55 protein-coding genes and 2 pseudogenes are annotated in these 56,764 nt (G+C 39.0%); 52 read left to right on the top strand and 5 right to left on the bottom strand.

All coding sequences use genetic code 11. From position 1 onward, the window contains the following. Positions 1 to 188 precede the first annotated feature (188 nt). The 24 genes and pseudogenes from cls (at position 189) to HZR21_RS08025 (ending at position 24,401) form a co-directional block, all read left to right on the top strand. Positions 189 to 1,661 carry a cardiolipin synthase gene (gene cls, locus HZR21_RS08140; protein WP_180747220.1) on the top strand — a complete coding sequence of 491 codons (1,473 nt, stop codon included), beginning with the start codon at positions 189 to 191 and terminating at the stop codon, positions 1,659 to 1,661. A 271-nt stretch (positions 1,662 to 1,932) separates the two neighbouring features. After that, positions 1,933 to 2,919 (top strand): GMP reductase, encoded by a 987-nt coding sequence (guaC, locus tag HZR21_RS08135; RefSeq protein WP_180747219.1) that lies wholly within the window; start codon positions 1,933 to 1,935, stop codon positions 2,917 to 2,919. A 557-nt stretch (positions 2,920 to 3,476) separates the two neighbouring features. Next, positions 3,477 to 4,667: an MFS transporter gene (locus HZR21_RS08130; protein ID WP_180747218.1), complete on the top strand. Its 1,191-nt coding sequence runs from the start codon at positions 3,477 to 3,479 to the stop codon at positions 4,665 to 4,667. A gap of 81 nt (positions 4,668 to 4,748) precedes the next feature. Next, positions 4,749 to 5,027, top strand: a complete 279-nt coding sequence (gene rpsP, locus HZR21_RS08125) for a 30S ribosomal protein S16 (RefSeq protein ID WP_003137168.1) — start codon at positions 4,749 to 4,751, stop codon at positions 5,025 to 5,027. A 114-nt stretch (positions 5,028 to 5,141) separates the two neighbouring features. Beyond that, on the top strand, positions 5,142 to 5,381 hold the full coding sequence (locus HZR21_RS08120; protein WP_160439328.1) for a KH domain-containing protein: 240 nt from the start codon (positions 5,142 to 5,144) through the stop codon (positions 5,379 to 5,381). Between the two features lie 113 nt (positions 5,382 to 5,494). Further along, positions 5,495 to 6,913: pseudogene (locus HZR21_RS08115) on the top strand (IS1182 family transposase). A gap of 117 nt (positions 6,914 to 7,030) precedes the next feature. Then, positions 7,031 to 7,546: a ribosome maturation factor RimM gene (rimM, locus tag HZR21_RS08110; protein WP_003137166.1), complete on the top strand. Its 516-nt coding sequence runs from the start codon at positions 7,031 to 7,033 to the stop codon at positions 7,544 to 7,546. Between the two features lies 1 nt (position 7,547). Then, positions 7,548 to 8,276, top strand: coding sequence for a tRNA (guanosine(37)-N1)-methyltransferase TrmD (gene trmD, locus HZR21_RS08105; RefSeq protein WP_180747223.1), 729 nt, complete (start codon positions 7,548 to 7,550; stop codon positions 8,274 to 8,276). After that, positions 8,277 to 8,876 (top strand): HAD-IA family hydrolase, encoded by a 600-nt coding sequence (locus HZR21_RS08100; RefSeq protein WP_180747217.1) that lies wholly within the window; start codon positions 8,277 to 8,279, stop codon positions 8,874 to 8,876. It begins immediately after the preceding gene. A 174-nt stretch (positions 8,877 to 9,050) separates the two neighbouring features. Then, a complete protein-coding gene (locus tag HZR21_RS08095) occupies positions 9,051 to 9,431 on the top strand; it encodes a DUF1149 family protein (RefSeq protein WP_180747216.1) in 381 nt (126 codons plus the stop codon). A 6-nt stretch (positions 9,432 to 9,437) separates the two neighbouring features. Next, a complete protein-coding gene (locus HZR21_RS08090; protein ID WP_180747215.1) occupies positions 9,438 to 10,283 on the top strand; it encodes a DegV family protein in 846 nt (281 codons plus the stop codon). Next, positions 10,284 to 11,048 carry a 4-hydroxy-tetrahydrodipicolinate reductase gene (dapB, locus tag HZR21_RS08085; protein WP_180747214.1) on the top strand — a complete coding sequence of 255 codons (765 nt, stop codon included), beginning with the start codon at positions 10,284 to 10,286 and terminating at the stop codon, positions 11,046 to 11,048. It abuts the gene before it with no gap. Beyond that, on the top strand, positions 11,045 to 12,250 hold the full coding sequence (locus tag HZR21_RS08080; RefSeq protein ID WP_180747213.1) for a CCA tRNA nucleotidyltransferase: 1,206 nt from the start codon (positions 11,045 to 11,047) through the stop codon (positions 12,248 to 12,250). Before dapB ends, HZR21_RS08080 begins: the two co-directional genes overlap by 4 nt. A 93-nt stretch (positions 12,251 to 12,343) precedes the next feature. Beyond that, positions 12,344 to 14,221, top strand: coding sequence for an ABC-F family ATP-binding cassette domain-containing protein (locus HZR21_RS08075; RefSeq protein WP_180747222.1), 1,878 nt, complete (start codon positions 12,344 to 12,346; stop codon positions 14,219 to 14,221). A gap of 135 nt (positions 14,222 to 14,356) precedes the next feature. After that, positions 14,357 to 15,196 (top strand): thymidylate synthase, encoded by an 840-nt coding sequence (locus HZR21_RS08070; RefSeq protein WP_180747212.1) that lies wholly within the window; start codon positions 14,357 to 14,359, stop codon positions 15,194 to 15,196. 142 nt (positions 15,197 to 15,338) lie between these two features. Continuing rightward, positions 15,339 to 16,148: a threonine/serine exporter family protein gene (locus tag HZR21_RS08065; RefSeq protein WP_180747211.1), complete on the top strand. Its 810-nt coding sequence runs from the start codon at positions 15,339 to 15,341 to the stop codon at positions 16,146 to 16,148. Positions 16,149 to 16,166: 18 nt separating this feature from the next. Further along, the gene (locus HZR21_RS08060) at positions 16,167 to 16,634 is read left to right on the top strand and encodes a threonine/serine exporter family protein (protein ID WP_003137155.1); all 468 of its coding nucleotides are present in this window, start codon (positions 16,167 to 16,169) and stop codon (positions 16,632 to 16,634) included. A 119-nt stretch (positions 16,635 to 16,753) separates the two neighbouring features. Beyond that, positions 16,754 to 19,009 carry a 5-methyltetrahydropteroyltriglutamate--homocysteine S-methyltransferase gene (gene metE, locus HZR21_RS08055; RefSeq protein ID WP_180747210.1) on the top strand — a complete coding sequence of 752 codons (2,256 nt, stop codon included), beginning with the start codon at positions 16,754 to 16,756 and terminating at the stop codon, positions 19,007 to 19,009. 226 nt (positions 19,010 to 19,235) lie between these two features. Next, a complete protein-coding gene (locus HZR21_RS08050; protein WP_180747209.1) occupies positions 19,236 to 20,237 on the top strand; it encodes a uroporphyrinogen decarboxylase family protein in 1,002 nt (333 codons plus the stop codon). Between the two features lie 176 nt (positions 20,238 to 20,413). Then, positions 20,414 to 21,295: a transporter substrate-binding domain-containing protein gene (locus HZR21_RS08045; RefSeq protein WP_180747208.1), complete on the top strand. Its 882-nt coding sequence runs from the start codon at positions 20,414 to 20,416 to the stop codon at positions 21,293 to 21,295. A 30-nt stretch (positions 21,296 to 21,325) separates the two neighbouring features. Then, positions 21,326 to 22,039, top strand: coding sequence for an amino acid ABC transporter permease (locus tag HZR21_RS08040; RefSeq protein WP_180747207.1), 714 nt, complete (start codon positions 21,326 to 21,328; stop codon positions 22,037 to 22,039). Further along, on the top strand, positions 22,039 to 22,809 hold the full coding sequence (locus tag HZR21_RS08035) for an amino acid ABC transporter permease (RefSeq protein ID WP_180747206.1): 771 nt from the start codon (positions 22,039 to 22,041) through the stop codon (positions 22,807 to 22,809). The genes HZR21_RS08040 and HZR21_RS08035 overlap by 1 nt, the downstream gene beginning before the upstream one ends. Next, on the top strand, positions 22,793 to 23,542 hold the full coding sequence (locus tag HZR21_RS08030; RefSeq protein ID WP_180747205.1) for an amino acid ABC transporter ATP-binding protein: 750 nt from the start codon (positions 22,793 to 22,795) through the stop codon (positions 23,540 to 23,542). Before HZR21_RS08035 ends, HZR21_RS08030 begins: the two co-directional genes overlap by 17 nt. A gap of 88 nt (positions 23,543 to 23,630) precedes the next feature. Continuing rightward, positions 23,631 to 24,401, top strand: coding sequence for an SDR family NAD(P)-dependent oxidoreductase (locus HZR21_RS08025; protein ID WP_180747204.1), 771 nt, complete (start codon positions 23,631 to 23,633; stop codon positions 24,399 to 24,401). Positions 24,402 to 24,459: 58 nt separating this feature from the next. Here the strand turns inward: HZR21_RS08025 and HZR21_RS08020 are convergent, their stop codons facing one another. Beyond that, positions 24,460 to 26,625, bottom strand: coding sequence for an LTA synthase family protein (locus HZR21_RS08020; protein ID WP_180747203.1), 2,166 nt, complete (start codon positions 26,623 to 26,625; stop codon positions 24,460 to 24,462). A gap of 240 nt (positions 26,626 to 26,865) precedes the next feature. Here HZR21_RS08020 and HZR21_RS08015 point away from each other — a divergent pair, with 240 nt between their 5' ends. Together HZR21_RS08015 and HZR21_RS08010 are read left to right on the top strand one after the other, a co-directional pair. After that, positions 26,866 to 28,002 (top strand): class I SAM-dependent rRNA methyltransferase, encoded by a 1,137-nt coding sequence (locus HZR21_RS08015; protein ID WP_180747202.1) that lies wholly within the window; start codon positions 26,866 to 26,868, stop codon positions 28,000 to 28,002. A gap of 3 nt (positions 28,003 to 28,005) precedes the next feature. Next, entirely contained in the window at positions 28,006 to 28,656 is a 651-nt protein-coding gene (locus HZR21_RS08010) for a type I 3-dehydroquinate dehydratase (protein ID WP_180747201.1), read from the top strand. 31 nt (positions 28,657 to 28,687) lie between these two features. Here the strand turns inward: HZR21_RS08010 and coaA are convergent, their stop codons facing one another. After that, positions 28,688 to 29,608, bottom strand: coding sequence for a type I pantothenate kinase (coaA, locus tag HZR21_RS08005; RefSeq protein ID WP_180747200.1), 921 nt, complete (start codon positions 29,606 to 29,608; stop codon positions 28,688 to 28,690). 185 nt (positions 29,609 to 29,793) lie between these two features. Between coaA and HZR21_RS08000 the strand changes: the two genes are divergently transcribed. From HZR21_RS08000 to HZR21_RS07985, 5 genes are all read left to right on the top strand, one after another. After that, on the top strand, positions 29,794 to 30,372 hold the full coding sequence (locus HZR21_RS08000) for a GDSL-type esterase/lipase family protein (RefSeq protein ID WP_180747199.1): 579 nt from the start codon (positions 29,794 to 29,796) through the stop codon (positions 30,370 to 30,372). Continuing rightward, a complete protein-coding gene (locus HZR21_RS07995; RefSeq protein WP_180747198.1) occupies positions 30,365 to 30,967 on the top strand; it encodes a class I SAM-dependent methyltransferase in 603 nt (200 codons plus the stop codon). Before HZR21_RS08000 ends, HZR21_RS07995 begins: the two co-directional genes overlap by 8 nt. A gap of 137 nt (positions 30,968 to 31,104) precedes the next feature. After that, positions 31,105 to 32,409, top strand: coding sequence for an MFS transporter (locus HZR21_RS07990; protein ID WP_180747197.1), 1,305 nt, complete (start codon positions 31,105 to 31,107; stop codon positions 32,407 to 32,409). A gap of 125 nt (positions 32,410 to 32,534) precedes the next feature. Further along, positions 32,535 to 32,870: a hypothetical protein gene (locus HZR21_RS12050; protein ID WP_310592569.1), complete on the top strand. Its 336-nt coding sequence runs from the start codon at positions 32,535 to 32,537 to the stop codon at positions 32,868 to 32,870. Further along, positions 32,828 to 33,706 (top strand): M20 metallopeptidase family protein, encoded by an 879-nt coding sequence (locus HZR21_RS07985; RefSeq protein WP_310592570.1) that lies wholly within the window; start codon positions 32,828 to 32,830, stop codon positions 33,704 to 33,706. The genes HZR21_RS12050 and HZR21_RS07985 overlap by 43 nt, the downstream gene beginning before the upstream one ends. Positions 33,707 to 33,774: 68 nt before the next feature. Here the strand turns inward: HZR21_RS07985 and HZR21_RS07980 are convergent, their stop codons facing one another. Beyond that, positions 33,775 to 34,389: a TetR/AcrR family transcriptional regulator gene (locus HZR21_RS07980; RefSeq protein WP_180747196.1), complete on the bottom strand. Its 615-nt coding sequence runs from the start codon at positions 34,387 to 34,389 to the stop codon at positions 33,775 to 33,777. Positions 34,390 to 34,572: 183 nt separating this feature from the next. Between HZR21_RS07980 and HZR21_RS07975 the strand changes: the two genes are divergently transcribed. From HZR21_RS07975 to HZR21_RS07900, 16 genes are all read left to right on the top strand, one after another. After that, positions 34,573 to 38,844 carry a 2-hydroxyacyl-CoA dehydratase gene (locus HZR21_RS07975; protein ID WP_180747195.1) on the top strand — a complete coding sequence of 1,424 codons (4,272 nt, stop codon included), beginning with the start codon at positions 34,573 to 34,575 and terminating at the stop codon, positions 38,842 to 38,844. Positions 38,845 to 38,947: 103 nt separating this feature from the next. Continuing rightward, on the top strand, positions 38,948 to 39,718 hold the full coding sequence (locus HZR21_RS07970; protein WP_180747194.1) for a Fic family protein: 771 nt from the start codon (positions 38,948 to 38,950) through the stop codon (positions 39,716 to 39,718). Beyond that, entirely contained in the window at positions 39,699 to 39,839 is a 141-nt protein-coding gene (locus HZR21_RS07965) for a hypothetical protein (protein WP_180747193.1), read from the top strand. Before HZR21_RS07970 ends, HZR21_RS07965 begins: the two co-directional genes overlap by 20 nt. Before the next feature lie 259 nt (positions 39,840 to 40,098). After that, a complete protein-coding gene (locus tag HZR21_RS07960; protein WP_180747192.1) occupies positions 40,099 to 41,268 on the top strand; it encodes a cobalamin-independent methionine synthase II family protein in 1,170 nt (389 codons plus the stop codon). 98 nt (positions 41,269 to 41,366) lie between these two features. Beyond that, positions 41,367 to 41,567 (top strand): WCX domain-containing protein, encoded by a 201-nt coding sequence (locus HZR21_RS07955; RefSeq protein ID WP_180747191.1) that lies wholly within the window; start codon positions 41,367 to 41,369, stop codon positions 41,565 to 41,567. Between the two features lie 15 nt (positions 41,568 to 41,582). Continuing rightward, the gene (locus HZR21_RS07950; RefSeq protein ID WP_180747190.1) at positions 41,583 to 42,113 is read left to right on the top strand and encodes a ClbS/DfsB family four-helix bundle protein; all 531 of its coding nucleotides are present in this window, start codon (positions 41,583 to 41,585) and stop codon (positions 42,111 to 42,113) included. A 30-nt stretch (positions 42,114 to 42,143) separates the two neighbouring features. After that, entirely contained in the window at positions 42,144 to 42,785 is a 642-nt protein-coding gene (locus tag HZR21_RS07945) for a GyrI-like domain-containing protein (RefSeq protein WP_180747189.1), read from the top strand. A gap of 8 nt (positions 42,786 to 42,793) precedes the next feature. Further along, positions 42,794 to 43,684, top strand: a complete 891-nt coding sequence (locus tag HZR21_RS07940) for an SPL family radical SAM protein (protein ID WP_180747188.1) — start codon at positions 42,794 to 42,796, stop codon at positions 43,682 to 43,684. A gap of 102 nt (positions 43,685 to 43,786) precedes the next feature. Next, positions 43,787 to 44,335 carry a nucleotidyltransferase family protein gene (locus HZR21_RS07935; RefSeq protein WP_180747221.1) on the top strand — a complete coding sequence of 183 codons (549 nt, stop codon included), beginning with the start codon at positions 43,787 to 43,789 and terminating at the stop codon, positions 44,333 to 44,335. Positions 44,336 to 44,368: 33 nt separating this feature from the next. Next, positions 44,369 to 44,758 carry a hypothetical protein gene (locus HZR21_RS07930; RefSeq protein ID WP_180747187.1) on the top strand — a complete coding sequence of 130 codons (390 nt, stop codon included), beginning with the start codon at positions 44,369 to 44,371 and terminating at the stop codon, positions 44,756 to 44,758. Positions 44,759 to 44,899: 141 nt separating this feature from the next. Beyond that, positions 44,900 to 45,874, top strand: a complete 975-nt coding sequence (locus HZR21_RS07925; RefSeq protein ID WP_180747186.1) for an NAD(P)/FAD-dependent oxidoreductase — start codon at positions 44,900 to 44,902, stop codon at positions 45,872 to 45,874. Positions 45,875 to 46,137: 263 nt separating this feature from the next. Beyond that, on the top strand, positions 46,138 to 47,571 hold the full coding sequence (locus tag HZR21_RS07920) for a glycoside hydrolase family 1 protein (protein ID WP_180747185.1): 1,434 nt from the start codon (positions 46,138 to 46,140) through the stop codon (positions 47,569 to 47,571). Positions 47,572 to 47,623: 52 nt separating this feature from the next. Beyond that, positions 47,624 to 48,445: a PTS transporter subunit EIIC gene (locus tag HZR21_RS07915; RefSeq protein ID WP_180747184.1), complete on the top strand. Its 822-nt coding sequence runs from the start codon at positions 47,624 to 47,626 to the stop codon at positions 48,443 to 48,445. Next, on the top strand, positions 48,366 to 48,965 hold the full coding sequence (locus HZR21_RS07910; RefSeq protein ID WP_180747183.1) for a PTS transporter subunit EIIC: 600 nt from the start codon (positions 48,366 to 48,368) through the stop codon (positions 48,963 to 48,965). Before HZR21_RS07915 ends, HZR21_RS07910 begins: the two co-directional genes overlap by 80 nt. Positions 48,966 to 49,164: 199 nt before the next feature. Beyond that, positions 49,165 to 50,034 (top strand): MurR/RpiR family transcriptional regulator, encoded by an 870-nt coding sequence (locus HZR21_RS07905; protein ID WP_180747182.1) that lies wholly within the window; start codon positions 49,165 to 49,167, stop codon positions 50,032 to 50,034. Positions 50,035 to 50,133: 99 nt separating this feature from the next. Beyond that, positions 50,134 to 51,048: an AEC family transporter gene (locus tag HZR21_RS07900; RefSeq protein ID WP_180747181.1), complete on the top strand. Its 915-nt coding sequence runs from the start codon at positions 50,134 to 50,136 to the stop codon at positions 51,046 to 51,048. Positions 51,049 to 51,354: 306 nt separating this feature from the next. On the opposite strand, the pseudogene HZR21_RS07895 reads toward HZR21_RS07900, so the two are convergent. Further along, positions 51,355 to 52,161, bottom strand: a pseudogene (locus HZR21_RS07895) (aldo/keto reductase); the annotation flags it as partial. Positions 52,162 to 52,313: 152 nt separating this feature from the next. Here HZR21_RS07895 and aroE point away from each other — a divergent pair. The 5 genes from aroE to HZR21_RS11615 all read left to right on the top strand — a co-directional run bounded on the left by aroE (position 52,314) and on the right by HZR21_RS11615 (position 56,370). After that, entirely contained in the window at positions 52,314 to 53,132 is an 819-nt protein-coding gene (gene aroE / locus HZR21_RS07890) for a shikimate dehydrogenase (RefSeq protein WP_180747180.1), read from the top strand. After that, a complete protein-coding gene (locus tag HZR21_RS07885) occupies positions 53,125 to 53,658 on the top strand; it encodes a DUF1643 domain-containing protein (protein WP_180747179.1) in 534 nt (177 codons plus the stop codon). Before aroE ends, HZR21_RS07885 begins: the two co-directional genes overlap by 8 nt. Next, entirely contained in the window at positions 53,655 to 54,722 is a 1,068-nt protein-coding gene (aroB, locus tag HZR21_RS07880; RefSeq protein WP_180747178.1) for a 3-dehydroquinate synthase, read from the top strand. The genes HZR21_RS07885 and aroB overlap by 4 nt, the downstream gene beginning before the upstream one ends. 433 nt (positions 54,723 to 55,155) lie before the next feature. Then, positions 55,156 to 55,425, top strand: coding sequence for an MBL fold metallo-hydrolase (locus HZR21_RS11620; protein ID WP_219605597.1), 270 nt, complete (start codon positions 55,156 to 55,158; stop codon positions 55,423 to 55,425). Between the two features lie 3 nt (positions 55,426 to 55,428). Further along, positions 55,429 to 56,370: an FprA family A-type flavoprotein gene (locus HZR21_RS11615; RefSeq protein WP_343037649.1), complete on the top strand. Its 942-nt coding sequence runs from the start codon at positions 55,429 to 55,431 to the stop codon at positions 56,368 to 56,370. Positions 56,371 to 56,450: 80 nt separating this feature from the next. Here the strand turns inward: HZR21_RS11615 and HZR21_RS07870 are convergent. Further along, positions 56,451 to 56,764 (bottom strand): DDE-type integrase/transposase/recombinase (locus tag HZR21_RS07870; RefSeq protein ID WP_180747177.1); only part of this gene is annotated, 314 nt, incomplete at its 5' end.

Below are 56,764 nucleotides of genomic sequence, written 5' to 3'. Positions count from 1 at the left end.
AATAAGAATAAACAGTCAAGTGGCGTCTGTAACATAAAGAAAAACACAGTAGACTATGCTTAGTTTTCTGTGTTTTTTTCTAATTTCATTTAGAGGTGAATTAATTGGTAGTTATTAGAGGTGCCCTTAACATGAGTTGTAATAAAACTCAAGCTCTTTTTTGTCAAAAATTATGTTAAAATAAAAGTATGAATGCTATTTTAGAAACGACCTTTTCGGTTATCAGAACACATTTTAGTACAATTGTGTTCTTTACTAATATCCTCCTCTCATTAATTATTATTTTTCGTGAAAGAAAAAGTACGTCATCTACTTGGTCTTGGCTTTTTGTTGTCAACTTGTTACCGATTTTTGGCTTTATTTTGTATATCTTAATCGGCCGAGGCATTTCAAGTTTCCGGATTTTTAAGTTGGAAAAGCAATCGAGACATGGCTTTGAAGAGGAAATTAAACAGGCGAAAGCAGCCTATTCGAAAGATCGTTTTTTAACTAAAATAACAGATAATTATGTCATAGGTCAATTGTTACATATGCTGTTTATTTCAGAAGAATCGATTGTCTCTATGAATACAGATGTGCAGCTTTTTACTGATGGCCGTGAAAAATTCGATGCCTTGATTGCTGACATTGAAAAAGCTCAGCACCATGTCCATGTCGAATACTATATTTTTCGTATGGATAATTTAGGCAAGGAATTAACACAAGCACTCATCGCAGCGAGAAACCGTGGTGTAGAAGTTCGGGTTCTGATTGATGCATGGGGCTCAAACGGCACGAAAATGCGCCATTTTAAAGAGTTGACAGCAGTAGGTGGGGAAGTTGTTTATTTCTTTCCGCTCATTCTGCCAATGATTAACCCACGGACCAACTATCGGTTGCACCGTAAAATTGTCGTTATTGATGGTCAAATTGGTTATACTGGTGGCTTTAATGTCGGAGATGAGTATGTCAGCATCACCAAAAAATTTGGCTACTGGCGTGATAACCATTTGCGCGTGAGAGGTGATATTGTTTATTCTTTACAGAATCGCTTTATCATGGACTGGAATAGCCAACACCAACATGAAATTAATGATTCTTCAGCCTATTTTCCAAAAACGGATGCATCAGGTCACATCACATCACAATTTGTATCAAGTGGTCCAGACACCAAACGTGAGCAAATTAAAATGGCATATCTGAAGATGATTAATGGGGCAGAAGATGAAATTATAATCCAAACACCTTACTATATTCCTGATGATTCCATTCATGAAGCACTGAAACTCGCCCTTTTAAGCGGCGTCAGAGTTAGATTGATGATTCCGAACAAACCCGATCATCCTTTTGTTTATTGGGCGACTTACTATTATAGTGCAAGTCTAGTGCGTTATGGTGCTGAAGTTTACACCTATGAAAATGGTTTTGTGCATGCTAAGACGATTATTATTGATGGCAACTTTGCGTCTGTAGGCTCTGCTAACTTTGATTATCGTAGTTTTAGTTTAGATTTCGAAGGCAATATGATTATCTATGATCGTGAGTTCTCACAACGTCTACGTCATGACTTTTTTGAAGACTTGAAAGTTAGCCAACAGCTGACAATAGAGCGTTACGAAGAACGGTCACTATTCATTAGATTTAAAGAAGGCATTGCTAGACTTATCGGTCCGATGTTATAAAATCCGAACATTTCAACAGAATATTTTCTAAATGACACAAACACTTTGAAAGTCTCTTTCAAAGTGTTTTATAATTAATAATGGAAGTTGTGACGAGCAGAGAAAAATGTTTGGAAAAAACAAATGACATTGAGTCAAAGTGATTCCCCAATATCTTCTGTCACAATAGCGAAGTTGAACAGTCAATCTGTTAAGCTCGGTCGGTATCTGCAAATAAGCTAACTCAGAAGAAAAAAATCAGCTGAGTAGACTAATATTTGGAGAGTATAATATGAATAATTTACCTGTTTTTGACTATGAGGACATCCAACTTGTGCCTAACAAGTGTATCATCAATAGCCGTAGTGAGGCTGACACATCAGTCAAACTAGGTGAGCATACTTTTAAAATGCCAGTCGTTCCTGCTAATATGCAGACGATTATTGATGAAGATGTCGCTGAATATCTTGCAAAAAATGGTTATTTTTATGTCATGCATCGTTTTGATGAAGCTGCCCGTATTCCTTTTGTGAAAAAAATGCAAGCACAAGACTTGATTGCCTCAATTTCAGTCGGTGTTAAGGATTATGAGTATGCTTTTATCGATGCCTTAAAAGCTGAAAATGCTGTGCCAGAATTCATCACAATTGATATTGCACATGGTCATTCTGATAGCGTCATTCGTATGATTCAGTATATCAAAGAAGTGATTCCAGAAACCTTTGTCATTGCAGGCAATGTTGGTACGCCTGAAGCAGTTCGTGAGCTTGAAAATGCTGGAGCAGATGCAACAAAAGTTGGGATTGGACCAGGGAAAGTCTGCATTACCAAAGTTAAAACTGGTTTTGGTACAGGCGGTTGGCAACTAGCAGCTCTACGTTGGTGTGCTAAGGCTGCACGTAAACCGATTATTGCTGACGGTGGCATTCGAACACACGGGGACATCGCCAAATCAATTCGTTTTGGTGCGAGTTTTGTCATGATTGGCTCGCTTTTTGCCGGACACGAAGAAAGTCCAGGTCAAACCATTACTAAAGACGGCGAACTTTTCAAAGAATATTTTGGTTCTGCCTCTGAGTACCAAAAAGGTGAAAAGAAGAACGTTGAAGGTAAGAAAATTCTTGTACCTCATAAAGGAGCCCTTCAAGATACCCTGACTGAAATGCAACAAGACCTACAAAGCTCAATTTCTTACGCAGGTGGTCGCGACCTCGAAAGTCTGACCAAAGTAGATTACGTTATCGTTAAAAATTCAATTTGGAATGGCGATAGTATTTAAAACAACTTTAAAAGATGAAGCTAGACGTTCAAGTCTAGTTTTTTTATGTTGTGCGTGGCGTAGTAAGTTAACAGATTATTGACCTATGCAGCTCATTGTCATAAGATGTTGGGAATGGCTTGGTAGTATAATAAAAATAAAAATAACTTATGTTATAAAAAGTATGAGATTCTCCGAAAAAGTTCGAAGAAGGAAGATAGTAGAACCTTGATTTGCTAATTCAAGAGAGATTGTAAAACTTGATATCAAGAGTTGAGCAATTCTGAAAATAGAATTGTGTTTTTATATCTTTTGATTTTATTTTCTATCATTTTAGTCAAAAAACTATTTTCTGCAATTTTTATGTTGAAAAAAAGCAAGCATCATGTTAAAATTATACGATGTATTTTTAACTGATTATCAGTTTATTTCATTTTTATTAGCAATTAAATAACTGAGTTTCGGCTTTTTGTGACTAGGAGAATAGCTATTTTTTCGCTTTAGGGTAAATCTTTATTTTCAATGGTATCAAAAAAGGCGGCTCACTATCTTACTTACAAGGGGAGTAGCAAAACAAAATGGACAACTCGAACTCACAAAGAAAAGTTTTAATTTCTGCTGCGGCAGGGATTGGCTTAGAAAACATGGATATCATGTTTTTGTCATTTTCAATGGCATCAATTATTGCGACTTTCGGTATCTCCGGTACGCAAGCAGGATGGATTGGCACGATTACCAATTTTGGTATGCTTTTAGGTGGCATTATTTTTGGTATGTTGGCCGATAAAATTGGTCGTGTTAAAGTTTTTTCTTACACCGTTATTATTTTTTCAGTAGCATCTGCTTTAATGTTTTTCGCCTCAAATATCTATCTTGTTTACCTCTTTAGATTTATTGCAGGAGTTGGTGCGGGTGGTGAATATGGTGCTTGTATGTCCTTGGTATCAGAATCAACACCTAAAGAGAAATTGGGTAAGGCAACATCAATTGTTGCGATTGGTGGGCAAATCGGTGCGATTTTAGCAGCTGTTTTAGCGTCATTAATCATTCCAGCTTTTGGTTGGAAAATGCTTTATGTGATTGGGTTATTTCCAGTCTTGATGGTTTTATGGATTCGAAAAGATATCAAAGAACCTGAAAGTTTTCAAGCAACAGATCGTGCTGATCGTGGTCATCTTGGTTTGTTATTTAAGGATGGTAAAACGTCATGGCAAACGATTGGTCTCAGTTTGATGGTCATGGTTCAAATTGCTGGCTATTTTGGTCTCATGAACTGGCTACCAAAGATTATGCAAGATCAACTTAACCTTAATGTAACGGGATCTTCTTTATGGATGGTTAGTACCATTCTGGGGATGTCTGTTGGGATGATGACCTTTGGAACAATCATGGACAAACTTGGTTCTAGATTTTCTTACACTATTTTTCTTATCTGTTCTGCAGCATCGGTCTATCTTTTAATACTTGCCAATAGTAAAATGACTTTGATTGCAGCAGCAGTTGTTGTCGGATATTTTATCAATGGGATGTATGCTGGGTATGGTGCTATTATCTCTAGCTTGTATCCAACAGAAATTCGTGCGACGGCTAATAACTTTATTATGAATATTGGTCGAGCTGTTGGTGGCTTTTCATCAGTAATTATCGGTTTCTTGCTAGATAAATATTCTTTGATGATTGTTGTTGTTTTCTTGTCTTTTATCTACATTTTTAGTTTGGTAATTATGTTGACAATTCCAGGCATTTCAAAATTGAAAAATTCGAATTAATATCTGTCAAGAAAAAAACTTGACACCACAAAAAAATCTGATATAATAATAAATGTAAACAAAAAAGAAAAGAGAAATATCATGTCTGTAAAAATTCGTTTGACTCGCATGGGTTCAAAGAAAAAACCTTACTACCGTATTAACGTTGCTGATTCACGTGCACCACGTGATGGTCGTTTCATCGAAACAGTTGGGACATATAACCCACTGATCGCTGATGAAAATCAAGTAACTTTAAAAGAAGAACGCATTCTTGAGTGGCTTGGAAATGGCGCACAACCTTCTGACACTGTTAAAAACATCTTGTCAAAAGCTGGCGTTATGAAAAAATTCCACGAAGCAAAATACGCTTCAAAATAAGCAAGTATTATATTTGTGAGAAGCGACTATTTTTGGTCGCTTTTTTGATAAGTTTAACTTTTAGTAGCTTAGCTACTTTTGAGTGTCAACTTTGACTAAACGAAAGAGACTATTATGGATTTAGATGTACAAGAGTTGGTATTGACGATTGTTAAGCCATTGACTACTGAACCTGACCTTGTTCGTATTGACGTCGTAGACGGCGAAGAGTTTATCGAATTCCACCTCCATGTCGCAGAACAAGATATGGGACGAATTATCGGTAAGCAAGGTAGGATTATTCAAGCTATCAGAACGATTGTTTATTCTGTACCTGTTGAGGGTAAAAAAATTCGTCTACTCGTCGAAAAATAATTAAGCGCTGATTTCAGCGCTCAGACTGAAGACAAACTCCAATAATATTTGAAGTTTGTCTTTTTTCTTTGTAAAATAAAGGTATCAAGTCAGTGATTAGGGAGGTTTTAGGCATGTTTCATAAACAAACAATGATTGGCCGTGGTCAAATGGGCTTCTATTCTCTTGAAGATCTGGTGCCCCAAGACCATCTTTTACGGCATATTGATCAATATGTTGATTTTGACTTTATTTATGATTTAGTTGTGGATAAATACAGCCTTTAACATGGCAGACCAAGCCTTGATCCTGTTATGTTGATTAAAATTCCGATTATCCAATACCTCTTTGGTATCCAAAGTATGCGCCAAACAATTAAAGAAATTGAAGTCAATATGGCTTATCGTTGGTTTCTTGGGCTTGATTTTCAAGATGACGTGCCACATTTCACAACTTTTGGTAAAAATTATAGCCGACGTTTCAAAGACACTGACTTATTTGAACAGATTTTCTATCACATTTTGGATCAAGCTTTTGCGGCTAAATTAGTTGAACCGAAACTAATTTATCTTGACGGGACACATATCAAAGCACATGCCAACCGCAATAAATTTGTTAATCAAGAAGTTGCGGTTGAAGCTTTGATCTATCAAGAAAGTTTAGAGAAAGAAATTGATGAGGTGCGGGCGAAAGTTGAAAAAAAGCCCTTCAAAAAGTCAGAAGAAAAAATCGTCAAAAATAATAAAGTGTCAACGACAGATTCTGATAGTGGCTGGTTTCATAAAGGGGAACACAAAGAAGTTTTTGCTTATTCGGCCCAAGTTGCTTGTGATCCTAACGGTTGGGTACTAGGTTATACAGCAGATCGTGGTAACCTCCATGACAGTCGGACATTCTTTGATTTGTACGCTAAACTGATTCAAAAATTTCCAGAAATTGATACAGTTGTCACAGATGCAGGCTATAAAACACCTGCCATCGCTAAAAAATTGATAGATGATGGTCGAACGGGATTGTTCCCTTACACACGACCACGTGGGAAAAAGGGACTTTTCCGCAAACAAGATTATAGTTACGACTATTTAAGCAATACATATATCTGTCCAAATGGTAAGCAATTGATTTATAAAACGACCAGACGTGATGGTTATCAGGAATATCGTACGACTAAAACAAACTGCATCACTTGTCCGCTTTTGACACAATGTACGCTTTCACAAACCAAGCAAAAGACTGTATTCAGACATATTTGGCAGCTTTATCTGGATAAGATTGAGCAGAATCGATTAACAACTTGGGGTAAAGTAACATATAATCGACGAAAAGAAACGATTGAACGATTATTTGGGACTGCCAAAGAGCACCACAATCTCAGATATACACATGAAAATGGGCGAGATAAGATGCATATGAAACTTGGTCTTACTTTTGCGTGCCTGAACATGAAGAAAATGGCGAAAATCATGGCTAATCGAGATAGAGGGAGGGCGTTTATTTCCCATTTTCAGATGATATTTAAGGTTATGAACTATCAAAAAGCACAATTCGCTTAGGAATTGTGCTTTTGTCTTCAATCTGAGCGCTGATTTCAGCGCTTTTTTTAATGAACTGAGGTTGTTTTTAGACGCTCGAGTCTTGGACTGATAGGTGGTCTGTGGTATAATATAAGAATGGATTATTACAAAGTAGGAACGATTGTTAACACACAAGGTTTACAAGGTGAAGTGCGCATTATTTCGGTAACGGATTTCTCTGAAGAACGTTATCAAAAGAATGCCGAATTGGCCTTGTTTGACAAGGATGACAAGTTCGTCAGAACCTTAAAAGTCAAAACACACCGTAAACAAAAGAATTTTGATATTGTCAAATTTGACGGTCTTTATAGTATCAACGATGTTGAAAAATTTCGTGATTTTTCACTCAAAGTTGCAGCTGAAAATCGTGCAGCGTTAGAGAGCGACGATGAGTTTTACTATGATGATATTATTGGTTTAGATGTCTTTGAAAATGAGACGAAAATCGGAACCGTGGTTGAAATTCTACAGCCAGGAGCAAATGACGTTTGGGTCATCAAGCGTCAAGGTAAAAAAGATTTACTTTTACCGTTTATTGACGACGTGATTTTATCTGTCGATATTGCTGGAAACCAAGTCACTGTTGAGATACCAGAAGGATTGGATGACTAGGATGCGGATTGATATTTTAACGCTCTTTCCAGAGATGTTTTCTAGTCTGGAGCATTCGATTGTCGGTCGTGCACGAAAATCAGAAAAAATCGAAGTTAACTTCCATAATTTTAGAGATTTCGCAACTAACACGCAAAAACATGTTGATGATATGCCTTATGGTGGTGGTCAAGGCATGCTCCTCATGCCACAACCGATTTTTGACACTATGGCGTCATTTCCACACGACAATGCTCGTGTTCTCATGATGGATCCTGCCGGTCGCAAATTTGACCAAGCTTTTGCGGAAGAATTGGCGACAGAAGAGCAAATCGTTTTTCTTTGTGGTCACTATGAAGGCTTTGACGAGCGGATAAAAACCTTGGTAACCGACGAAGTTTCCCTAGGTGATTATGTCTTGACAGGGGGCGAAGTTGCTGCAGCTGTCATGATTGATGCCACCGTTCGCTTAATTCCAGACGTCCTTGGCAAAAAATCCAGCCACGAAGACGACAGCTTTTCATCAGGTCTCCTCGAATATCCGCAGTACACTCGTCCTGAGGATTTTCGAGGCCTCAAAGTACCAGAAGTGCTTATGAGTGGTCATCACGAAAACATCCGAAAATGGCGCCTGCGCGAAAGCCTAGCGAAAACCTTACGTCTACGGCCGGATTTGCTTGATAAATACGATCTAAACGCTGAAGAGACAGAGATTCTAAAAGGGTTAGAAGACGAGTCTGTGGTACAATAGATGGAGATTAAAAATTATATTTGGGATTTTGATGGAACCTTGTTTGATACCTATCCTGTCATGTTAGATGCCCTACAGCAAACTATTGCCAAACATGGCATTCAGTATGATGGGTATTTGGCTTACTTTATCAAAAAGTATTCAATCCGCAAATTTGCTTTAGACTATGCGACACCAGAATTTATCAACGATTATCATGCTCTCGAAACCAAACTCCAGACAGATGTTAAATTTTATCCGCAAATACCGACTATTTTAGCTGATATTGTCAATAAAGGTGGGCAAAATTTTGTTGTCAGTCATCGAGATGATAAAACTTATGCTTATTTAGGCGAGTTGGCACCCTTGTTTACGGAAATTATTACAGGTGATAATCACTTTGCAAGAAAACCTGACCCAGAGGCCTTGACATATTTGTTAGATAAGTATGAGCTAGAACCGAGCCAAACAGGCATGGTTGGCGATCGACCTTTGGATATATTGGCGGGTCAAAATGCCGGTGTCAAAACAATTCTATTTGATGAGGCAGGTATTTTTCTGGATAATGTAATCAAAGCAGATGTATTAATCCAAACATGGCAGACCATGATTGACCAATGACCCGGTTGTTTAAAGTGCAGGCAGAGATCAAGTTTCAAGATTTCATGAAATGGAATCGTAGAAAGACTTTGAGCGGACAGTAGTTCGCGAATGACTCTGCTTGGCTGGAGCAATAGCGTAGGTCAAGTTTCAAGATTTCATGAAATGAAATCGTAGAAAGTAAGGAATTTAAAAATGAATATTGAACGCGAAAAAGAATTTGTCCACCAGTTTCACTATGATGCAAGAAACTTAGAGTGGGAAAAAGAGAATGGTACGCCTGAAACGAACTTAAATGTTCAGTTTCAATTAGTGGAGAATGTTGAGGGGATTAGCGAATCTGATACAGCGATTAGTGGTGCGTTGACATTTATTATCGTCCTTGAGAACTTAGTAATTTCAGGTCATATCAGTCAACTCAGTTATATTCGTGATTTAGTGATCGAAAATAGAGAGCAATTAGATCAAGAAAAGATGCAAGAATTAGCATCTCCTTTATTTGATTTGCTCAAACGCTTAACTTATGAGGTAACAGAAATTGCCTTGGACGAACCAGGCATTAGTTTGGAATTTTGAGGTCATATGAAAACCGCAATTATTACAGATAGCTCAGCTTATCTAAGTGATGAGATTAAGGAAAAAGCCAACGTTTTCGTGTTGGATGTCCCTGTTTTTATCGCTGGTGAGACTTACATTGAAGGCAAGAATTTGACTGTCCAAGCCTTTTATGACAAGATGGCAGCAACAGAAACACTACCTAAAACAAGTCAGCCTAACATCAGTGATTTGGTTTTACAACTTGAAAAATTACAGGCTGACGGCTATACACACGTCATTGGTCTCTTTTTATCGTCAGGTATTTCAGGATTTTGGCAAAATATTCAATATCTAAAAGATGAGTTTCCAGATTTGACATTATTTTTCCCGGATACTTTAATCACGTCAGCACCATTAGGCTATATGGTCGAAATGTCTTATAACATGATTAAAACCAACGCACCATTTGATTTTATCACTAATGAATTAACTGAAATTATTTATCAAACAACAGCATTTATTATTGTAGATGATTTAGATCATTTGGTTAAGGGTGGTCGATTGTCAAATGGCGCTGCCATGATTGGCAATCTCTTGAATATCAAACCAATTTTACGTTTTGACGAAGAAGGTAAAATCGTTGTCTATGAGAAAATTAGGACAAGTAAGAAAGCCTTTAAACGCCTCTATAAAATCTTGGCTGAAAATACCAAAGATAGAGACTATAAAGTTTACGTGATTCATTCAAATATACCTGAAAAAGCACACGAAGTTGCAGAGGAATTGACTAGTAAAGGGTTTGATGTTTCTATTGCGACATTCGGCGCTGTTATTGGGACGCACTTAGGGGAAGGAGCACTCGGATTTGGTATTAGTCCGAAATTAAAATAAATGATTAAAGTAATTATTTCTGGTTTTAAAGGTCGCATGGGGTCAACCGCAGTTGAGATGGTCAACAATGATCCTAAACTTGAATTAGCAGCTCTACTTGATCCATTTGCTACTGAAAAAGAAGTGGCAGGTGTCCCTGTTTTTAACGATAAGGCAGATGTATTGAGTGTTGCTACGGATGTGTGGGTGGATTTTACTATCCCTGACGTGGCTTACGATAATACAAAATTTGCGCTAGAAAACAAGATTTGCCCAGTTGTTGGCACAACAGGATTTACAGAAGCACAAATTACAGAATTAATTGCACTATCAAAATCAAAAAAAGTCGGTGGTTTAATCGCCCCTAACTTTGCGATTGGCGCAATTTTAGTCATGGAATTTGCTAAAAAAGCAGCGCAATATTTCCCAGATGTTGAAATTATCGAGTTACACCATGATAATAAAAAAGATGCGCCGTCAGGCACAGCTATTAAAACAGCAGAACTGATCAAAGAGACCCGAACTTATAAGAAACAAGGGGCAGCTGATGAAGTTGAGAGTATACCAGGTGCACGTGGTGCAGAATTTGATGGCATGCGCATTCACTCTGTTCGCTTGCCAGGCCTTGTGGCGCACCAAGAAGTTATTTTTGGCGCCAAGGGAGAAGGCTTGACCTTACGTCATGATTCCTATGATCGCGTTTCATTTATGGGTGGCGTTAACTTGGGAATTAAGAAGGTTGTCAATATTGACACATTAGTATATGGATTAGAACATCTTTTATGAGAGTAGAAAAAATGCCGGCGGAGTTTGTAAAAGCTCTGCCGATTTTGCAAAAAATCAGAAATTCTGGCTATGAGGCTTACTTTGTTGGGGGCAGTGTGCGAGATGTTTTACTGAGTCGTCACATTCACGATGTTGACATTGCAACCTCGGCTTATCCTGCAGAAACCAAGCAAATTTTTGAACACACGATTGATATTGGTATTGAGCACGGGACAGTATTAGTCCTGGAGGAAGGTGGCGAGTATGAAGTCACGACTTTTCGGACAGAAGATGTGTATGTAGATTATCGCAGACCCTCTCATGTTAATTTTGTTCGTAAACTTTCAGAGGATTTATTACGTCGAGATTTCACTATCAACGCTTTTGCACTAGCAGATGATGGTGAAGTGATTGACCTACATGGTGGCTTGGCAGACTTAGAAGCACGAATCCTTCGTGCAGTCGGTAACCCGACCGAACGTTTTAACGAAGATGCTTTGCGAATTATGCGTGGGTTGAGATTTGCGGCTATTTTGAATTTCGACTTAGAAAGTACAACTTTTGCATCAATGAAAGACCATGCCCACCTCTTGTCAAAAATATCAATTGAGCGCATTTTCATTGAACTCGATAAATTATTAACCGCAGATTTCTGGCAAAAAGGATTTCGTGAACTATTAGCCATAGAAGCCTATCCCTATTTACCAGGATTTTCGGATAAAACTGCCTTAACTCACCTATTAGCACTTCCTTCAGATTTTAAATTTACAACTGCAGTCCAAGCTTGGGGCTACCTTGCTCACCAACTCGGCTATTCTGATGGGAAATTTCTACTCAAAAAATGGAAAGTCTCGCGAGAATTCTCCACCGCTGTATCAAAATTTTTGACGGCCTATGACAAGCGCCTGAAAGGTGATTTTTCATCCGAGGACCTTTACAATCTTGGAAAATCAAGTCTGACTTTAGTCGAAGAAATGTTTGCTGCGCAAAATTTAGAGACGAATTTTGAGCAAATCTCAGCACTTGATGCGCAATTGCAAATCAGAAATAAGAAAGAAATTGCAGTATCAGCAGGTCAAATCATGACAGAATTTGGTATCCAACCAGGGCCACAAATTGGTCAACTGTTCCACCAAATCGAGCTTGAAATAGTCAAAGGACACTTACAAAATACACCACAACATATTTTTAATTATGTAAAAAAGACTTTACGCGAACTTTAATTTCGCAATGACCCCACTTGGACGACGCATAAGTGTAGGTTAAGTTTCAAGATTTCACAAAGTGAAATCCCAGAAGGAGTAATCATGGCGACAATGACTGATTTTCGTGTCGAAAATCTAACTAAATCTGTTGGCGATAAAACCGTTTTTTCACAGCTTAATTTTATCATTCATCCTTTAGATAGGATTGGCCTAATTGGCGTGAATGGCACAGGTAAAACAACATTACTGGATGTGATTTCAGGAAAGTTGGGCTTTGACGGTGATAATTCACCGTTTTTTGGCCGTAATGATTTTAAAATCGAATATTTGACACAAGACCCACAGTTTGACGGTAACCTTTCTATTATGGATGCGATTTTATCCGATGAGTTACCACAAATGCAAGCTATAAAACGCTATGAACAAGCTTTAATTGAGTTGACGCAAGATGCGATGAACGTCAAATTACAAGAAAATCTCAGCAAAGTTGAAGCACAGATGACTGCGATAGAGGTTTGGGAGGTTGAAAACCAGGTCAAAACAGTTCTATCAAAATTAAAATTACCAGATTTGACAGCACAGATAAAAAATCTATCTGGCGGTCAAAAACGTCGTGTTCAATTAGCACAAGCCTTGCTAAATCCGGCAGACTTGTTGTTATTAGATGAACCAACAAACCATTTGGATGTTGATACAATTGCTTGGTTGGAAAATTATCTTAAAAATTCGCGACAGTCTGTTTTATTTATTACACATGACCGGTATTTCTTGGACAATCTTGCAACCCGTATTTTTGAGTTAGATAATGGCAATTTGATTGAGTACCAAGGCAATTATCAGGATTATTTGCAGCAAAAAGCTGAAAATGATGAACGTGAATCAGCCCAACAGCATAAGAATAAACAACTCTACAAGCAAGAACTTGCATGGATTCGCAAATCACCACAAGCTCGGGCAACCAAGCAACAGGCAAGGATTGACCGTTTTGAGGACATCAAAAAAGATGTTCAAAGTGTGACAACATCAGATGATTTATCAATCAATGTCGCCACTTCTCGTATCGGTAAAAAAGTTATCAATTTCAATCATGTTAACTTTGCTTACGATGCTGATAAGGTGATCCTAAAAGATTTTAATCTGCTCGTTCAAAATACGGATAGAATCGGTATCGTTGGTAATAACGGAACGGGTAAGTCTACTTTGCTCAATCTCATCAGTGGCGATTTAGTTCCAGATTCAGGTCTTGTTGAGATTGGTGAAACGATTAAAATCGGCTATTTTTCTCAACAAATTCGCGGACTGGATGAATCTAAACGTGTGATTAATTTCTTGCAAGAAGTTGCAGATAATGCCCAAACATCGTCTGGCGAGTCGATTTCAGTGGTCAATTTACTGGAACAATTTCTTTTTCCACGCACCACACATGGTACCTTGATTGAAAAATTATCAGGTGGTGAGAAAAAACGCTTATATCTGTTGAAAATCTTACTTCAACAGCCTAATGTTTTGCTGTTAGATGAGCCGACAAATGACCTCGATATTGCGACTTTAACAGTCCTTGAAAATTTCATCCAGCATTATCAGGGCGTTGTTATCACAGTCAGCCATGACCGTTATTTCTTGGATAAAGTTGCAAAAAAATTACTGGTATTTGATAAAGGAACGGTTACCGAAGTTCACAAACTTTACTCAGATTATTTGGCTGATAAGCTAAACGACGAAAAAATTGTCGCAAAGACTGAAACCAAGCCGGTCGTTAAAGAGAAAAATCTTGAGAAACGTCGGATGTCATATGCTGAAAAACAAGAGTGGGCAACCATTGAAGATGACATTGCTACGTTAGAAGCCGATATCGCAAACATCGAGGACGAAATGGCTGAAAATGGTGCAGACTTCACAAAACTAGGTGAATTACAAGCAAGACTAGATGACAAAAACGCTGATTTATTAGCCAAATATGAACGTTACGAGTATTTATCAGAGTTTTAACTTAGTTTTTTAAAAATGATTTTTCTTCTGATTAACCCTTGTATATGGTGAAAATCGAAAGAAATGTTGGACGCAAGCTATCTTGCCCGAGGTCGGTCACTGGCAAAAATTATGAGGAAATGATAAAATAAGCCTATGAGAAAAGCAGATAAAATTTTTATTGATAACATCAACAACATTTTAGAAAATGGTGTCTGGAGTGAGAACGCGCGTCCTAAATATAAAAGTGGCGTAACCGCAAACTCTAAGTATATCACGGGTGCTTTTGCTGAGTATGACTTTAGCAAGGGTGAATTTCCGATTACGACGTTGCGCCCGATTGCCATTAAGTCAGCGATTAAAGAGCTACTTTGGATTTATCAGGAGCAGACAAGTGATCTTGATGTTCTCGAAGATAAATATGGTGTGAAGTACTGGAATGAGTGGGAAGTTGGGGATTCTGGTAATATCGGATTGCGCTATGGCGCGACGGTTAAAAAACACAATATCATGGGTAAACTATTAGATGGTTTGACTAAAAATCCCTGGAATCGTCGTAACATCATTAATTTGTGGCAATATGCTGACTTTGAGGCATCGGAAGGGTTGTTGCCATGTGCTTTCATGACTATGTTTGATGTTCGTCGTGTTGGTGATGAAATGTTCTTAGATGCGACGCTGACACAACGTAGTAATGACATGTTAGTTGCTCACCATATCAATGCCATGCAATATGTGGCTTTGCAGATGATGATTGCCAAACATTTCGGCTGGAAAATCGGCAAGTTTTTCTACTTTGTCAATAATTTGCATATTTATGATAATCAGTTTGATAATGCCAAAGAATTATTATCACGAACACCTTCTGAGAAAAATCCAATACTCAAACTGAATGTTCCTGATGGTACGAATTTCTTTGATATCAAGCCTGAAGATTTTGAATTGGTCGATTACGAGCCTGTTAAACCACAATTGACATTTGATTTGGCGATTTAAGCTGTTTATTAGTCAATACTTGATGAGCAAAAGGGGAATCGAACCCAATCGTTGTCAATTCTAATACGACATTTTGAGTCGTGATTTGAGCACGTTGTTCAACGTGCTTTTTCTTGAAAATTTTACTGGGGATAAGCTGCTTATGATGGATAGTGTAACGACGAAATTAAACGATGAGGCCTTGGCGCCACATATTTCAGAAGCGCATCTTCTGATGGATGCCTGTCTTTTAGCGGGTGAAATTCTTATGGCTAATGGGTCTGAAATTACGCGTGTGGAAGATGTGATTTTACGGATTGGACGAGCTGCTGGTATTGAAAGGTTGCAGGTTTATGCGCTTTTGAATGCTATTACAGTCAGTTTTCCAACGCAAGGGTTGACACAAATGCGGACCATTCCGCCGAGAACTCAGACGATGGATATGGAAAAAATCGTAGCGGTCAATGATTTAACTCGAAAATTTACGGCGCACCAACTTACGCTGGCAGATTTTCATGAAAGGCTTGAAAAAATTGATGAGACCATTCCGACTTTCCCAGTTTGGCTGCAAATTTTAGGTGCGACATCCGTGTCAGTGCCTTTAATGATTATGCTGACAAAATCGGCGGCGCCAATTAATCTTTTTTTGACTGCTATAACGAGTTGTCTTGCTTATACGATTTATTTGATGATTCGAAATCGCTTTAATATGCGATATTTTGCCTTATTTGTTGCAAGTGTGTTGATTTCTTTGATGATGTTAGTGAGTTCACATCTTTTTAAGTCGCCATTTGACCCAGATATTGTGATTGTGGGCGCTGTCATGCCTTTTGTTCCGGGTGTTGCACTGACTAATGCTGTTCGAGAAATCATGGCTGGTAATTTTATTTCAGGACAAGGACGGATTATTGAAGCGCTGTTATCCGCAGCATCAGTTGGTTTAGGCATTGCTTTGCTCTCATTTTTCTACTGATTGGAAGGAGAAATCGTCGTGGTTATTTTTCTAAATCTGGTCGGTCAAACTATTTTGGCTTATATCAGTGTTTTTGCTTTTGGTATCATGCTCAATATTCCTAGAAGAACTTTAAATCGTGCGGGGATTGTTGGTGCCTCTGCTTGGTTGATTTATGAGTTGGTGTTTGTTTTGACTCAGAATCTTTTAGATAAGAATTGGCGGATTGTGCTAGGTACCATGCTAGCAAGTGCCATGATTGGTGTGATGAGTTTAAGTATGAGTCGTGCTCAAAAAGTACCAGTCTTAATTTATAACATTCCAGGGATTTTTCCTTTAGTGCCAGGAGCCCAAGCTTATCAAGTGGTTAGGAATTTAGTTGTAGGCAATCGTGAGGTAGCTGGACAAAATTTTGAACTTCTGGTTATCATTGCTGGGGCTATTGTTATCGGATTCTGGATAGCTGAAATTATTAATCGTTTACGTGCAATTAAACCTCTAACTTGAGTTAGAGGTTTTTGTTATAACTTAAAACTATATCAAATAGCTGTTTTTATATATTTTACAACTATATCAGGAGGTGTTAGAATGAGTCATATTAAAAATAAAACCTAAAGGGGAATTCTATGACAACATCAATTATTGGCTATCCACGGATTGGCGCTCATCGTGAATTGAAATTTGCGACCGAGAAATTTTTTAGACAAGAATTATCAGAAGCGGATTTGCAAGCAGTAGCTGCCGAGCAACGCAAAGTCAACTGGAAAAAACAAGCAGCAGCGGGTATCGATTTTATTGCATCCAATGACTTTTCCTTTTATGACACAACACTAGATACTGCATTTGCTCTCAACATTGTCCCAAAGCGTTATCAGAACTTGGCTGTTTCGCCGCTAGAAAAATATTTTGCGGCAGCACGCGGCCACCAGTCTGAGGCGGGGGATGTTAAGGCGTTAGCCATGAAAAAATGGTTTAATACCAACTACCATTACATGGTGCCTGAGTTTGATGATGGGACGACAATTCAACTTGACTTGACGAAATTATTGTCTGAGTATCGCGAAGCACTAGCGCTTGGTATTACGACAAAACCAGTTTTAATCGGGCCTTTTACACTTTTGAAATTGATTCGTTTCACAGGTCAAACGCAAATTTCTGATGTGCAGGATGAGTTGGTTAGGGCTTATGTTGAGATTTTATCGCTGCTTGTGACAGAAAAAGTTGATTGGCTCCAACTAGATGAGCCAGCGCTTGTTTTTGACCTCACAACTGAAGACATTTGCTTGTTTAAAGCCATTTATGCTGCCCTATTACCTCAAAAACAGACGGTCAAAATTTTGCTCCAAACTTATTTTGGTGATGTGCGTGATATTTATACTGACCTAATCCAACTTGATGTTGATGGCATTGGACTTGATTTTGTCGAAGGGCGAAAGACAGCTGAACTGATAGAGACACATGGCTTTCCGACAGATAAAAAGCTATTCGCAGGAGTTGTGAATGGTAAAAATATCTGGCGAAATGATTATCAGAAAACGCTTGATATCTTAAAGACACTGCCTGAAGCGTCACTTATTATTGGCACATCATGTAGTCTGCAGCATGTCCCCTATACCGTTACTGCTGAACTCGAATTACCTCAAGATATCTTACGATATTTTGCCTTTGCAGAAGAAAAGTTGGTGGAGCTCAAAGACCTAAATGATATTTTCAACCATGGTCAAGGGGAGAGTTTAACAGCTAATCAAGTTTTATTCGCAGCGCAACGATACCAAGGCAATCAAGTCGTTCAAGCTAAAGTAGCTGCCTTAACAGATGCTGATTTCACTAGAACGCCAACCTTTGCAACTCGTGAGCGTGTTCAAAAAGACATTTTTGAATTGCCCAAATTACCAACGACAACAATTGGCTCTTTTCCACAAACAGCAGATGTTCGTAAAAATCGCTTAAATTTCAAACGAGGTGAGATTACCAAAGCTGAATACGATACCTTTAATCAAGAAAAAACTAAAGACTGGATAAAATGGCAAGAGCAAGTTGGTTTTGATATTCTAGTTCATGGTGAGTTTGAGCGCAATGACATGGTTGAATATTTCGGAGAAAAACTTGACGGATATGTCTTTACTAAAAATGCCTGGGTTCAATCTTACGGCACCCGTTGTGTGAAACCGCCGATTGTTTGGGGAGACATTGCTCGCGTTCAATCTCTTACAGTTGAAGATGCAGTCTATGCTCAGAGTTTGACAGATAAACCGCTCAAAGGTATGTTAACAGGTCCAGTGACCATTCTCAATTGGTCATTTCCACGAGAAGATATTTCACTCAAAGCCTCAACCTTGCAGATAGCCTTAGCGATTCAAGAAGAAGTACTTGATTTAGAGCAAAATGGCATCAAAATCATCCAAATAGATGAAGCGGCACTTCGAGAAAAGTTACCTTTGCGCCAAACCGATTGGAATAGCGAATATCTCGATTGGGCGATTCCAGCCTTCCGCCTCGTTCATGCTAAAGTCGCGCCTGGAACGCAAATTCACACTCATATGTGCTATTCAGAATTTACCGACATCATCCCAGCTATCGATGCCATGGATGCGGATGTTATCTCTTTTGAGGCTAGCCGTAGCGATTTATCTATCCTTGACGCCCTTCAGGCCAATGGTTTCAGAACACAAAATGGTCCTGGTGTTTATGATATCCACAGCCCACGTATCCCTTCTGTTGAAGAAATTCAAGACGTGATTCGACGTATCCTCACAAAAGTGCCAGCAGAAAAACTCTGGATTAATCCAGACTGCGGTCTTAAAACACGTGGTGTCACAGAAGTCAAAGCTAGTTTAGAAAACCTAGTCAAAGCAACACAAGGTATCCGATCTGAACTATGATGACTTGAGTTATATAAAATTTAAAAGATTGAAAGTTGTTTCTATCGACTTTCAATCTTTTTACTTTGTCAACAGATAAAGAATTGAGATGAAATTGTCAAATAAATAAAAGGCATTAAAAAATATTAATACCGAAATTGAAAAAAAGAAAGTCTAAGATGAGTATTGGCGGTTAAAATAATAACAAGCAATAGCTAACAACACCATATTTTAGGAGGATTTGACAATGTCAGAAAAGAGAGCAAGATTTCAAGCCATTTTAGATGGTCAAGCAGTTGACCGAATTCCAACAGGTTTTTGGTACCACTTTTTCAAAGATGAATTAGACGAAGCTACTAGTCAAGCTGATTTAATCGCTGAAAATGTAACGGGACATCAAAAGTTCATCTCAGACTTTAAGCCAGATTTTATCAAACTGATGAGCGACGGTTATTTTCACTATCCAAATGCCTCAAAATGGCGCACAGCTAGCGATGCTGAGTTGTTAGCAGTCACATCAATCGGACATGACCATATTTGGATAACAGAGCAAGTTGCACTAGTCAAAGCGCAACATGCGCAATTTAGCGAAGATATTTTCTCTTTCTACAATATTTTTGCCCCCGCAACCTACTTAAAAATCGCCTTGGGCGGTGACAACCAGTTAGTTAACTTTGTCAATACACATAGTGAGCAGGCTATTGCTCATATCTTTGATATTGTGAGCCATGACATCGCTACTTTAGTAGCAAAGGTTATCAAGCAAGGTAGTGCTGACGGGATTTATTATAGTACACAGAACATCCAAAGCACAAGTGATCAAACTATCTTTAATCAATTTATCAAACCGAGTGATGTTGCTGTCCTAAAAGCAGCTAAAGCAGCAGGTGGCACTAACATTTTACATATTTGTGGTTATGAAGGCGCTAGTAATCGCTTAACAGATTTTGCAAACTATCCCGCAGACATTATTAATTGGGCGACAGCTGTTGAAGGTGTTCCCTTATCACAAGGCCGAGAGATATTCCCGAATCAAGTGCTATTAGGTGGTTTTGGCAATACGACAAAAGACGTCCTTTATCGAGGTACAACAGATGATATTGCGGTAGCAACCCAAGAGATTATCAATGCTTTTGGCGATGATACCCGTTTCTTAATCGGTGCTGACTGCACAGTTCCACGTGACATTGACCTGAAACATTTGGAAGCTGCAAGAAAAGCCGCATTCAGACAACCAATTACCGTTTAAATTCAATATCAATCATATTAAAAATGAGTTTCGGCCCTTTGATGTTAGTAAGATGGATAAAAAGTATGCACGACCTCTGTCGTTTAAATCTATTTCATCATTCATGCTGCGATTACTCGTCGTGAAAAAATTGATACACCAAAACAGTCCCCCCGACATTTTGAAGGAGATAATCTATGACACAATTCTATAAAAATAAAAAAGTCCTAATTGGTGCAGCAGTTGTGGTTGTTGCTGGTGCAATTGTTGCTGTCAGAACAACACAAAGTAAAAAAATACCAACTACCGGTGCGAAAGCGAAAGTCGAAAAAGTCCTTCAAGTCGCACACACGCAAAGTTATAAACCCTATGACTTTGTGAATGACAAGGGCGAATCAGATGGCTTTGAAGTTCAAGTTTTAAAAGCGGTGGACGAAAAACTGCCAGATTATAAATTCAATTATAACCCAACAAGTGATGAAGATTTGTTGATTGGTTTGGAATCTGGCAAATACGATATCGGTACTAAGGGTGCTTGGAAAACACCAGAACGTGAGCAGAAATTCATTATTCCAGAAGAAAAAATCGCGGCATCTGTCATCGGCTTGACTTATCGGACAGCAGATAAAGCCAAATATAGCAATCTTGAAGATTTTGCGAAACAAAACGGTAAACTCATTCCTATCAGCCCACAAAATGCCCAATATAAGGTCATTGAAGATTTCAATGCTGCCAATCCTAAGACCCCGATTAAATTAGATGCCGCCGATCAATTTACAATTAGTGATGCCTACGCTTGGCTGTTAGAAGGCCGTTACGATGGATTCTTCGACATTAAACTAAGCTTTGACAACTCAGTACTTGCAGCTGACGGGCCTTACCATGACTATGCAAGCAAACTGTCTTACGTGCCTTATAAAGGGATTCCAACTTATCCAATCATCCATAAAAATGCAACAAATGAGTCTTTCGCCAAAGCTTACGACAAAGTGATAAAAGAACTCGAGGCTGATGGGACGTTAACAAAATTGTCTAAGAAATATTTCGGTGAGGATGTCTTTTCGTACTTGAAGGACTAGGTTACTGATGTATGAGGTGAGGTAAATATTATGATTCCATTTCATCTAGAGCGCGTCTGGTCAGTTTTACCGGATATTCTCTCAAAATTTCCAAAAACACTAGAAATTGTTGTTTTAACTGCACTTTTGGGAGCAATCCTAGGTGCTATTCTAGCAAAATGGCATTTACAAACAGGGAGTGTCAAGTATAAAATAGCACAATATTATATCTCGGCGATGCGCTGTACCCCACCGATTGTTCTCATTTTTTTGGTCTTCTATGCCTTTCCAAAACTAATTGAGACTATCTTTTTGGTAGATATCAACGGTTGGCCCAAAAGTGTTTTCGTTATCAGTGCGCTTGTTCTCTTGTTTTCAGCCAATATCGCAGTGACTTTTGAGGCCGCCTATCTGGCTGTTCCTAAAGGTCAAACTGAGGCAGGTTTGGTGAGTGGTTTATCTGAGACCAGAACGTTTTTTAGAATCATATTACCTCAAGCTCTTGTCATTGCGTTACCCAATATCGCCAATAATTTGTTGACCTTATTAAAAGAAGGCTCACTGGCTTATATGATTGGCTATGTTGATATTATGGGGCAGGCTCAGAATATCATTTCTAGAAATTTAGGGAATTTTGGCTTAGAGACTTATGTTGCAGTAACCATAGTTTACTGGGTAGTGGCGCTTTTGATAGAAGGTGGTAGTCTACAACTTGAAAAAATATTGAGTCGACATAAAGGGCAAAGATTGGAGGGAGAAACGTAATGGCTATTGATTATTTAATCGCAACCTTTATCGAAAGTTTAAAAGGTGTTCCAACGACACTTTTCATCACCTTTTTCGCCTTGATTGCAGCACTACCTTTTGGATTATTGCTAGCAATTGCACGGCTCAAAAAAATACCCGTCCTTAGTCAATTGGCTAGACTATATACGTTGATTATTCGTGGTACACCTTTGATTCTTTTGATTCTACTTTTTTACAGCTTTGTGCCAAGTTTTCTTAATGCTTTTTTTAAAGCACATGATATCGCAGTTGACATCTTTAAGGTCAACCCCTTATTTTACGCCTGTACCGTTTTTCTACTTGTTGCCATTGCAGCAGTCGCTGAAATTTTTCGCTCGGCCTTACTCGCCGTTGACGGTGGACAGTTTGAGGCAGGCAAGGTGGCTAATCTATCAAGCTTTCATATTTACGCTCGGATTATTTTACCGCAAGCCTTGGTTTCAAGCTTGCCAAACTTGTGTAATCTCGCGATTACGCTAGTTAAAGCAACCTCGCTTGTTTTTGTCATGACTGTAAAAGATATCACCGCTATTGCCAAAATTCAGGCCAGTTATGGCTATAATTATGCCGAAAGCTATCTGGTCATCTTCGCTATCTACATTTTGGTGTGTACTGGGATTCAGTTCGTTTTCAAAAAGTTAGCCGACTATGTCGCCCTAGACAGACGCATTTTACCGAAAAAAGTGACGCGTCAGAGCGTTGAGAAAGATAAGCTAGAGAAAGGAGTTTTATATGCTGAACATCCGTAACTTGCACAAGCAATTTGGCAGTCATGAGGTCTTGAGAGGGATTGATTTAACTGTCAACCAAGGCGATGTGGTCGTAATTTTGGGCCCTTCGGGATCGGGGAAGACGACCCTTTTACGTAGTATTAATTTTTTAGAGCCAGCGGATTCAGGCTCAATTGAGCTAGACGGTGAGACGATTGAGATTGCCAATGCGACAAAGCAAGATATTCAAGGTATTCGTAAACATACTGGCTTTGTCTTTCAAAATTATAATTTGTTTGCGAATAAAACGGCTGAACAAAATATCACAGAAGGGTTGATTTATGGTCTAGGGTTATCCAAAAATGCGGCTAAAACGATTGCTCAGGATGTGCTAGAAAAAGTTGGTTTGCGTGAGTTTGCGCATCATTATCCGAGCCAGTTGTCTGGTGGGCAGCAGCAACGTGTCGGTATTGCACGCGCTATCGCAGCCGAACCTAAAGTGCTATTGTTTGATGAGCCAACGAGTGCGCTTGACCCAGAACTTGTTGGTGATGTTTTAGCAATTATGAAATCTCTAGCTAAAGCCGGAAAAACCATGGTTGTTGTAACGCATGAAATGGGCTTTGCTAAAGAAGTAGCAAGCGAAGTTGTCTTTATGGACGGTGGCGTAATTGTTGAACAAGGTCGGCCAGAAGAAATCTTCGAGTTTCCAAAAGAAGAGCGGACACAACAGTTTTTGGCGAGAATATTAGGGGACTTTGTACGAGCTTAAACTTGCAATTGACCTTGCTTGGTTGGCGTGTTAGTGTAGGTCGAGTTTCAAGATTTCAGAAAGTGAAATCGCAGAAAGGAGTGGTATTATGAGTCAAGACTTTAAAGGCAAAAATGTCCTTGTTACTGGTGGCTCTCGCGGCATTGGCTTTGCCATTGCCAGTCGTTTTGCAGCTAAAGGTGCCAAGGTTGTAATTACAGCAACTCGTGAGGACACGCTAACTCAAGCTTTGTCACAGTTTCAGACTAATGGCATCCAGTCAGTTAAAGGCTTGATTTTAGATTTGGCTGTTCTGACAGATGCTAGAGCAGTTTTTAATCAAGTAGAAGACCTATTGGGTGGAGAACCAGTCGATATATTAGTTAACAACGCAGGTATATCCGCTACTGCCAGTCTAGCAGATATTAACTTGAGTGATAGCCAACGTGTGCTGCAAGTCAATTTGCTTGCACCTATCTTATTATCGCAAGCTTTCGCTGCCCAATTCGTATCCAAACAAGATGATTTTGGTAGTATTATCAATATTAGCTCAATTGCCTCTAAATTTGATGAAGAACGTAATCTCATCTATGGTGTCAGTAAGGCAGGACTGAATAAAGCAACGAAAAACCTTGCCAAAAATTTAGGCAAACAAGGCATTCGTGTCAGTGCGATTTTACCAGGTAGTATTGATACCGATATGACAAGAGAAAAATATAGTGACCCAGCAGTTTACCAAGCCTTAGTTGACCGCTTACCCTTATCCAAACGTGGTACAGGTGATGACATTGCGCATCAAGCAGTTTTTTTGGCTAGCTCTGAGGCCAATTACATAACTGGTCAATTAATTTCAGTAGACGGTGGCTGGTTACTACAGTAGTCATGACATGCAATAACAAAAAATAGATTAGCTCAAATCAGCTAATCTATTTTTGTTATTATTTTTTACTTGAACTACTAGATGACTCACTTGAATTTTCTGTCGCAAGTTCAGGATGTAACTCTTTGAAAGTCTCAGTTTTCCAGAGGTCTTTCGTCGACTTACCACCATTTAGAGAGTAGATAGAAGTCGATTTATCTCCCAGTTTCTTCTCAATAGCCTTAGCCTTCTGCAAGCCTTTGACATAAGAATAATCATTTGGATCGATAGTTTTGAGACCATCATTTGGCCAGAAACGAATCAAATCCCCCGTCGTAATCGCATCTGAAATCTTCAGTAATTCTTCAGTCTTCTTATTATTCGTATCAATTTCATTTTTGGTAGTCGGGTCAGGATTGGTAATTTCTTCTCCCGTCTGCGTTTTATAAATTCTACCAGAGTAGTTGGTCAATGTCGGAGAAACCCAGTTATCGGTTGCTCGCATCGCGAGTAAGTTGCGATGGTCTGGACTCAGTAAATCTTGCCCAAGTTCAGGATACTTACTACTATCAATGCCAAGGAGATGCAGCAGCGTTGGGAGATTGTCAAGCTCACCACCATAAGTGTGATTAACATGACCTTTATCCATACCAGGCACGACAATCATATAAGGAACGCGTTGGAGCATGGCATTATCATAGTTGGACCAAGTTTCCTTGTCCTTACCTAATAATTCAGCCAGGTCAGGGTTTCGAGAGTTTGAAATTCCGTAGTGGTCACCATAAAGTACGATAACAGAGTTCTTATAAACACCAGATGCTTTGAGATAATCAAAGAATTCTTTAACAGCAGAGTCTAGATAGTTAGCTGTTGCAAAATAACCATTAATTGTTTCATCCTTGGTATTAGCCAATGGGAAACCTGATTCATCACCGTCAAATTGAACATAAGGATAGTGATTGGATACAGTGATAAATTTTGTATAGAAAGGCTGTTGTAAATGTTCCAGATAATTAATAGAATCATCAAACATGTATTTATCATGTAGACCATATTGGAAAGAATTCGATTTATCAACGTCAAAGTAAGTTTGATCGAAGAAGTAATCATAACCTAAGCGTTTATAAGTTTCATTTCGATTCCAGAATGAACCGACATTACCATGGAAGACAGCAGAGGTATAACCACCCACCTGTCCTAGGATGTCAGGTGCTGCTTGGAAGGTATTCTTACCACCATTGCTGACGAAAAATGAGCCTTGGTTCAAACCAAAGTAGGAATTTTCCATTAGGGTTTCAGCATCGGATGTCTTACCAGCTTTGACTTGGTGGAAGAAGTTGTCAAAAGCGAAAGTTTCTTTTGAGCCGAAAAGCGAATTGAGAAACGGTGTCACTTCGTAGTCTTTTTCGACCTTGGTTTCAGGGTCTGTGACCTTCAGTTTATAGTTGATTAAAAACTGTTGGAAACTTTCCAAATGAATGTAGATAACATTTCGGCCTTTAGCAATCCCGAAAGTCTCGGGGTTAGGCTTGGCATAATTGTCTGTAATGTATTTCTTAACTTCATCAACATCAGTGGCTTTGGCTTCTTTACGGACCTGATTCGTTTTATAAGTATTAATCCCGTCGTAAACAGTAAAGGGAACGATACCGAGGTAGCGGACGACGTAAGTATTAGAAAAACCACGACTCAAAAGTTCAGGACGGTCAATTTCAGCCATAAAAAGATTGACTGTAAAGGCTAAAACTGAAAGAGAGGTAATCGCAAAGCTTGCGCGTTTGTTAAATGGTCTCTGGTCAAACCGAATGACTTTACGCCACATCAAAATACCAATCAAGACAAAATCGGCTATAAAGACGAGGTCACCTAGATTGAATAGGTTGAGGGCAGATTCACCTAATCCTGCAGAGACTTTACCAGTTGCTAACATCGTATTGATTGTGATGAAATCAGTAAATTCACCAAAATAGGTCGAATTAGCAAAAAGTAGAGCAGTCAAAGCGAAATAGATGACCATTGATAAAATATAGTAAAGCTTGGTATTTTTTGCATAAAGTGCAAGCCCAATCAGTAAAAGTGAACTTGAAATCGGATTGATGATTGCTAAAAGGATTTGAAAAGAGTTGTCAAAGTCCAAATCAAATTTAAAAAAGTATGCAAATAAAGTCTTGAGCCAAAATAGAATGACTAAAAAAGCTGTAAATCCAAGCCGTGTCGAAACAATGTTTGAAAATTTCTTTAACAAGTTAGTAGTTTCCTTTTAATAGTCAACCTCAGAGGTACAACCCTCATTGGAAGACAAAATTCTCCCTAAAATATCTCCTTTCATTTTACGCTTTTTTAGTCTTTTTCGCAAATATTGATGCATCTATTTTCAGAAATTATGAAAAAATAGGTGTTTTTAATGTTTTGTCTATCTTAAAACTATCCTTATCATCCCTCAAACCATAGCAATAAAAGTGATTTTTGTGTATAATTTAAAGTAATGACTAAATTAACGATAAATAAATACGCTGCTAAAAAGATTTCCCAAGGAATTGCTGTGCTTGATGCGCGTGATTTTCCTGGCAATAGCTATACTGAAGGATTTGCTGACCTCTATTTTGAGCACCAATTTGTCAGCAAGGCTTATTTTTCACGCCAAAATAAAGGGATTGGTTGGACAGTCACATCTACTGATTTTATCCAACTCCTGACAGATGCTAAAAATAAACGCAAGTCTTATGCGCAAGATGCATCAACGACAGCCTATCGCATTTTTAATCAAGATGGTGATGGTTTTGGTGGCATGACTATTGATATCTATGGTGATTATGCCCTTTTCAGCTGGTATAATGCTTTCATTTACACACTTAAAGATGAGATTCTATCAGCTTTTCAAACTGTTTTTCCAGAAATTCTGGGCGCTTATGAAAAGGTTCGTTTTGAAAGCAAATTACCGATTTCTAGCCACATCTACGGCAAAATGGCACCAGAAAAATTTATCATTTTAGAAAATGGTGTTAAATACCAAGTTTTCCTAAATGACGGTCTCATGACAGGTATCTTCCTAGACCAACATGAAGTACGAGGCGCCTTACTTGAATATTTGGCAGCCGGAAAAGATATCTTAAATTTGTTTTCTTACACCGCAGCTTTTTCTGTTGCATCGGCAATGGGAGGCGCAAAGTCAACGACATCTGTTGATTTAGCTAAACGTTCGCGAGAATTATCCGAGGCACATTTCAAAGCCAACGGCCTATCACTTGATGCCCACAAATTTCATGTCATGGACGTTTTTGAGTATGCGAAGTATGCCGCTAGAAAAAAACTAGGTTTTGACCTCATCGTCATCGACCCACCAAGTTTTGCTCGCAATAAAAAAATGACCTTTTCAGTCGCCAAAGATTACCACCAGCTTATTGCTGATGCGCTTCCAATATTAAACCGTCACGGTAAAATCATCGCCTCGACCAATCACGCCAGATTGAGTCGTTCGGACTTTTTAGACGAATTGAGCAAAGGATTCGGCACTCAAAAATTTGAAATTGTTGCGGAATTTAGATTACCAGCAGACTTTGCGTCTAATTCTTGCGACCCCCAATCTGACTATCTCAAAGTCTTCGTATTAGAGGTTAAATAACAAATGAAAATAGTTGTTCCGATTATGCCAAAAAACCTGAGCGAAATCGCTAAACTCGATACCGCCCAGTACGCTAACGCCGACTTGGTCGAATGGCGTGCAGACTTCATGCCTATACCTGATCTAAAGCAAGCAGCACAAGACATTAAGGCTCAGTTTCCAAATCAAGGGATTATTTTTACTTATCGAACAGAAGATAAAGCTGAGCCTGTCCTATCAGCAGAAGATTATGATAGATTAATTCATCAATTTTCAACCGAATTTGCTTACGTTGATGTTGAAATTTTGAGATTTCCGTCCATTTCATTGCCTGACAACGCTATTGTATCCTACCATGATTTCACGCAAATTCCTCAAAATCTGCCAGATGTTTTATCAAAAATGGCAGCATCAGGAGCAAAAGTCGTTAAATTTGCAGGTATGCCACAAAAGCAATCGGATGTCCTAAGGCTGATGACTGAAACCCTGCGTTTTTCGGAAGAACACCCAGATGTAACGCTAGTGACCATGGCCATGGGTGAACTTGGGAAAATCACGCGAGTAGCAAGTGATAGTTTTGGCAGTAGTTGGACCTTTGCATCGGTGGGTGAGACTAGTGCGCCTGGTCAGTTGAGCCTTGCGGAAGTGGTTAGAATTCGTGAGATATTTCAATAGAAAAAAGGTTTGATACTGGGTATCAGACCTTTTAATATTTCTTCAAATAAATTTTATCGACTTTGTGGCGTTTATCCTTGTGCAAAATGACTTCGGCGCGACTTCGTGTGGGCTCGATAAATTCGCGGAGATTGACAAGATTGACTTTTTTCCAAGTATCGCGCGCCATTTTCAGCACTTCATCAGCGGAGAGCGTTGTAAACTGGTGATAGTAGTTGTTGCTATCTTTTTTGGCGAGTTCTAACAGCGTTTTAAAGCGTTCTAAATACCAACGCTCGATATTGGTTTCTGTTGCATCAACATAGATTGAAAAATCGAAGAAATCATTGATATACAAACGTTTATTGAGGGTGCTTTGAAAGACATTGATGCCTTCTACAATCAAAATATCCGGAGACTTGACTAAGGTTTTTTCAGGTAAAATGTCGTAGATTTCATGTGAGTAAACTGGAATTTCGACGTCTTTGCCAGACTTAATCTCAGACAAAAAGCGAATTAAGCTTTCCATATCATAGGACTCAGGAAATCCTTTTCGGTGGAGGATATTTTGCTCTGTCAAGATTTGGTTGGGATACAAAAAGCCATCTGTTGTTACAAGACCGACAGTTGACGTCTTAAATGACTGTGCTAAAAGCAACTGTAACAAGCGTGCTGTCGTTGATTTGCCAACGGCAACGGAGCCTGAAATGCCGATGATAAAGGGTTGATTCTCAGCAATTTTCTGAAGAAATAAGCCTTTAGAAAAGCTGAGGTCGCTCATCGTTTTTTTGTAAATACGGATAAGTTGAACCAATGGCAAATAGACATCATTCACGTCTTGGACGCTGATTTCGTCATTGATTGACTTGATGTTATCAAGCTCTGTTTCAGTCAGAGGTGGTATCGTTTTTTTGTAGAGATTCTGCCAAATATGGCGGGTTATTTTTTCATAATTAATCAGTTCAGTTTCCATAAAAATAATTTTACCACAATAAGATTTGATTTACCAGAATACGCTTACAAATCTGTTAAATTGGGAGTTGATGCATTTAGTCACTTTGAATTATTTGCTTGAATTGGTTCTCAATATCCAAAAGAGATAAAATCATCGTCCTGTGTTAAAATAGGGATAGAAATAAAATGAAAAGAGGACGAAAAATGAAAGTAGCAGTGTTTGGTGATTCAATTTCAGCGAAAATTGACATGAAAACCTGGACAGAAGACTTTTTGAATCGGATGGGATTTCCCGGACAAGTCGAGTTGTTCGCTGTGCCTGGTGAAGATACTTCTGATGCTTTGAAACGCTTAGACCAAGTCGTTGCAGCGCAAGCTGATTATAATTATATTTTCTTTGGAGCTAATGATGCGGCTGAACACCATGATGTTTCAGTTGTCGATTTTATTAATAATCTAACCACATTTGTCACTGCCTTGGGTGCTGATAAAACATCGATTTTAACACCGTCTTACGTGAATGAAGTAGCCATTGCCCAAACGCATGAAATGCCTGGTCGCAGCAATGCAAATGTCGCACAGTATGTTGCAGCTGCCAAAACCGTTGCTGAGGAAACTGGTGCCAAAATCGTCGATCTTAACCATGCCATGACGATTTACCCAGGTTCTGATGAATTCGTTGGTCCAGACGGTGTTCATTTTTCACAAGATGGTTATGAACTGGTCACTTCGCTAATTGCAGTAGACGTCAAATCACGGGAGCTTGCTAAAACACATGTCTGAAAAATTCCAAAAAATGTATTATGATGAAAATCCAGATGCCGCGCACGACCTACACGAACTGGAAACCGTCTTGCTTGGTCAAAAAATGACCTTCACGACCGATGCCGGTGTTTTTAGTAAAAAAGCCATTGATTTTGGTAGCCAGGTTCTCTTGAATGCCGTCCATTTTCCAGAAAACTCTACCCTTTTAGATGTTGGTTGCGGTTATGGACCAATGGGATTGAGCTTAGCGAAAGTACAAGGCGTGACCGCCACATTAATAGATGTCAACTTGCGAGCTCTAGCACTTGCAGAGAAAAATGCCGTAAAAAATGGTGTGACAGCAGATATCTTCCAGTCCAATCTCTATACCAATGTTTCAGGTCGTTTTGATAATATCGTCTCTAATCCACCGATTCGTGCTGGAAAAGATGTTGTGCATGGTGTCATTTCAGGCGCTTACGAGCATTTGAATGAACAGGGAACATTGACCATTGTCATTCAAAAAAAACAAGGTGCGCCCAGTGCCAAAAATAAAATGACAGAAGTCTTTGGTAATTGTGAGGTGATTTCTAAAGAAAAAGGTTATTTTATCTTGCAATCTATTAAAATCTGAGTTTTTAATAAGTTGATTTTGTCATATGTTTAATGAAAAATATTTCCAATTCTAATAAAAAGATGTTACAATAATGATTATGTTAAATCTTCGCAATATAACAAACACTCTTTTCTAGTTAGAAGGAAATTTTAAATATGATTAAAACACGTTCAACTCGGACATCATCAGGTGGTAAAACGGGGCTACAGACTGTTATTTTAATTGCCACGATGTTTTTAGGCTATACGATGATTTATATTGATAAATTATCAATTAGTATCAGCTTAGTACCAATGTCAAAAGATTTAGGTATTTCGCCTTCGCAAAAAGGTCTGATCATGAGTGCCTTTTTTCTAGGCTATGCTATCATGCAAGTACCGATTGGGTTTCTAAATACCAAGATTGGCTCAAAGAAAATTTTAACAGCAAGTATTTTTGCATTAGGCATATTTGCTGCACTCTTTAGTTTTGGTACATCGGTGATTTATTTTGTTTTGATTCGTTTTTTATCTGGAGCACTTGCTCATTCAGGTTACGCTCAGAGTGTTAGTAAAGAAGTGCAAGCCAATGTACCCGTCACTCAGAGAACATTTGCCAATGGTATTTTACTTTCGTCATCTGGTATTGCGAGTATTTTAGGACCGATATTTGTTTCACCAGCTGTGCAAAATTTGGGCTATAAACAAACTTATATCATCTTGACAGTTATTGCTTTAGTGATTGGTTTGATTCTAGTTGTTGTCATTCCAAATTCTGGCAATGTACAGAAGACAAATTCAGATAGAAAAAATGCTAATAAAGTTTCACTTGGTAAAATATTATCTAATAAAATCGTCTGGCTTTTGCTTATCTGTGATTTTTTCGTTAATTCAGTCATGTATGGCGTGATTAACTGGACACCTTCGTTTTTAACAAGTGACGAGGTTGGGTTTACACTGACACAGCAAGGTAAGATGACTTCTGTTGCTGGTGCGTTCTTTTTGATTGGCGCGCTGGGTGGGAGTTATATTGTCGGTAAGTTTTTTGCAGATAAAGAACGCGATGTCATCACTGTTTTTGCGATTTTGGGGTCAGTTGCTCTTTTTACGGCTTTTCATATCCCACATGGTGGTGCTATTAATATGATACCGATGACGATTTGTTTTGCGATTGGTGATTTATCATATGCGATTGCCTTCACGACACTTTTGAGTCTACCTTTGAAACGATTCAGACCTACTGAATTTGCGCCGATCTATGCTTGTGTGGCAATGGGAGGTATCTTAGGAGGTTTTATTGCACCCTACTCGATTGGCTTTCTAGTCGAAAAAACAGGTGGCTATGCTAGTGTTTTCACATCATTTTTAATTGTTGGCTTACTTTTTGCACTTGCAATTCGTTTCGTGCCTAAACACTATACGCCGATTGATGCAGAACCAGTCATGACTGAGGCTGAGGAATTACTCGAACAGGAACTATAAGCAAACAACTACTTGTACCACGAAGTGCTACTAAAAAAGAATGCTTAAAGGAATACTTAGCATTCTAATATCAAATTGAGATAGGCTTGACTTCATAAGCCACATAATAACTAAGGAGAATTTTAATGACTACTGAATCTTTACTCGCTCAAGTTCCTGTGCAAGATATCTTAACTTGGCGTCACTATCTGCACGCACATCCAGAGTTATCATTCCAAGAATATAAAACAACAGACTACATCATCTCTATTTTAGAAACATTTCCTAATTTGGAGTTGCAACGACCAACTGAAACAGGTGTTGTCGCAATCTTAAAAGGTGGCAAGCCAGGCAAGACAATTGCTCTACGTGCAGACATTGATGCTTTCCAATTCAAGAAGAAACAGACGTTGATTTTATCTCGCAAAATGATGGTGTCATGCATGCTTTTGGTCATGATACACATACATCAATGCTTTTAGGTGCAATTAAAATGTTGGCACCTATGCAGGCAGAGATTTCGGGAACGATTAAATTCTTATTCCAACCAGCAGAAGAATTGCCACCTGGTGGTGCAGTTGAATTTGTTAAAGCTGGTATCATGGATGATGTAGACCAAGTATTCGGTTTGCACATTTTTCCTATGATTCCAACAGGTGCAATTGGTTATAAATATGGTGCTTTGACTGCCTCATCTGATTCTCTTAATCTGACGATCCATGGTGTTGGGGCGCATGCCATGGCGCCTGAAACATCAGTCGATGTCATTACCATTGGTGCTGAAATCATCTCAAACTGTAATAACATCATTGCGCGACGTATTTCACCATTGGCCGCAGGCCTCATCTCTTGGGGACAATTCTCAGCAGGGCATGCAAATAATGTTATTCCTGATACAGCAACAATTAAAGCCAGTATCAGAACACGTAATCCTGAAATTCGGACACAAATGCGAGATATGGTTGAGCAAACTGTTAAAGGTATTTGTGAGGCTTACGGTGCAACCTATGACTTTGATTTCATGTATGGTTATAGTTCAGTGGTGAATTCAACTGTTGAGATGGATGCACTCCGTCAAAGTGCTGTTAAAGTTGTTGGTGAAAAGGGTGTCTTTGAGGTTCCTGATATGATGGGTGGAGAAGATTTTTCAGCCTATACAGATGTTAAACCAGGATGTTTCTTTGCCCTAGGTGGTGGTGAGGCTAAAGATGGCTATGGTCATATCAATCACTCTCCAGAATTTAAAGTCGATGACAATAGTTTACCTGTTGGTACGGCAGTATTTGTTCAATTAATCAAAGATTTGATGATAGATTAAATCAACAACAAAAAATGTCACCTCACAGCCTAACACCTGAGGTGACATTTTTGATTTATAAACGCATTCTAATCTCGATTAATATTAACCCCAAGCACAGTCAAATGACCATTTGAAATCAATTTAATGACGAGAGTAGCAAATTCACTTGCGGTTATCTCGTTATTTTTTTGTCCAATCCACCAATTCAAGGTGCCGACAAAGATGCTGGTGATATAAGAAACCACAAAATCAGTTGGAATTTTTAAATTGTCATTTCGAACATCCAAAGCATCAAAAATTTCTGAATACCGTTCTGATAAAATGGCTAATAAGCGCTCAGATAAAATTTCTTTATTACTATGTGTCACGATAATGCGTGCCAAATCGGGATTTTCCTGAACAAATTCATAGAATTTAGTGAGGGAGCCCTCTATCTTTTTGACATTGACAGAGTTTTTCTCAACGAGATTTTCTTCGTCAAGGACTGCAGCGAACTCACCCAAAAATTTATCAATAATCTGCTCGAATAAATCAAATTTATCTTTGAAGTGACTGTAAAAAGTTGCTCGGTTAATCATGGCCTCATCGGAAATATCATTGATTGTTATTTTATCAAAGGTTTTTGAGCGTAATAATTTGATGAAGGCTTGGGTAATTAATTTGTTTGTTCGTTTGACACGTAAATCAACTTTTTTGGGCATGTTTTCATTTTCTTTCTGAAAGTCACTAAGGTTATCCAACATTTTGTTGTTTAGTGTTGCTTTACCAACAGTTTAGCACATTTTAGTGGTTGCGCGCAAGTCAAATTCCTTGTAAAATTGAAATATATATGATAAGCAACAGTCTGTTGTTTTTAAAATGAGCTAGATAAGAATGAAGATGTAATGTATAAAGCAGGTATTGATGTTGGATCCACAACAGTAAAAATGGTCGTTTTCGATGACAACTATGAGATGATTTTTTCCCGCTATGAACGTCATTTTTCTGATGTTAAGACAGCAACGATTAAAGTGCTCAAGGATATGATTGCTGAGCTAGGTGATATACAGTTTACCTTTTCAATCACGGGTTCGGGCGGTATGGGTCTTTCTGATGTGATTGGTGCAACCTTTATTCAAGAAGTGATTGCCTCAACCTTGACCATTGAAAAATTTATCCCACAAACTGACGTCATGATTGAATTGGGTGGCGAAGATGCCAAAATGACTTTCTTTGATGGTGCCATGGAACAGCGGATGAATGGTTCCTGTGCTGGTGGAACGGGTGCTTTTATTGACCAGATGGCTGAGCTACTCAAAGTAGATGCGGCGGGTGTTAACGCGTTAGCTAAAAACTATGATAATCTTTATCCGATAGCCAGTCGTTGTGGTGTTTTTGCCAAAACGGATGTTCAACCCTTACTGAATGAAGGTGTTAGAAAAGAAGATATAGCTGCTAGTATTTTCCAAGCTGTTGTCAATCAAACCGTTGCAGGACTTGCAGCAGGTCGTAAAATCACAGGTAACATTGCTTTTCTAGGTGGACCGCTCTATTTTATGAGTGAACTCCGCAAACGATTCATTGAAACGTTAGATATCAAGCCTGAAAATGTTGTTTTTCCAGAACACCCACAACTTTTTGTCGCTATGGGTGCTGCCCTTGATGAGGAAAATGCGACAGAATTTTCAGCTACAGAAATTATCAGTAAACTTGAACAAGATGAGTCCGAAAACCTCATCCCACAGGATACGCTAGAGGTTCTTTTCGAAGATGAAACAGCTTTGGCTGAGTTTCGAAGTCGGCACGCTAAGGCATCAGCAGACCATAAACCGCTCTCTAGTCACCATGGCGCAGCCTACTTAGGGATTGATGCAGGCTCAACGACGACTAAAGTTGTCTTAATTGATGATGAGGGTAATATTTTGTTCGAGCATTACGGTTCAAATAATGGTGACCCACTGGATTCAGTTTTGACGGTTATGAGCTACCTTTATCAGGAGATGCCTGAGGATGTTTATATCGCTAAATCAGCTGTGACAGGTTACGGTGAGCAGCTGATTAAGGCAGCCATTAAAGTTGATATTGGCGAAGTTGAGACGATGGCGCATTACAAGGCTGCTGAGTTTTTCCAACCTGGTGTTGATTTTATCATCGATATCGGTGGGCAGGATATGAAGGCCATGACGATTCGAGATGGTGCGCTATCTAGTATCCAGCTCAATGAAGCTTGTAGCTCGGGCTGTGGTTCATTCATTGAAACATTTGCTAAATCATTGCGCTATGATGTTAAAGACTTTGCCCAAGCGGCACTTCTGACTGAACACCCTGTGGATCTTGGCTCAAAATGTACGGTCTTTATGAATTCTAAAGTTAAGCAGGTTCAAAAAGAAGGCGCGACAGTTGGTGATATTTCTGCAGGTTTGTCTTATTCTGTGATTAAAAATGCCTTGTATAAGGTCATTAAAGTTAAACGACCTGAGGACCTTGGCGAGAAAATCGTCGTCCAAGGTGGGACTTTCTATAATGAAGCCGTCTTGCGTGCTTTTGAGAAAATTTCAGGGCGCGAAGTTGTCCGTCCGTCTATCGCTGGTTTGATGGGCGCCTATGGTTGTGCCTTAATTGCCATGGAAAATGCGTCTGATGATGCGACACCGTCTACGATTCTGGGATTGTCAGACTTAGAGCAATTTAAAACGACAAAAGAATTTACAACTTGTGGTTTGTGTGAGAATATGTGCAAGATGACCTTGACTGTCTTTAATGATGGCTCTAAATTTGTGTCAGGTAATCGTTGTGAGCGTGGTGCTGAAAAAGCCATGAAAATCAAGGTTGATAAAGCAGAGAAAAAAGTCAATCTCGTTGATTACAAGTATAAAAAACTCTTCAAATTCAAATCGCTTAGCAAGAAAAAAGCGATTCATGGCGAAATCGGTATCCCACGTGTCCTGAATATGTATGAAAACTATCCTTTATGGCATACCATGCTGACAGATTTAGGGTTCCGTGTTGTTTTATCACCTAAATCAGATAAAGCATTGTATGAAAAAGGGATTGAGACGATTCCTTCGGATACGGTTTGTTATCCAGCTAAGCTCAGTCATGGTCATATTATGACCTTGATTCAAAAAGATGTTCCAACGATTTTTTATCCGTCAGTTTTGTACGAACGTCAGGAAGATGCTAGTGCTCAAAATCATTATAACTGTCCGATTGTTCAGTCTTATCCAGAAGTGATTAAAAATAATATTGATGAGATTCGTAATGGTGAGGTTGGCTACATTCATCCTTTTATCAATCTAGCTGACCCTGATAATATGGCTAAAAATCTTTACCTAGCCTTGTCAGAATTTGATGTTAGTCTAGAAGATGTTCAAAAAGCTGTCCAACATGGTTTTGATGTCCTAGATGATTTTAAGGCAGATATTCAAAAACAAGCAGAAGATTTGATGATGCGGATTAACCTTAACCATGAAAAAGCGATTGTCCTTTCTGGACGGCCTTATCATTTAGATCCTGAGATTAACCACGGGATTGCTGATATCATCACGCAGGAAGGTTTCCATGTCTTAACTGAGGATGCGATTGCGCACTTATCAGAAGTCGGTGGTTTACGTGTGGTTAATCAGTGGGTTTACCATTCACGCTTATATGGTGCAGCGCGTGTAGTAGCGAAAAATAAAAATCTAGAACTTGTTCAGCTCAATAGTTTTGGCTGTGGCTTAGATGCTGTGACGACTGACCAAGTTGAAGAAATCATGCAGCATCACCATAAACTTTATACGGTTTTAAAAATCGATGAAGGCTCAAATATGGGTGCGGTTCGAATTCGTCTGCGCTCGCTTAAAGCGGCGGTTAATGAACGTGATAAACGTGTTCAGTTGCCTGAGGTGTCTGAAGAACAGATGACAGAAATTGTAGAGCATCATCCTGCCTTTACCAAGGAGATGAAAAAGACACACACTCTCTTGATGCCAATGCTGTCACCAATTCATCAAGAGGGGTTAGTAGACGAAGCTTTCAGACAGTCTGGTTACAATGTGGTGCTCTTGCCAGAAGACAAATCATCCATCAACTCTGGTCTCAAGTTTGTTAACAACGACTCTTGCTATCCTGCCATCATTTCCATCGGGCAGTTGGTGCATGCACTGGAATCTGGTGACTACGATGTTGATAATACCTCTGTTTTGATGACTCAGACGGGTGGCGGCTGTCGGGCGACCAACTATATTCCTTTATTGCGCAAGGCTTTGAAAGACGCAGGTTTTGGTCAGGTGCCTGTTGTGTCCTTGTCGATGGGGAATAAGGGGACTGAGAAGTCGGACGGTTTCAAGCTGACGGTGCCTTTGATGGTGCGCGTAGTCATTGGTGCGCTTTATGGTGACTTATTTGAGCGCGTTGTCTATCGGACGCGGCCTTACGAAATTACCAAGGGGCAGGTTGATGCTTTGCATGCCAAGTGGTTAGCTAAAGCCAAGCATAATATGAAGACTGGTTCGATTTTTGAGTTTAATCGCAACATGAAGCAAATCATTCGAGAATTTGATGAAACGCCATTACGAGACATTCAAAAACCTCGTGTCGGTGTTGTGGGTGAAATTCTTGTGAAATACTCGAAAACGGCTAATAATGATATTGTGAGCATCATCGAAGCAGAAGGTGCAGAAGCTGTCGTGCCGGATATTATTGGCTTTATGAACTATTCACTGTATAACCAGATTTGGAAGTCAGATAATTTAGGCATGGGTAAAAAAGCTAAGTATTTCGCACGTGCCTTCATTAATATTATTCAAATGGTTGAAAAACCAATGAATAAAGCCTTGAAAGCGTCAAGCCGCTTTGATGGGATTCATTCGATTGATGCACTGGCTGCTGATACAGAGAAAATTATTTCGATTGGGAATCATACCGGCGAAGGTTGGTTCTTGACTGGCGAGATGATTGAGCTCTTGCAAGACGGTGTCGATAACATCGTTTGTCTCCAACCCTTTGGCTGTCTGCCTAACCACATCGTCGGTAAAGGCATGACCAAAGAACTCCGTCGTCAATATCCACGAGCTAATATCACACCAATAGACTATGATCCATCTGTTTCTGTTGTCAACCAACTCAACCGCATTCGCTTGATGATGGCGACGGCTAAGAAACAGTTGAAAAAGGATATGGAAGTTGGAGCGTAAGCTACTCAAAAAAACTATCGCAAGATGGTTTTTTCTTTTAGCTAAGGGTGAAAATGTGGTAAGATAGAGAAAACAAACTATCGGAATAAGAGGAGGATAAGTAATGGCAAATATTGATAAACTGGCACGATTTATTGCCTCTTTGGGTAGTCTGAATGAGTATGGTAGTACGATTGCCCAAACCAAAAAAGCACTTGAAACAGAAAATTTGACTTATTTATCTAGTCAAACAGACCAAGTCATCTTTCAGGATGCTCTGAAAGGGATAAAAGCCATTCAAAAAACTGGCTTTAATGTTGATGGCATTATTGCTGTTAACAAGCAGTTTGATGGCGATTCAAATGAACAGCCAACAATGCCAGGACATTTAAGAAATGCTTATTATAATCCAGATGATCAGATTGCCATAACCCTTGACCCTAGTGGTCGAACACACTATATTCCCAAGGAAGTTGTGAGTCGTGATGATTTAGACCAGATTGTGACAGAGTTTGAGATGTCTGAGCAGACTTCAAAAGCAGCTTGGCTAGTCTTTGCGCGTTTATCTAAATTACAACCGTTTCAGGATGGCAATAAACGCACCGCACTGATTGTAGCCAATCATGCGGTCAAGGCACTAGAGACACAAAATTATTTACTGATTCCTGAGAATCCATTGGACCGAATGGACTTTACAACTGCCTTGATGCGTTATTATGCAGCAAATGGTAGCGCGGAAGAACAGCTATCTTTTGATAGACTTTATCGGATTGTTAAGATGCCTGTTTCACAATCTAAGCCCACTGAGTATGAGTTTCCGGATGCTAAGACGAAACACTACAAAATTAAAGAGACTTTTTCGACAAATAAGCATTATGACAAAAATCAGACCTAATGATGGTGACATTTATGCAGTAAGTTCAAACATGATTGAGGGCTGGCAGCCTAAAGTAGCATTTATTGAAAAGATGAGACGACGCATGATTGAACTTAGAAAAGGGATTGTCAATACCTAAAACAGAAGCATTGGAAGCAATTATCTTTAATTAAGATAATAAAAACTGTCGCAAGATGGTTTTTTATTATTGACATAAACTATATCAAAACAAAAAATCACTCATTTTAGATATAGTCTAAAACTATATCACTAGTCAACATTTCAGTATTATACAACCGACATATTTTACCCTATAATAAAATTATCCAAAAAATAAGTGAGATGGCTGATTGATTAGGTCATTCCAAAATTAAAACAGGAAAAAGGGGAATTATAAAATGAGTGAAAAATTTCAAATTGTAGGCAGCTTGTTAAGACCACAAAACTTGCTGGACTATAAGAGCCAAATCGAAAAACGTGATGATATTCAATATCCGTTCTATAACGATTTTGAAGGTTATCAAGCTTGTGAAACACAAGCCATTCAAGAGGTCATTCAAAAACAAATCGACCACAAGCTCAGCATTATTTCAGACGGTGAGTTTTCAAAATCGCTCTGGCATTTAGATTTTGTCTGGGGACTCAAAGGTGTGCGGCGGTTAATCGCAGAACACGGCTACTTCTTCAGGGATTTCGACGAAATGCAGACCTACGAAACACGTCGGGATATTGCCTTAGCTTTCGATGAAAAACTCAGCGGTCACAACCACCATTTCATCGACATTTACCAAGAGATCCAAGCAGATGCAGCGGGACACACAACCAAACTGTGTATTCCGTCACCCTCACATATCTTCGGGGAATGGTCGTTTTCACGTGAGCAAAACGCTGAGCAGTCTAATGATTCTTATTATCAGGAGCCTGAGGTTTTCAAGCAAGATTTAGCTAACGCTTACCAAGAATTTTTGAGTGACTACGCCAAAATCGGCGGCAAAATCATCCAGTTCGACGACTGCCTCTGGGAGATGTTCTCGACCGACAACCCTAACTCGCCCTTCACTGGTGGACATATCGACCAAACTAGCATCCAAGACCTCGCGCAAACCTTCATTGACCTCAATAACAGCGTCATCGACTATGGTCATAGCCTCGGGCTCAAAGTTTGGACACATAATTGCCGTGGCAATTATGATTCTCGGAACATGGGAGGTGGCTCTTATGAGACGATTGCTAATCTTTTCTTAGGACAGCAGAAGTATGACCGTTTCTTTTTAGAGTGGGATGATGAGCGAGCGGGGAATCTTTCTGCACTCGACGTGTTCAAAGACCGCACTGAGACCGAAGTTGTGTTAGGCTTACTTTCTAGTAAAACTGCAACCTTAGATGATGAGGCACGTGTTTTGGACCTACTTGAAAAAGCAAGTCAAATCATTCCACAAGACAGACTCTTTTTATCTCATCAATGTGGTTTTGCGTCATGTGATAATGGCAATGCCTTAACTGAAAATCAGCAGTGGGCAAAAATTGACCAAGGCCAACAAATTGCTGCTGATTTCTTTGGTATATAATCTTAGGATAAAAACTATCGCAAGGTAGTTTTTTTGTTGACAGGTATTTTTCTTCATACTATACTTAGAATAAAGAGAACAAGAAAATAATTTTAAATATGACATATCAGATAGGGTATCGAATTTATGACGATTTTCCAATAGATTCTATCCAAAAATATTCGGATAAGACATTGTTAGTTGAGGGAATGTTCCCAAAAACAGACTGGCTGTATGGCTATATCCTATCACTTGGACAAGCAGTGAAAATAATTGAACCGCTTGACTTGAAACAAGAGCTGATCACAATTATTAATTAATGGGGGAAAATTACCATGAGTAGACCGACAATTAAAACAGATTTAATCGAGGCGGGCAAGACAGGTTACTTAAAATTAGAACATGTGATCCAAACATTACCGGATGAAACACAAGTGTTTAATTTTGAAGTGACAGAAAAAATGACAGAGGCTCATTGGCAACGTGACCAGAATTTAAGAGATGTTTTGATTCATTTATATGAATGGCATCAGTTACTATTAAACTGGGTTGGTGCCAATCAAAAAGGCAATGCGGAACCTTTTCTGCCAGCACCTTATAATTGGAAAAACTATGCACAAATGAATCAAGCGTTTTTGGAAAAACATCAAACAACTTCACTTGAAGATGCTAAAAATATGTTAAACACCAGTCATTCCGAAGTCATGTCTTTAGCCAATACGTTTTCAAATGCTGAACTATTTACCAAGCAATATTTTTCTTGGACAGGTACGAGTTCATTAGGCGCCTATTTTATTTCAGCAACTTCAAGCCACTATGATTGGGCAATGAAGAAATTGAAAAAACAAATCAAGGCCAATCGATAAGGGATAGTGTTCAAATAAGGAAGGAGACTAATGACTAGCCAAAAAGTTGACTTTAAAAAACACCCTAGAGCAGGCTACCAAGCCAAGATAAAACCTGCTATCATTGAACTATCACCTAGTCAGTTTATTAAAGTGGACGGCAAGGGAGACCCCAATACGAGTGCTGACTATCAACAAGCGATTGAACTCTTATATGCTTTGTCTTATGCGATCAAGATGAGTCCAAAGCATCAATATGTGCCTAATGGTTATTTTGATTACGTCGTCCCACCACTTGAAGGATTGTGGTGGTTAGAAAATGATGACAAGCAAATTGGTATGACACTAAATAAAAATCAGTTTAATTGGCGTGCTATGATTAGACAACCCGATTTTGTCACTCAAGAAGTTTTTAACCATGCTCTTTTAGTAGTGAGTGAAAAGAAATCTGACTTAGAGATATCGCGAGCAAGTTTGGTAACATTTTCAGAAGGATTGTGTGCTCAAATCCTGCATATAGGAAACTATGATAATGAACCTGATACCATTAAATGCTTGGATGAGTTTATTAAATCTTCCGGTTATACAGTTGATATCTCTAATATAAGAAGGCATCATGAGATTTATTTAAACGATCCGAGAAGAACAGCACCTGAAAAATTGAAGACGATTATTCGACATCCGATAAAGTGAGGTAAAAAATGCAATTTATCCCTGCAAAAACAATTTTGCAAAAAGTCAAGTTTAATGGTAATTTATGGTTTGGGATTGACTATAATATCAACTTATATAAGGGGTGCAATCAAGGTTGCATTTATTGTGATAGCCGAAGTGCGAGATACTATATTGATGATTTTGATTGCGTCCATGTTAAGGAGAATTGTTTGGCTATCCTAACAAAAGAATTAAGTCGGAAAATGCCCAGAGGTGTTATTGGTTTAGGCGCAATGTCGGATAGTTATAATCATTATGAGAAAAACTTGCAAGTGACGCGAGGCACTTTAGCATTAATTGAACGCTATGGATTTGGTGTCTCTCTGGAAACAAAACGTGATTTAGTAACGCGTGACATCGACATTTTAAAACGAATTTCTGAGAAATCGAGCTGTATCCTTAAACTCTCAATTACCACGAGTGACGATAGTCTAGCTAGGAAGATTGAACCCTTTGCTAGTCTTCCCTCAGAACGGTTTAGAGCGATTCGTCAGTTATCCGATAATGGTATTTTTACAGGTGTTTTATTGACGCCTGTTTTACCATTTATCACGGATAGTGATGAAAACATCAAAAATATAGTGAGGTTAGCGCATGAACATGGTGCTAAATTTATTTTTAGTTTGTTTGGCGTGACTTTACGAGATATCCAACGCGACCATTTTTTTGAGAAGTTAGAGCGTTATTTTCCAATGCTTAAACAGCAGTATATGATGACATATAGCGATCGTTATCAATGCAATATCCCTGATATGGCTAGGAAACGAGCGCTGTTTATCAATGAATGTGAGAAGTATGGCCTCTTGTATCGAATGGATGAGATTATTGCTGCTTATAAGCAAGACCAACCTGAGCCAGAACAATTAAGACTGTTTTAGGCAGGCTATTAGGAGTTGGCTTTTTAGTTTGACAAGGGGTTTCTTTAAGACTATACTAAAATAAAAAATCTCAAAAGAAAGACGTGCTATGAATGAAATAGAATTAAAAAACTACTCACCAAGATACCAGAAATCTATGATATTTTAAAAATCATTGAACAGCTAAAATTACCAGATGCTTGGTTGTGTGCGGGCAGTATCCGCAATCTTATTTGGAATTATCTTTCTGATCAGCCTCCTTTTGATCCAACGACAGATATTGATGTTATCTTTTTTGAGCCAAAAATTTCTTATGATGCAACGCACACTATTGAAAAATTCTTAAAACTTGCCCACCCAAGTTATACCTGGGAAGTCAAAAATCAAGTACATATGCACTTGCATAATCCCAATACAGCGCCATATCTCAGTGCGCGTGATGCCATGGCTAAATTCCCAGAAAAATGTACCGCCATTGGCGCGCGCCTGACAGCGACTCATGAGATTGAGCTATTTCTTCCTTACGGTCTTTCAGATATCACTGATTTCATCGTTCGCCCGACCCCTTTTTTCTCTGAAAATGCGGGCAAACTAGCGATCTACCGTGAACGCCAAGCTAAGAAAAATTGGCAGAAGAAGTGGCCTCAGTTACGGATATTGTCTGCTGAATAAGTAGCAAACACTAGAATTGGAGTACAGCAGAGCATGCTGAAAATAGAGAAATGTTTTAGAATCGTAACAACAATTGTTTTTATCATTGCTTGTTTTATCATACCAATGTCTCTATTTGGTGTACTGATAACTCTTTATTTTAATGCTTTAGATACAATTGATTGGTTAGTAAAACTACTCAAGTGTGGGTTCAAAATCCTATACGGCATAAATTTTTTACTGGCTTTAATTGTTCTAGTTTGGCATATCGTAAAAACTAAAAAAGCTTATTTAATGTTAGCGAGTAGTTTAGTTATTCTAGGCACTGTTCTTGCGACCTTAACAGGGTATTTTATATTGTTCTTTTGGCCTATGTATTTAATGGCTTTTGTTTTAATTCATAGTGCTGCGAAAGATACGTCCCACTCTACCTATCTTGGATAATTAATTATGACAAAGTAGGCAAACAATGGTCTATTTACAGAAAATGTCCTGAAATATTTAAGAATTTAAGCTGTCCTCAAGGCAGTTTTTTCCTTTATATGGTAAAATATGTTTGACATCACATTTTATAAAGGGGTCAAAATGACAGAAGATATATATGATATAACGATAATCGGTGCTGGACCTAGTGGCTTATTCGCAGGTTTCTACGCCGGTATGCGTAAAAATAAAGTCCAAATTATAGATTCACTCGAAATACCCGGCGGTCAATTAACCGCCCTCTATCCAGAAAAAACGATACATGATGTGCCAGGCTATTTCGCAGTCAAGGCTGAAACGCTCGTGGCTGATCTAGTCAAGCAAACCGCTCAATTTGGCGTGCCCATCCGCCTATCTGAGAAAGTCGTTGACATCACGCCAACAGAAAACCAAGGCGTTTACCAAGTGACAACGACTAAGTCTAGCTATTTAACAAAAGCTGTCATTATTGCAACAGGCAATGGCTCATTTGCACCTAAGCCGTTGAAAACTGATGAACCGTCAGATTTTGATTTCTCTAAACTAGGGTATAGTGTGACAGATAAACAGCAGTTTGCAGGCAAAAATGTTGCCGTTGCAGGTGGTGGTGACTCTGCCATTGACTTGGCTTTGATGCTTTCTGAAGTAGCAGCATCTGTTAGCCTCATTCACAGACGAGATGCCTTTAGAGCGCATGAATCATCTGTCGATAAATTGTATGTTTCAGACGTTCATGTCGTGACGCCTGTCACCATTCGCAGTATTTCAGATTGTCAAGAGGGGTTACGAATCGCGCTATCTGATGATCGTGAGTTGGAAGTGGATCATTTGATTGTGCAGCACGGTTTCCTTAGCAACAATAAAGATATTCGCGCTTGGTCGGTAAATCTTGAGATGAAACGTCAGCATTTCATGGTTGACAGCCATTATCAAACCAGTTGTGACAATATTTATGCCATCGGTGACACCGCCAACTATGATGGCAAGCTCGGTTTAATCGTCGAAGGCTTTAAAGAAGGCCCGCATGCTGTTAATCAAATCATGACTAAAATTCATAGTGGTAAATTGAGTCAAGCGCATTCTACATCGTTGTTTTAATCCACCATTTATCTAGAAGTCTTGTGCCAAATGATTGGCATAAGACTTTTTTTCTTGATTTCTTGATACATTGTTTCGAAAAAACAAACAAAAAAATAAATAAACCGGCACAATGTAACCGTTTGCATTGTTTGTATTGCAGCCTTAAAGAGGCTATGTTATGCTTAGTTTAGAAAATGACATAAGGCCTAAATGATATTTTCATCACACGTTGCTGAATCATTCTTTCAGTCATCATCTAACATATTATGAGGAGCATTAAAATGGAAAAACTAAAAACTGAATTTCCTAAGGATTTTCTCTGGGGAGGCGCAGTCGCAGCCAATCAAGTTGAAGGCGCTTGGAATATTGAGGGGAAAAAAGCTGATCTATCTGATATTTTTCCTAACGGCGCCCACATGCCAGCTGATCGTGAGATTATCCCTGGTAAATATTATCCAAATCATGAAGCGATTGATTTTTATCATCGTTATGAAGAAGATTTGGATTACTTCCAAGAAATGGGATTCAAATGTTTCAGAACATCTATCAACTGGAGTCGCATTTTTCCTGAAGGTGATGAAACAGAACCAAACGAAGCAGGTTTGAAATTTTATGATGACCTGATTAATGCGATTATTGCGCGTGGCATGGCACCCGTCATTACCATCAGTCACTATGAAACACCACTGAATTTGGTAGACAAATATGGTAGCTGGCGAGATCGGAAACTGATTGATTATTTCGTTCATTTCTGTGAAACAATTTTCAAACGTTATGGTGATCGTGTCAAATATTGGATGACCTTTAACGAAATCAATAATATGCGTCGCATGCCAGCAACTGCTGGCGGTATTTTCTTCGAAGAAGGAGAAAATGAACTTGAAGTTATGTATCAAACGACCCACCACATGTTTGTCGCCCATAGCCTTGCTATTAAAGTTGGGCGAGAGCTCATGCCCCATGCCAAAATTGGCTGTATGATGAGTTTATCAAATGTCTATCCGAATACGTGTAATCCCAATGATGTTTTTGAAACACTAGAATTGCGTCGCGCATCATTATTCTACTCAGATGTCATGATTCGCGGCAAATATCCAAGCTATATCAACCGCATCTGGGAAAAAGCAGATGTGCAAGTCAAATTTGAACCAGGTGATGAAGAAATCATCAGCACTTATCTGAGTGATTACCTTGGCTTTAGTTACTATCGGACAACGACTCACGTCTACGGCGAACCTTTTGCAGGTCATACAGGAGGTGACCAAGGAACACCAAACCCATATATTGGGACAACACCTTGGGGTTGGCAGGTTGACCCAGTCGGCTTCCGTTATACCTTCAATGAACTCTACGATCGTTATCAGATTCCATTATTCTGTGTTGAAAATGGTCTTGGACAATTTGACGAGGTGGCTAAAGATGGTAAAATCCATGATGATTATCGCTCGTCTTATTTGATTCAGCATGTGGCTGCGATGAAAGAAGCGATTAAAGATGGCGTGGATATTATGGGTTATACTTGGTGGGGGCCGATTGACCTTGTTTCAGTTGGTACAGGCGAAATGTCAAAACGTTATGGTTTTGTCTATGTCGACAAAGATAACGAGGGCAATGGGACACTGAAGCGGATTAAGAAAGATTCATTGGCAACCTACAAAAATATAATCGCAACAAATGGGACTACGATTGATGAACTTGTCGCAAAATTGGCGTGATAGAGACTTAAGTCAGACTTCTCAATAGAATAGCTTAAAGGAGGTTATCAAAATGTTCAGTAAATTTATCAGCAAATTGGAGTACGTTGGCGGTAAAGTTTCAACCTTTACTTATGTCAGTGTCATCCGAGTGGCGTTTGTCAAATTAATGCCCATTATCATCTTAGGGTCTTTTGCAACACTGTTAAATAATGTCTTCTGTAGTGCCACCAACGGCTTACCTGCCTTATTTCCTAACTTAATGTTCCTAACCGATTTTTCACCTATTTTCTCAGCGATAAACTATGCGACCATGAATTTCTTATCCATCTTCGTTGTCTTCCTCGTAGCGCAAGCAATGGGTAAAGAACGCAAGATAGATGAAACTTTTGCAGGGATCGTTGGCTTGATTTGCTATATTTCTCTAGTACCGACAGCCATCACGAGAGTCTTTGACCTTGCAACTGAAAGTTATAAATTAGCCGGAGATACCGTCAGTGAAATCGTCATCCCAAATGCCTTGGCAGTGAATTATACGAATACACGTGGAATGTTCCTAGCCATGATTGTTGGGATTGTTGCAACAGAATTTTTAGCAAAATTAATGAACAGCGGGAAAATGTCGATTCATATGCCCGAGAGCGTGCCACCAAACGTCGCAACAGCTTTTGAAGTGCTATTTCCCTCAATTACAGTCGCAGGTGTTTTTGGGATCTTCGGTTTTGTCTTCCAAAAAGTGACTGAAATGAATATTTCTGACGGCATTTACAAAGTCCTTCAAATTCCCTTGGAAGCAATCATGCAACATCCAGCTGGTGTCATTGTCCTTGCCCTTGTTGTGTCAAGTTTTCTGGCTGATTGGGATTCATGGGGCGCAAGTCATTGGAATCGTTAAAGATCCGATTGGACTAGCTGCGATTGCCATCAACTTAGAAGCGCATGAAGCGGGAAAAGCCTTGCCTAATGTTTTCACTTATACTTTTTGGAATACTTACGCAACGATTGGCGGTTCTGGATGTACGATTGGACTATTGATTGCTATATTTTTCTTTAGCAAACGAGCTGATTATCGCACAATTGGTGGTTTCTCAGCCATACCCGCTCTGTTCAATATCAATGAACCTTTGATTTTCGGCCTGCCTTTAGTTTTGAATCCGATTTTAGCCATTCCATTTATCTTTGCGCCAGTTATCTCTTCAATTATTGGTTACTTCCTCACCTATATTGGGTTTGCTGCCAGTGCCTTTATTACAGTACCATTTACCCTACCACCACTAGTCAATGCCTTTGTGTCAACGGGAAGCTTTAAAACAGTGATTGTTCAGTTAATCTGTATCATCGTCACTGTTTTAATCTATGCACCGTTTGTTATCGCGGCTAATAAACAAGTGCATGAAGAAAACTTCAGTTTATAAGTCATTAGGATCAACATCATCAAAAGGGAAGTTCATTTCCCTTTTCGTGTTTAAGAATCCACTAGGGTCATTTGCCAAAAACTAAATTTCTTGGTTTAATAGAAGTGAAATGAGTTTAAAATGAGAATATATTTAAATTTATGATGTGGTGAATTGGTTCAAGCACATTCTGATATGATCGTGAGAGGCAGGTAAAGGCATGAAACTAGTTGAGATCTTACACCATCGAGAGAATTTTAATCAGGTTGAAGAGGATATAGCCAAGTTTGTCTTAGATGATCCGAAAAGTGTCATCAATCTCTCTGTGAGAGAGTTCGCCAGTCAACTTTTTATCTCGCCTTCTGCGATCGTACGCTTTACTAAGAAGATTGGCTTAACAGGTTATTCAGATTTCAAGATGAAAATCGCAAGTGAGCTGGCTTATTTTTCAAAAGATGACACGACTTTGGTCGCCCTGGACTTACCCGTTGCTTCTAAGCAAACGGTGAAGGATATCGCTAAAACAATGATGAATTTACATTCACAGACCTTGCTTGATATTTATTTGGATCTAGATCTGAAAAATATCACAATTGCTGGTGATTTGATTCTTCATTCAGATTGGATCACAATTTTTGCCAAAGGTGAGAGCATCCTAGCAGCTGAAGCCTTGCACCAAAAACTTTTAAGAATCGGGTTCAATTCACATCTAGAAGCATTGAATGGTTTTCAATTGGTCAAACCGATTCGAGCCAAACAGCCAATAGGTATTATCATTTCGCAGTTTGGTGACAGTCGTGAAATGTTAGCCGATTTGCGAGAGTTATCAAAACACAATATTCTAACCATTTACATCACCTCAAATCAGAGTAATAAAGCTTGGCAAGCTGCAGAAATTGGAATTTACGTTGAAAATAATGAAACCTTGAATAAAATGGGATCATTTGCTTCACGTACCGCTTATTTGTATGTGACCGATGTGTTATATGAATATGTATTTTCAAGAAACTATGACGAAAACGTCAAGTTATTAAGTGATTACGCCTTTCAATCTAGGACACGAAATCGATTTTTAGGTGTAGATGACTAAATAAAGCTTCTTGGCAAATAAAGCGAACATTTATGACCATTTTCGGTCACTTTATCTACCAAATTGAGCATATCCTAGAAAAAGAGGTTTATCTTCATTATGGGAACTATACTATTAAACTCACTGAGCTTTTTAGCGACAATTCTATTGGCTTATGGCTTAAAACATCTCGGCATTTTCAAGCAGGAAGATGGTCAAGTCCTATCTAAAATGATCGTTTATATCACACTACCCGCTACCATTGTCAATGGTGTCAATGGTACGAAACTCACGACACTGTTCTTGATTCTAGCAGGGATTGGTCTCGCATCAAACGGAATCATGATTCTCTTCGCTTACTTTTACGGTTTAAAGGAGAAAGAAAGAAATTTTAGAGGATTGCTCCTTTTTACCACTGGAGGTTACAATATCGGAAACTTCGCAATTCCTTTTGTCATGGCCTTCTTTCCTAGCTCCATTCCGTATTTAGGAATGTTTGACATGGGAAATTCTTTCATGGTAGCAGGGGGAACATCAGCGATTACTGATAGATTGCTGGCAAGCAAAGAAGATGCACCTAGCTTTTTAGACATCATTAAAAAACTATCAAAATCCCCAACTTTCATGATCTACATTGTCATGTTCACCTTATCCATTATCGGAATCAGGATTGCTGACGACTGGATGGCACCTTTTAAGTTATTAGCCAGTGCCAATTCCTTTCTTTCCATGTTCATGATAGGGCTTTACATGAAAATCAATCTGCATAGAGAAGGTATGCGAAATGTCCGTAAATTACTGTTTGGTAGATATGCCATGGCGACAGTTTTAGCTATCCTTATCTATCTCTTTTTACCCCTATCTCACATGATCAAAAGTGTTCTAGTCCTGATTATGTTCGCACCGATTTCGAATTTAACGGTCATCCAAGCAACCGAATTTGGAGCAGATGAAGGGGTGAGTGGATTGGCTAGCTCGTTGAGTATCATTTTGTCACTTGTGATTATGAGTGCAGTAGTTATTCTGGTTTTGTAACAGAATAGCTCAAGCGTGAAGGCTTGAGCTATTTTTTTTGACTCAATTTCTTGTTTTAACGGTTTATGTTGTTCCTGAACTTTAATTTAAAAAAAGTGATCGCAACGGATCACTCAAAAGTTTAAGTTAAATTTTTTCTAAAATCGCTTTTGTTAAGGGCTGTTTTTTTCAAAACATGGATTGTCTCTTACATACCGAAGTAGATAAAATAAAAAGTTTGGGTTACTATCTCTTATTTTCTAAATCTTTCTCCCAATCACTCAGCACATAATCTGGTTGCACCATATCACCATAGAAAATTTCCATGAAGTGATGCGGATCCGTTCCGACCCGTTTATTCTCATTGAGACCATTGATGATCTCGATATCTTCAGCCGAGATGTTAAAGTCCCAAGCATCAAAGTTAGCAGTAATACGGTCTTTGTTAACAGATTTTGGAATGGTCACGATATCGTTTTGAATCTCCCAACGAATCATGAGTTGGGCAGTGGTCTTGCCATATTTTTCAGCAAGTTCGAGGAGGGCAGGGTGACGAAGCAGGTGACCGCTGCCGAGTGGCGAATAGGCTTCGGTGACAATGCCTATCGAGTCATTATATTTCCGTGCCTCGGCTTGATTCAGCATGGGATGAACTTCAATCTGATTAATCATCGGCACGATTTTAGCAGTTGTCAGAAGTTGATCTAAATGCTCAGGTAAAAAGTTACTAACGCCGATGGCTTTGATTTTACCAGCTTCGTAAAGCTCCTCCATGGCGCGCCAAGCATCATTGTAGAGTCCAGTTTTAGGCCAGTGAATCAAAAATAAGTCGATATAGTCAAGTTGTAGTTTCTCAAGTGACTCGTAGAAAGCAGTTTTGGTGGCATCATAGCCAAGCTGACTGGCGCGAACCTTGGTTGTGATGAAAACTTCTTCCCGCGCTAGACCACTTGCAATCAAACCGCGCCCGACAGCTTCCTCGTTGTTATAGCCTTGTGCAGTATCAATCGAGCGATATCCGGCTTATAAGGCCCATTTTGTTGCATTTTCAGCTTGCTCTGGTGTCATTTGAAAAACACCCATGCCGACACGTGGCATCTCCACGCCGTTTGCTAGTGTGATCGTTTTACTCATAAGTTTCTCCTTTTATAATAAACTATATGCATTTATATAAGAAGTATAGCATTTTCCCCTTCTTGTGACGAGCCAATTTTGCGAATTTGGCACAATGTTTCACATTCCTGAATATTATTGAAAAATTGCGAAAATTACGCTAAAATAGCAATATGGAAATTAACGGTTACACGAAACTCGCGGCGGTGGTTGCGAATCCAATCAAGCACTCACTCTCACCATTTATACATAATTTGGCCTTTGACCATGTCGGTGAAAATGGTGTCTACCTTGCTTTTGAAACACCAGAAACTGATTTAGGCTCTGTCATTGAAAGTATCAAGACACTTGATATGTACGGTGTCAATTTATCTATGCCTTACAAAGAAGCAGCCGTGCCCTATATGGATGAACTATCTGAAGTAGCCAAACTGACAGGAGCCATCAATACGATTGTCAATCAAGATGGCAAGCTTTTTGGCACGTCAACGGATGGTGCAGGTTTCTTTAAGTCTCTGAAACACTTTAAGGTCAAAGGTAGTACTATTACCGTTATTGGTGCTGGTGGTGCAGCAAGGTCGATTATTGCGGAGGCAGCGGTACAAGGTGCGCGCCAAATCACCGTTTATAACCGAACTTACAAGCCCGAACTTTTCGCTAGTTATCCTGGAAACATTGTGTTCAAACCGTTGTCAGATTTAACAGAATTGACCGGTGATTTGTTAGTCAACACAACGAGTCTTGGCATGGATGGTGTGAGTCTTCCTATCCCAATGGCCTTACAATTACCCAAGGACATGCTGGTGGCTGATGTGATTTACCAACCAATTGAGACGCCGTTATTGACGTATGCCAAGTCACAAGGGAATTCGACTGTTAATGGTTTAGGCATGCTCTTATATCAGGCAGCTGAAAGTTTTAAACTCTGGACAGGCCAAGAGATACCAACAGATATCATTCTAAAAAAATTGGAAGAAAAAATATATGGTTAAGTCAAAAATCACAACAATTGTTGTCAACTATCCAGAAAATCAAGCACCGACGTGGGTCGAACCCAGAGACTACAAACCCTATCGTTTCGGCTTAGGTAAATTGTCGAAAAATCCTTTGGTTGCCATTTGCATGAACCCTTCGGCGGCGCGAGATGAAACGAGCGACCGGACGGTTAATCGGGTGATTGCGGCGAGTCAGAAGCTGGGCTATGATGGCTGGGTGGTGTTTAACACTTATCCTGAGCGTGCGACGGATGCGGTGAATATGGATGAATTTGATGCAGGTTTGTCGCAGGAAAATGTCGAAGTGATCCGAGATTTTCTGGTTGAAAATGGGATCACAGAAGTGTGGGGTGCTTGGGGGAACCTCAAGTATGAGGCACTTAAACAAGGACGTGATGCGATTCTTGAGGTCTTAGCTGAGCAAGACATTAAGGTCTTTCATTTTGCGCCACCGACAAAGGCGGGTAATCCGCGTCATCCCCTCTATCTGAAAGTTGAAGCTGAAAGGAAACGCTATTTATGAAAACATTACATGTGAATTTACCTGACCACCCCTATGATATTATCGTTGAGCGCGCAAGTTTATCAAAGTCAGGGGACTGGGCAGCGAAACTCTGGCAGCCGCAAAAAGTGGTCATTATCACAGATAACCATGTCGGTGACTTGTATGATGAAACGGTCAAATTATCTTTTGAGGCGGCAGGTTTTGAGGTATCGGTTTTTGCTTTCTTAGAGGGTGAGGCATCTAAAAACTTGACGACAGTTGATAGAGCCTATCAGTTTTTGGCGGATTTTGGCATGACCCGTTCGGACGGTGTTGTGGCACTTGGTGGTGGTGTTGTCGGAGATTTGGCAGGATTTGTAGCGTCGACTTATATGCGCGGTATTCATTTCTTGCAAATTCCGACCAGTTTAACAGCTCAAGTGGATTCATCAGTCGGTGGGAAAACAGGGGTCAATACGACATATGCTAAAAATATGGTAGGGACTTTTACGCAACCTGATGGTGTTTTGATTGATCCAAATTGTTTGGCGACGCTTGGTAAGCGTGAGCTTTATGAGGGGATGGGCGAGGTTATCAAATGTGGTTTGATTGCGGATGCGGCACTTTGGGATATTTTGCAAGGGATGACTGGTGAGGTTGATAACCTTTTAGATAATGCTGAAGCCTTGATTTACCATTCTTGCGATGTTAAAAGAAAAGTTGTCGTAGAAGATGAGCTAGATAATGGGACGCGGCTTTACCTGAATTTTGGGCATACCATTGGTCATGCTGTTGAAGCAACCGCTGGTTATGGTAAAGTCATGCATGGTGAAGGCGTTGCGATTGGCATGATTCAAATCACTAAAATCGCTGAAGCTAAAGGATTAGTAGAAGCAGGTTTGACTGAAAAGATTCGAGAAATGGTTCTTAAGTTCCAGTTACCAACCACCTTTGAAGACTGGGATGTCACACGTCTGGCTAAAGCTATCACTTTAGATAAGAAAGCACGCGGCTCAAAAGTTAAAACAGTTCTAGTGCCAAAAATTGGCGAAGCATTCATTAATGAAATTGCTATGAGCGATGTTCCTGAGTGGTTGAACTGAGTTTTGGATTTAAATGGCATGATTAACAACGAGATTTGTACAAAAGTCCTTAGTCACCAAAAGAGAAAAGTAATCCGGTAGGTTTGCTTTTCTCTTTTTTCGTATTATTCCTTGAAAAAATAAGAGTTTCCCACGAAAACAACTTATTTTTACCGATTTCGAATTGTTTTGGCAAAAGAATACCGATTTGGTATTCTTTTCAATAAATCATAATGTTGGTTTACATTTTTCGGAAAATGATACAGAAATTGGCTATAAACGATTTTCTACATTTTGATGCTCACACATAGGTTTAAGGTGAAATATTTAAATACTTTTACATGATTTACTATTATTTTTATTATAAATGAGCTATAATAAAGAAGAAAATGAAAACGCTTACGAAGTGGTGTTATGTATCGAATTAATGATATATAATTTTAAGGAGGCTTTTATGCAAAATACAGTTCAAATCAAACCCGATATTATTTGGGTAGGTGGAAACGATCGTCGGGTTAATCGATTTGAAAATCTATCTCCTCTAACGCATGGTATGTCATATAATGCCTATGTCATCCTAGATGAGAAGACGGTATTAACGGATACAGTTGATCGCTCGATTAGTGTCTTGTTTATGGAGAATGTTAAGGCTGCTCTAAATGGCAGAAATCTAGATTATCTGGTTATTCATCACATGGAACCCGACCATTGCGCCAACATATAAGCCATTGTCCAAGCTTATCCTAATATTCAATTAATTGGCAATCGTAATACCTACAAATTTTTAACGCAATTTTATCCAGCTTTTACTTTTGATAATTTTATAACGGTTAAAGAAGGAGAAGAATTAAATATCGGCAAAAGGACATTGCGATTTTATATGACACCAAATGTTCATTGGCCTGAAGTCATGATGTCTTATGAAGTGAGCGAAGGATTGTTATTTTCTGCGGATGCTTTTGGTTCTTTTGCAACGATTGATGGCAATCTTTTTTCAGATGAGATTTATTTTCCAGAGTGCATTATTGATGAGTCACGTCGATATTATGTCAATATCGTAGGGAAATTTGGTAGTCATGTCTTAAAAGCACTCAAAAAATTCAGCGAGCTCAATATTACCACGATTTTGCCTTTACACGGACCGATTTATAGAACACCTGAGCATATTGGCTTAATTTTGGACGCTTATCAAAATTGGGCAAGTTATGATTTTGATAAAAAGAGTACCTTAATTCTCTATGCATCAATGTATGGTAACACTGAAAATGCGGTTGATATTTTAGCGAGTCGATTATCTCAAAAAGGCATAAGAGAAATTAAAGTTTATGATATTTCTGACACTGATCCGTCATATTTGATTGCTGAAATGTGGCAATATAGCCATATTGTTTTTGCTGCACCCAATTATAACGGTGATTTATTCTACAAAATGGATGCTTTGATTCGTGAAGCACTCCGCTTGAATCTAAAAAATAAAAAGGTAAGTTTCATCTCAAATGCAACATGGGGTGGCATGGCACTTAAAACCATGCAACACTATTTTGAAGATGACAAACGCTTTACTCAAGTGGGAACATTCGTAGAAATTCCATCAGCAGTGAGTGACGAAACCGTCACAGCCTTAACAGCACTCGCCAAAGACATTTCAGAGTCTTTGATTAATGATTGAGCGCTATCCTTATCATTATGATTATGGGTTCTGTTGCGAAGTTTGAAAATCAAACGAGCCCTCTCTGAACTCAGAATATCTTAGGCTGGTATTCCCATTAATACCTTGATTTCAGTAGACACCGAAAAGCCGAAAAGCGTTCCATTTCTTCGGTTCTTTTTATATATTCCTCGAATGGTCTCCATGCCCTTAATCGTGGAAGAGGCTGTACGGAGACTTTGATAAAATTTATTCCGTCGTTTAATAGGTCGATGGTCTTGTTCTATTAAATTGTTAAGATACTTCACAGTTCGGTGCTCTGTCTTAGTATATAAACCCACACTCTGTAACTTTCTAAAGGCGGAGCCAAGAGAAGGTGCTTTATCGGTCACAATTGCTTTCGGCTCACCAAACT

The organism is Pseudolactococcus laudensis (assembly GCF_013449735.1).
Classification (GTDB): Bacteria; Bacillota; Bacilli; order Lactobacillales; family Streptococcaceae; genus Pseudolactococcus; species Pseudolactococcus laudensis.
Note: the sequence above shows the minus strand (reverse complement) of the source record. Positions and strands in the feature narration are given on the sequence as shown.

Coding starts and splice junctions, on each gene's coding strand:
- cls (WP_180747220.1), top strand. CDS start 189: ATGAATGCTATTTTAGAAACGACCTTTTCGGTTATCAGAACACATTTT.
- guaC (WP_180747219.1), top strand. CDS start 1,933: ATGAATAATTTACCTGTTTTTGACTATGAGGACATCCAACTTGTGCCT.
- HZR21_RS08130 (WP_180747218.1), top strand. CDS start 3,477: ATGGACAACTCGAACTCACAAAGAAAAGTTTTAATTTCTGCTGCGGCA.
- rpsP (WP_003137168.1), top strand. CDS start 4,749: ATGTCTGTAAAAATTCGTTTGACTCGCATGGGTTCAAAGAAAAAACCT.
- HZR21_RS08120 (WP_160439328.1), top strand. CDS start 5,142: ATGGATTTAGATGTACAAGAGTTGGTATTGACGATTGTTAAGCCATTG.
- rimM (WP_003137166.1), top strand. CDS start 7,031: ATGGATTATTACAAAGTAGGAACGATTGTTAACACACAAGGTTTACAA.
- trmD (WP_180747223.1), top strand. CDS start 7,548: ATGCGGATTGATATTTTAACGCTCTTTCCAGAGATGTTTTCTAGTCTG.
- HZR21_RS08100 (WP_180747217.1), top strand. CDS start 8,277: ATGGAGATTAAAAATTATATTTGGGATTTTGATGGAACCTTGTTTGAT.
- HZR21_RS08095 (WP_180747216.1), top strand. CDS start 9,051: ATGAATATTGAACGCGAAAAAGAATTTGTCCACCAGTTTCACTATGAT.
- HZR21_RS08090 (WP_180747215.1), top strand. CDS start 9,438: ATGAAAACCGCAATTATTACAGATAGCTCAGCTTATCTAAGTGATGAG.
- dapB (WP_180747214.1), top strand. CDS start 10,284: ATGATTAAAGTAATTATTTCTGGTTTTAAAGGTCGCATGGGGTCAACC.
- HZR21_RS08080 (WP_180747213.1), top strand. CDS start 11,045: ATGAGAGTAGAAAAAATGCCGGCGGAGTTTGTAAAAGCTCTGCCGATT.
- HZR21_RS08075 (WP_180747222.1), top strand. CDS start 12,344: ATGACTGATTTTCGTGTCGAAAATCTAACTAAATCTGTTGGCGATAAA.
- HZR21_RS08070 (WP_180747212.1), top strand. CDS start 14,357: ATGAGAAAAGCAGATAAAATTTTTATTGATAACATCAACAACATTTTA.
- HZR21_RS08065 (WP_180747211.1), top strand. CDS start 15,339: ATGATGGATAGTGTAACGACGAAATTAAACGATGAGGCCTTGGCGCCA.
- metE (WP_180747210.1), top strand. CDS start 16,754: ATGACAACATCAATTATTGGCTATCCACGGATTGGCGCTCATCGTGAA.
- HZR21_RS08050 (WP_180747209.1), top strand. CDS start 19,236: ATGTCAGAAAAGAGAGCAAGATTTCAAGCCATTTTAGATGGTCAAGCA.
- HZR21_RS08045 (WP_180747208.1), top strand. CDS start 20,414: ATGACACAATTCTATAAAAATAAAAAAGTCCTAATTGGTGCAGCAGTT.
- HZR21_RS08040 (WP_180747207.1), top strand. CDS start 21,326: ATGATTCCATTTCATCTAGAGCGCGTCTGGTCAGTTTTACCGGATATT.
- HZR21_RS08035 (WP_180747206.1), top strand. CDS start 22,039: ATGGCTATTGATTATTTAATCGCAACCTTTATCGAAAGTTTAAAAGGT.
- HZR21_RS08030 (WP_180747205.1), top strand. CDS start 22,793: ATGCTGAACATCCGTAACTTGCACAAGCAATTTGGCAGTCATGAGGTC.
- HZR21_RS08025 (WP_180747204.1), top strand. CDS start 23,631: ATGAGTCAAGACTTTAAAGGCAAAAATGTCCTTGTTACTGGTGGCTCT.
- HZR21_RS08015 (WP_180747202.1), top strand. CDS start 26,866: ATGACTAAATTAACGATAAATAAATACGCTGCTAAAAAGATTTCCCAA.
- HZR21_RS08010 (WP_180747201.1), top strand. CDS start 28,006: ATGAAAATAGTTGTTCCGATTATGCCAAAAAACCTGAGCGAAATCGCT.
- coaA (WP_180747200.1), bottom strand. CDS start 29,608: ATGGAAACTGAACTGATTAATTATGAAAAAATAACCCGCCATATTTGG.
- HZR21_RS08000 (WP_180747199.1), top strand. CDS start 29,794: ATGAAAGTAGCAGTGTTTGGTGATTCAATTTCAGCGAAAATTGACATG.
- HZR21_RS07995 (WP_180747198.1), top strand. CDS start 30,365: ATGTCTGAAAAATTCCAAAAAATGTATTATGATGAAAATCCAGATGCC.
- HZR21_RS07990 (WP_180747197.1), top strand. CDS start 31,105: ATGATTAAAACACGTTCAACTCGGACATCATCAGGTGGTAAAACGGGG.
- HZR21_RS12050 (WP_310592569.1), top strand. CDS start 32,535: ATGACTACTGAATCTTTACTCGCTCAAGTTCCTGTGCAAGATATCTTA.
- HZR21_RS07985 (WP_310592570.1), top strand. CDS start 32,828: ATGCATGCTTTTGGTCATGATACACATACATCAATGCTTTTAGGTGCA.
- HZR21_RS07980 (WP_180747196.1), bottom strand. CDS start 34,389: ATGCCCAAAAAAGTTGATTTACGTGTCAAACGAACAAACAAATTAATT.
- HZR21_RS07975 (WP_180747195.1), top strand. CDS start 34,573: ATGTATAAAGCAGGTATTGATGTTGGATCCACAACAGTAAAAATGGTC.
- HZR21_RS07970 (WP_180747194.1), top strand. CDS start 38,948: ATGGCAAATATTGATAAACTGGCACGATTTATTGCCTCTTTGGGTAGT.
- HZR21_RS07965 (WP_180747193.1), top strand. CDS start 39,699: ATGACAAAAATCAGACCTAATGATGGTGACATTTATGCAGTAAGTTCA.
- HZR21_RS07960 (WP_180747192.1), top strand. CDS start 40,099: ATGAGTGAAAAATTTCAAATTGTAGGCAGCTTGTTAAGACCACAAAAC.
- HZR21_RS07955 (WP_180747191.1), top strand. CDS start 41,367: ATGACATATCAGATAGGGTATCGAATTTATGACGATTTTCCAATAGAT.
- HZR21_RS07950 (WP_180747190.1), top strand. CDS start 41,583: ATGAGTAGACCGACAATTAAAACAGATTTAATCGAGGCGGGCAAGACA.
- HZR21_RS07945 (WP_180747189.1), top strand. CDS start 42,144: ATGACTAGCCAAAAAGTTGACTTTAAAAAACACCCTAGAGCAGGCTAC.
- HZR21_RS07940 (WP_180747188.1), top strand. CDS start 42,794: ATGCAATTTATCCCTGCAAAAACAATTTTGCAAAAAGTCAAGTTTAAT.
- HZR21_RS07930 (WP_180747187.1), top strand. CDS start 44,369: ATGCTGAAAATAGAGAAATGTTTTAGAATCGTAACAACAATTGTTTTT.
- HZR21_RS07925 (WP_180747186.1), top strand. CDS start 44,900: ATGACAGAAGATATATATGATATAACGATAATCGGTGCTGGACCTAGT.
- HZR21_RS07920 (WP_180747185.1), top strand. CDS start 46,138: ATGGAAAAACTAAAAACTGAATTTCCTAAGGATTTTCTCTGGGGAGGC.
- HZR21_RS07915 (WP_180747184.1), top strand. CDS start 47,624: ATGTTCAGTAAATTTATCAGCAAATTGGAGTACGTTGGCGGTAAAGTT.
- HZR21_RS07905 (WP_180747182.1), top strand. CDS start 49,165: ATGAAACTAGTTGAGATCTTACACCATCGAGAGAATTTTAATCAGGTT.
- HZR21_RS07900 (WP_180747181.1), top strand. CDS start 50,134: ATGGGAACTATACTATTAAACTCACTGAGCTTTTTAGCGACAATTCTA.
- aroE (WP_180747180.1), top strand. CDS start 52,314: ATGGAAATTAACGGTTACACGAAACTCGCGGCGGTGGTTGCGAATCCA.
- HZR21_RS07885 (WP_180747179.1), top strand. CDS start 53,125: ATGGTTAAGTCAAAAATCACAACAATTGTTGTCAACTATCCAGAAAAT.
- aroB (WP_180747178.1), top strand. CDS start 53,655: ATGAAAACATTACATGTGAATTTACCTGACCACCCCTATGATATTATC.
- HZR21_RS11620 (WP_219605597.1), top strand. CDS start 55,156: ATGCAAAATACAGTTCAAATCAAACCCGATATTATTTGGGTAGGTGGA.